The following is a 44,010-nucleotide window of genomic DNA, read 5'->3' on the forward strand; positions in this document are numbered from 1 at the left end:
ACGGGAGCAACCTGCGAAACATTACCGATTTGCAGCGCCTTGAAATAAAACAGCCAGGACAATCCCGTTGCGCATCCTGAAAGTATAAGAAACATCCAGTTTTGTTTGCCCAGTGTTTGCAGGGCATGAACATTTCCTTTAAACAAAACGATGGACCAGGTAATAAACAAGATACAGGTAGTCCGGATAGCTGTCGCAAGATCACTATCAATATTTGCTACACCTTTTTTTGCCAACACTGCTGTTAGCGCCGCAAACAATGCTGATAACAAGGCAAAGATCCACCACATACTTTCAATTTTTATTTATTAGCGACCAGAAGTTTGATTTCCATACCACTTTTGTGTTAGCATGTAGTACGGATGCAATGCATGATGCGAAAAAATGTTCTTTGCAGATTCAGGATATTGTTGCTTATATGCTTCATCAGCCATCAACACAATCGGCACACCGGCACGCATATAATTGCTGCTTGCTACATACGTTGGTTCTCTAATACCCGGCATAAATTTTTTAACCTGTTTAAACAATTTGCTGCCGAGATTTTTCTCCAATTTTCTTTGAGCCTTTTTTGTAGACTTATTCAAAGAGTTATATACACCATTTATGTACCACCGCACCAACGTCTTTCGTTTTTTTAGCGCACCTTTCAAATCAACAAAAGGATTGGTTGCATTAAAATCTTTCACTGTTTGCACCGATATTGGTGTCTCCGGAACCCAGTCAAGTGAATTAACAACAGTAAGCCCCCATCCGTTACGTGTTATAAAATCATAATCATACGCATAATACAAGTTTCCTGGTTTTGGTGCGGCACTGCTATATGTTTTGAAATAAATATCCTTTGGCAAATTTCCGTTTACTGTTTCATAATGAAGATAGGATGTTAACAGAAAAGACAAAGCACCACCCTGGCTATGCCCCATGATGATAAATTCTTTTACACCTGTAGCATATAGCTCATTTATCTTTTCTTTTACTGAAGCTGCCATGCTTGATAAACCAAGTAGCCAGCCAACATGCACTGCAGCAGAAGGATTGTCCGCAAGTTTATAAGTAAACGAAGATGTATCACTTAGCTGAATGCTTCCTGTAGCCGGCACCATAGCCATATAAAAATTTTCTAACCAACTCGCTGTCTGATTAACTGTTCCTCTTATGCATATAGCAGCAACATGCTGGTCGTCACGAAGCCAGAGATCCCACCTGTTATAAAGTGGAGACACCTGTGAACGAAATACCCTTTGGTAAAAAAGAGGAGCAGGAATTTTTGAAGAATTATTAATAGAGTCACTGTGAGCTTGCAATGTAACCCGCAACATCTCCAGGTATTCATCACTTTCAAAATTTGGTTGTATATATTGTTGCGCTTCCGTTCTGTAAACACTTGCAATCAAAACCATTATGAGAAAAATACGCATCATAATCAAGCTGATTAATGTTTATCGATAAATTTAAATCAAATAACCCATTATCTTTCTTTTTTAAAAGTTTGGTTAATATTTTAATAGTCCAACATGTTCTTTGGCTTCAGAATTTGTTTAATCATTGTCCATAAAACATTGTTTTATTAGGAAAAGTTTGGGGAATTATTTATCAGGAATAATCCATTTTTTCCACTGCATTTTCGCCCGGATAACACCAACTGTTTTATTTTCCTTGACTGGCATGAATTTAGTCCGCACCGTTATCAAAAGCATACCGATGAAACAAGCATATACAACAATGATAGGACTATTGATAACGGTTATAACACTATCCTGTTCAAAAAACATAGCAGACGTCCCTGCTGCAACCGTTGCTGACATTGGTTTTGACGAGAGGGCTGCAACAACACCTATAACCGAAAAAGAAACAGATCCGCCTGTACTGAGAAGAAAACAGGAAAGAATAAACAGCAACATAGGTGGTTACGCAGAAATATTGCCGAAATACTATTATAATGAACGTAATAAGGCAAAACGCTATCCGCTAATTGTCTTCCTTCACGGTTGGGGCCAGCGAGGTAATGGCACTACTGATCTTTATAAGCTGGAATGGTACGCCATTCCTCAGTATGTAGTCAATAAAAAATTTCCCGGTCGTTTTAACGCTGACGGAAAACTACTTTCATTTGTAATCATTTGCCCGCAAAATGATGGATGGCCTTCACCTAACGATGTAAATGCTACAATCAATTTCTGCGTAAAAAAATACAAGATAGATACATCAAGAATTTATTTATGCGGCATGAGCATGGGCGGTGGCAATGCTTGGGATTATACAACAATCTACCGCAATAAGTTGGCGGCAATCGTTCCTATATGCGGCGCATCGGATGTGAATAGCGGTAAAGCACTTAGTCTTGCAAAATCAAAAACAGGCATTTGGGCATTTCACAATTCTACTGATCCGGTTGTGCAGGTTGCTAAAACAAAAAATTATGTATCAAGCATTGTAAAATACCATCCAATAATTTATCCTAAAGCAACAATATGGGCACGGGGTAGTGAAGAAGATCAGCACGACGCATGGACTAAAGCTACCAATCCCGAATACAGAGAGAGTGGCAAAAACATTTACGAATGGATGCTTCAGTTCAGACGCACAGATTAAGCATGGAATTTAAAAGCTGGCTTTATTAAACATAGAACCATCATTGCATACAGTAAAAAGCCTCCTGCTGCCTGCGGAGGCTTTTGTTTAAGCATTGGTGATTTCTACATCTATAGTATGTGAAAAACAACATTGATCTGCTTCGCCCGCCTATGTACTTTTGGCGGGAATTGAATGAGTGATATTTTGGATGCCCAATCAAAGGACAAGTTTAATAACTGCAGATACACAAAGATGCCCGTTATTTAATCGTATCCGCATTGAGTTTCCTGGATTCCATCCGGGCTCCGATCATATTCCCGGATGGAGGCAGGTGCAAATCAAGCCGGTTATTTTTTAGAAAACAACGTAACAGATCATTGGCCTTCCGGATATAGATGTAAGAAAATAAGAGGGGCTTACTGGTATGACAATATGTTTATATTTCCTAGCATCTATTTTGGCTACATGGCGCCTCGCTCATTTATTAAGTGATGAAGATGGACCGTTGAATATAGTTTTCATGTTGAGGGAAAAAGCAGGATCAGGCTTTTGGGGGAGCCTGATCTCCTGCTTTTATTGTGTAAGCATCTGGATCGCAGCTCCCTTTGGTATCTGGATGGGGACAACCACTATTGAAAAAATTGTTTTCTGGATTGCCGTCTCTGGCGGCGCCTGCATCTTATACAAGCTCACCGGCGAAAACAAAAAGCAGGTACACATACCATATTATGAGGAAGAAAAAGCAAGAGACGAATTTGGAATTTGAGATTATTATTGTCAAACTAAATGTGTAAATAGATAAATCAAAGTTGCTTAATCCCGAAGGGATGAAATTATTATAGCAAAGGCCGAAACATTTCATAAAACTCCGACGGGGTGACATAATAGAATGTCACCCCGTCGGAGTTTTATATCGATGTATATATCTTTCTATAATAATTCCATCCCTTCAGGATTGGCCTGGCGAAAGTTCATGTATGCCTATTCCGAGATAAGCATCACTATTCAACTATTTAAATTTAGTCAGGCACGAATGATTTCAAATTTCAAATTTGTAAATTGCTGCTGACTATGAAATGGATTACAAGAGAACGGCCAAAAATTGATCGCATTGCCTGCCCATGGCTCATCAAGAGATTTGTTGACGCCTCTGCACAAATTATATATGTTCCGTACGAAAAAGTTGAGAGGCTTGCGAAAGAACTGGATGCTATTCCTTTTGACATACCGGGAGCGGAATACAGCCATTACGATGACCGCTGTACATTTGATTTTATCATACAGAAACATCAGCTGCAGGATGAGGCGCTTGACCGGATTGCAGACATAGTAAGAGGTGCTGACACAGACAGGCATGACATGGCCCCGCAAGCCTCAGGGCTTTGGGCAATTTTTGCTGGTTTATCTTACAACATAAAAGATGACCAGGAATTGCTTGAACTGGGTATGATCATTTACGATGGCATGTACAGCTGGGCAAAACACCTCTACACAACAAAGCATACTCAAGCGCCGGTGGAAAAAATATTGATGGAGGTATTCAGGAAATACATCGAACAATCTGCACTTAAAAAAACGCCAGACTGGGCAATAGAGCTCAAAGAAATGATGCAGGATCAGATCGACACAAATTTGAATTTAAGTCTGCAGCAAGCATCAAAAGAACTGGACATCAACCCGGCATATCTATCAAGAGAGTTTTCAAAATATTTTGAGAACCTTTCCTTCGGAGAGTATATTAGAAAAATGCGCATTGAAAAAGCCATACAATTAATGCAGACAACAAGTTATTCGTTAACTGAAATCGCCTACCTCACAGGCTTTTCAGACCAAAGTCATTTTACGCGGATATTTAAAAAATTCACCGGTAAAAATCCTTTGGCTTACAAAAAAAGTTGGGCGAAAGAAAAAGACGATTCTGATAAAGAATGAGTTGCAGGTTTTATAAATCAAGCTGGATTTAACGCATTGCTGTAAGGGAGTTCTTTTCGGATATTTCTTTTATATCTGTCAGCATCCATTCATCATAAGACCGGCGGCCGGCCTGATCTTTAGTCTCTACAATATTCAGCATCATTCCAATACCTTTTCCATGATACGCATTTGAAACAATATGCCAGCTCTGCCGTACCGTTTCGTCACCTATTCTCTTGAACGCAGCATACGCAACAGCTTTTATCAGTATTGTTTCTACCTGCCTGCCCTGCCACATAAACGTAGTATCTTTTAACTTTTCTTCTTCATACTTAAGTTCGTAACGCATCTGCCCTATTTTAAATAGAATATTTTCCTGGCGGCGTGCTGTTTTATCTTTAATAACGACTGTATCAAGAATAATTTCACCTTTTATTCCACCGGCATTACCAGGAGTAAAAAATTCGAAGACCTCGAGCAGCTTTCCATCAACAGTAACAATGGAATCAGTAGTTACAATATTATTATATCTTCTTTCGCAGCGATAATTTTTTCCCTCCTTAGTTACCAGCTGTAAATCGGTGTATGTTTTTTCGGCGGTACTCGTATTTTGATAAACTAAGGTTTTTCCGTTCCCTATTTGTTCATCTGCCAACTTATAGTCCTTTGGAAAAAATGCAGTCACCTCTTTATTACATGTAAACCCAAGCAGTAAAAGGGATAGTATACATGAGGCAGATTTCATGTAGCTCTATTTAAGTATACTAAATGTACAAAAAAGTAACGAGAGTATTCCGGCAGCCGGACATTGTAACATCCTTAAAATACATGCATGTTAACTTCAGGAAGCCGACAATGAAAAAAAGAAAATCCGTCCTTGTAAAGAACCGGCTACATAAAGCCAGGGGGGTAGGTCAAATGAAGATGTTTTAATGCGCAGCTTTTTTAAAGCTTCAAAACAGATTAATTTCTAACAATATTGATAACAGTAAATAAAACTAACCCATTCGTAACGCCGTGTTATTTAGTGAAAATAAAGAATAGATGCCTTATGCATCAGGCTGGGTTAACCACATGTAAAAGAGTTTATACCCAAGGGAAAGAACAACTGCACCTGTAAACAAACCCATGAATCCGGAGAGTATAAATCCACCCACTGAACCAAGAAATACGACAAGCATGGGAACCGGTGCGCCCTTGCCTAACAACCAGGGTTTAAGCACATTATCAGAAAGCCCTACAAGTAACAAATAAATAGTTAATAGTGTTGCTGCCAGCGTTGTGCCTGTACTCCAGATATAAATAATTATACAAATAGAAACAGGAAGAATACCAACCTGGATGATTGCCAGAATAAGACATATTAATGTCCACAAACCCGCAGCAGGAATTCCGGCAACAACAAATCCTATTGCAGCAAGTGTTGACTGAATAAAAGCAACACCCAGAATTCCTTTCACCACATTGCGGATCGTTATGGCAGATATCTGAGTTACATCAATATTCGAATTACTGCCAATTAAACGACGAAACAGGCTTCGTGCAAACGAAGAAGCACTATCCGCATAAGACAGAAAGACACCGCTTATAATAATTGAAAAGGTAAAGAAAAGCAAGCCTTTACCCGTGCTGGCCAACAACCCCAGTGTGAATGCAAGCGCCGAGCGGAATTTTTGCGGATATTTCTGTGCAAGAGACTCAATGCCCTGCGATGCCTGTACCCATATTTCATGCGCCCTGTTGCCTATCACCGGCCAGCCCTTTACATTTTCACGCGGAGGAGGAATCGTGATCAATCCGGCTTTATAATCTGCTATGATGCTTTTTACTTCAGCAGCCGATGAAAGGCCTAGCCAAACAGCGGGCACAATAAGAATACAAAGCAGTACAACAGTAATAATAACGGATGCCCACGCAGTTCTGCCATTTAATTTATTTGTAAGCCTGCGATGAACGGGATAAAGTGCTACGGCCAGAATTGCCGCCCAGGCTACCGGATTAACAAACGGACTAAGAATGCGGAAGCACCAGCTTATCAGGAGAGCAACAAGCAATAACTGGATAGCCGTATTAAACAGCTGTGCCTTTGAAAAGGATTTAACAGACTTTAATTTATCGTCGTTTGTATCCATTTGCAATTTTTTAAATAATCAACCCGTCGCCCGGAATAAAACTACAAAATGAAATCAGCAGGTTCATCGATTTGTATCATGTAACCGTTAAATGAGCCGCCAGCAATATTGGCTATTTAGCTCCTATCGCTTTAACGGTTGTAACCCTGGCAAAAGTTAGGGGAACAAGACCATAATCTACAAATCCAGTGATCTTCCCGGAAACATCACTGATAAAACGAATGGGCGATGGCATCCCGGAACCGTTAAACTGATTGTTACCCACAGGTAAAAGCTCAACAGGTTTTGCCCCTACAATGGTGGCCCACAGCTTTTTATCTTTACACTTTACGATGACAGTATCCATATCGCCATCGACATACGCTCCTTCATATGCAGGATAGCTCTTTGTATCGAATGCCACAGCCCTTATTGGGGAGACTTTGTTGTGATCCCCAAAACCATGCTTTTCTCCGCATATTTCACATAATGTCGGCTTCATGCCATTTACTATATGATGCTCAACAGGAAGAGTGGTTTTAAGGGCAGCGAAAATTGCTTTGAGATCGTCATCATTAATATTTTTGAAATTTATCCATGGCATGGAATGATGCAATGATCCATTTTTCCCGGTGCGGATCACACGTATAAATGTCTCATCGTCCCAGGTACCAATACCGCTGGCATCGGAAGAAATATTTGCGCTAACTATAATTGAGTCTGTTTTTTCATTGGCAATAGGATTTCCGCCGCCAAAATAACCCGGATTACGTTCATACCAGGCTGTGTGACAACCGAGGCATTCTCCAATTGTTACCAGGTACTTTCCTTTGGCCAATATGGTGGATGTGTCTGGTTCCGCTACTTTGATCACTTGCAGCGATCTTGGGTTGTTTTGCAGTTCTTTTTCAATGGCAGCACCCAAATGCCGCATCGGCACAATATTATTGACTGGCTCTAAAGAACGCAGATAACAGATCACAGAAAACAGATCTTCATCGGAGAGAGAACGGTATGTCCACCATGGCATCGCTTTCAATGCACGTCCGTCATGTCCAATTCCATTACGCAGAGCCCGTATAAACATATCATCGCTCCAGTTTCCGGCTCCGGTTTCTTTATCGGGAGTAATATTGGGCGCGTACAAGGCGATGCTGTCTTGTTTATAAAGCAGACCTCCACAGCCGAGCCGGTTTTCCAGTGCGGGCCACCCCGGCTTAGCAGAATCCACTTCAGCATGACAGCGAAAACAGCCCAACACGCCGTTTACAAGATATTTACCCCGTTCTATTCTTTTAGTTGAAGATGCAATCTGGTAATTGGTTAAAGGCCTGGCATACCTGGAAACAAGAATGGAACTATCTATGCCCCTGTTCTTTTTTTGACTGCACGTAACAAAAAGAATAATGGATGCAATAACTGCTGTTATTACAAGAACCTGCTTATGCATAAAAAGTGGTTTAGTTAACGGATTAAGTTTTTGCAGGGTTATTGATATTCCAATTAACTAATACCAAAAGATGAAGCGTTATATAATGATTTTAAAAGACGACTTCCTGAGATATGTGACAAACCGGGAATAAGGTTCTATCCAAATAGAAACTGAGACATTTCGTTTTTTACTCCCGTATATTAAAAATATAACATTGAAAATTCATTCGCAACAGGGCACAAAGAAAAACGAAGATGTGTGACAACAAAAAAGCCACCCAATTTTGAGTGGCTCTTGCTCCCGAAGCTGGACTTGAACCAGCGACCCTCTGATTAACAGTCAGATGCTCTAACCAGCTGAGCTATTCGGGAATCCTTTTCCGTTTTGCGGAGTGCAAAAATAGGAGTTTTTGTTTTCCGTCCAAATTCTTTTCAAATAAATTTTGAAAGCGTACCGAACATTTTTACAAAACCCTTTCCCATAAAGGATTTCAGAAGAAAAAAAAATATTTTACAACAGCGAAAAAAGTTCATTTGGCAAACAAATAAAGGATTTTTTATTTAAACCATATAAGGCATATAAGGACATTCAATGCATATGTATTTATTCTTGTTTGTACAGCCCCAAAATACTTTTCTTATATTCTCTTGTATGCCTTACATGGTTTAATCTCCTCGTGTTTCAATACCCCGGATTTTGGATTAAATTGCTGTTTACATCAATTTCCCTTTGAGGAATAGGTAAAACCAATTTCTTATCGTTGTAAGGGAAACCATCGATATCCATTTTCAGGCGTTTCAGGGTCCAAAGTCTGTCCCCCTCAAAAGCAAGTTCACGGAAACGCTCTTCAACAAAATCATTCAATGTTACCGCATCCAATCTTTTAGCCTTCGACCTGTCTCTTACCACATTAAGATCATCCGTAGGTGTACCTATACCCAAATGCAGATTTGCTTCTCCCCTGGTCAAATACATTTCCGCCAGCCGTACAACAGGAATGTATTTATACAGCTTCGCCCATTTTTCGGTATAGGTGCCATCAAATCCGCCAATACTTGATCCATTGTAGTTAAAACTCATCCGCACATCGGCCGGATCATCAAAAATCGTTTCATAGTCCGCATTCATTTGCGCATCGCCGCGACCTGCAGGATATGCAGAATAAAATGTAGGCAATCCATTGTTGCTGGTTCCTGCATTGCTCTGGTTGGTTTGTGCAATGGCAAAAATATCTTCTGAAGAAAAAGATATGTTATTGAAAGCCTTGTCATATAAATCCATTCTATACAAGCCTGACTGAATAACCTCATCGGCAAAAGCAGCGGCCTTTGTATAATCACCCATGTTCATATAAACCCTGGCCAGGAAAGCTTTTGCGGCAAAACTGCTGGCTCTTACCTGCAATCCGCTTTGAGTTTGCTCAGGAATTTCCGGAAGCTTATCTGCGGCTTCAGTCAGATCCGCAATAACCTGGGCATATACTTCAGCAACGCTTGCACGGGCAGGTTTATCTTTTGTTGAATCAAAAGCATAAACCGGTTGCAGCACAATCGGCACACCGGGATTTGAATTTGCATTGCCGGCACTGTATGGCTGGCCAAATAAATTTACCAGCTCAAACAATGCAACACCGCGCATAAATTTCGCCTCCGCCACTATTGTATCTTTTTCAGAGGTGGCAAGCGCTATCTTGTCTAAAACAGTGTTGGCTGCAAGAATAATATTGTACTCGTTTATCCATATATTTTGAGGAATGCTATTGGTGGCCTGAATGGCTTTTCTCTGCACTTCCCTATAATTGGAAAAAGTACCCACAAAATCTACCTGCTTGTCTGAAGCCAGTAAATCCGGCACAAATAACAATCGCTCACCAAAACCATTTGGATTTTGGTATAAGGAGTATGTTCCAAATAACAATGCTTCCAGGTCGGCCTGCGTTTTTATCTGGTCCGGCGTCAGGTATTGCTGCGGCTGAACATCCAGCTTCTTGCTGCACGCAACCGAAAAAAATGTCAATATAAAAAGACTGTATAAAAAATAACTCGTTTTCATTCTTCTATTTTTTGTTTTTACATAAAGGGAGGCACATTATGCTAGTCATGCAGACGTGCCATTGCTTCACTAAAACTTTACATTTAAACCAACAGTGATCGTTCTGGCCTGAGGAACAGTGTATAGATCCTGCCCATTTCCAATGTTATCAATAGTTGCTGTATTCACTTCAGGATCTGAAGGATAGTCTGTTCTTGTCCACAGATTGATTCCGGTTGTATAAATTCTTGCAGATTGTATGTGCAATGCTTTTGTAACTGAAGCAGGTAATGAATATCCCAGCGTTACATTCTTTAACCTCGCATATGAACCGTTGTATAAAAAGCGGGAAGAATTTTGGAAACCAGATCCGAAGTTGTATCCTACCCGGGGGATATTTGTAACATCACCGGGTTTTGTCCAGGTATTCAACATATCACTTGTCTGGTTGTCGTAGCCATTGTAATAGCCGCCCGACATATAGATACCTGCGGCATTGTAAATGTTGTTTCCGGTTACAAATGTGAAGAATACACTCAGGTCAATTCCTTTGTAGGAAAATGTATTGGTAAAACCACCGGTCCAGTTTGGATTTGACTTACCCACGGGCAATCTATCTGCCAAAGAAAAATCACTGGTAGGTTTTCCGTCCTTCCCCTGATACAAAGCATCACCTGTTTGCGGATCAACTCCAACAAACTTTTGCATAAAGAAGGTTCCGATAGGCTCTCCTTCTACAGCACGCTCCAGGCCCGTTCCATCTTCAATAATTTGTCCGCGGATGTTAACTACTTTATTCTGGTTGTATGCAAAATTTAAAGACGTATTCCATTTAAACTTACCCACCAAATTGCTGGAATTAAGCGTTACTTCAACACCTTTATTATCCATAGTGCCGAGGTTTCTATAGAGTGACGTAAACCCTGTAGTAGCCGGAATATTTACATTCAGTAAAAGATCAGTTGTATGCTTTTTATAAAGATCAACTTCACCGGTAATTCTGTTTTTCAGGAACCCGAAATCAACACCAATATCAGTTTGTGATGTTCTTTCCCACCTGAGATCACTGTTACCTAATTGGTTTGGTATTAGCCCCGGCAAGCCCGGATAGTTAGATACACTGTCCAGTGAATAGTATTTATACTCGCCAATTTCTGCGTTACCGGTCAGGCCCCAACTGGCTCTCAGTTTCAGGTAACTTAAAGCCTCTGTATTCTTAAGGAAATTTTCTTCAGACAAAACCCATCCACCAGATACGGACGGGAACCAACCATACCTGTGGTCCGGACTAAACCTTGAAGAACCATCTGTTCTGACACTTGCAGAGATTAAGTACCTGTTCATATAAGAATAACTGCCACGAAGGAAATAAGAAAGAAAGGTATACCTGTCCTTACTTGAAGTGGCGCCTGTTATAGAAGTTGCTCCTGCCAGTGTTTTTACTGCGTCAGAAGGATATTGTTCGCCCGAAGCAAAATTCTTCTTTGTATCGTTCTGCAGATAACTCATACCCAACACTGCATTCAGCTTGCTCTTGTCATTTATCTTAGGCGCGTATGTAAAATAGTTATTGGTATTGAAGGATGTGCTTTGCGCATTATTGAAGCTACCCAACCCATTACTTGCAGAACCATCAACAGTTTCTTTACCGAGGAATGCTTCCTCATACAACGTGATAAGATCAGCGCCAAACTCGGAACGGAATGTGAGATCCGGCAGGAACGTATATGCAGCAAATGCATTACCTATTGCCCTGTTTGTAGACTGATTGTTGCTGCTGTATTGCGCATCAAACAAACCGTTAGCATACAATGTTTGTTTATTCAGTTTGCCTGTTGAAGGATCTATTAATGGAGAGATAGGTAATTGCGCTACCAGTTGACCTGGTGTTGAAAATGCATTATCAGTCGATACTCTGTCGAGTTGCGTGCGATCAACAGACAGGTTAACACCCAAGGTCAGTTTATCAGAAGCATTGTGTTCAAGGTTCAATCTTCCTCCGTAACGATAGAATTTGTTATTGATTACTACGGCTTCCTGTGTGTTGTAAAATCCTGAGACAAAAAACCTCGTTCTTGCATCACCTCCGTAAGCTGACAAATCTACCTGGTTGGTCTGCGCATTCTTATTAAACATCTGATCCTGCCAGTTGGTGTTCACTTCAGGAATTGTATAATCTGTCCCTAAAGAAAAATAATCAAGCACTCCGTTGTATTCATCGTTATAATAATTCATTGCAGAATCCAACGATGGAAAGCCGGACACACCGTTGGTAAAATCATAATTGGCATCATTTGCAGCTGCTTTATGCATCAGGTCCACATACTGTTTTGCATCAAGGAATTTTCTTTTGCGTGCGGGGTTGCTGTAACCCTTAGCCATATTGAGCTCGATAGTTGTTTTACGACTATTTCTCCCCTTCTTTGTAGTGATAAGCACCACGCCGTTTGCTGCGCGCGCACCATAAATTGCAGAAGCTGATGCATCTTTTAAAATCTCTACTGATTCAATATCATTGGGATTAATATCGATCAGTGGATTCGTGGGATCGTTCCCTGTGTTTGACAAACTGGAAGATACAATAGGCAGACCATCCACAACGTATAACGGTTGGCTGCTTGCAGAAATAGAAGAAGTACCGCGAATGTTTATCCTAATGCCCTGGCCAACTTTGCCACTACCTGATTCAATTACAACACCAGCAGCTTTTCCCTGCAATGCGGATTCAAAGCTGGGCACAGGGATATTCTCTACATCTTTGCTTCCGATGCGCGCAATAGATCCTGTAATATCTTTCCTGGATGCGCGGCCATAACCTACAACAACGACCTCATTGAGGCTTTTGGCACTTGCACTCAATTTCACCTGCATATTTTCGGTTGCAGCCAGTTCCACATCGCCATAGCCAACAAAAGAAAAATTGAGGATCTTACTACCTGCGGGAATCGTAATGGAGAAATTTCCTTCAACATCTGATTGTGTAGAGCTGGAAGCTCCTTTCACTTTCACCGTTACGCCGGGCATCGGCGATCCGTCTTTACTGTCTGTCACATTGCCGCTAATCTTCCGCCCCTGAGCCAGGGCGCCGGATACCAACAACAAAACAGACATGCATAATAGAAATACATGTTTCATAAACAGTTATTTAGATTTTACGTGAATATTTACGTTACGGGCACGACAAGGCATGGCCGTTATTACACCAAACGATCATTATTTTCAAAGGAGGTGACGTGACAGGCAGCTGACTTTTCTGCCTTACATAATGCGGCATTATAACAGGTTGGCTCAAAAGCAAACCCCGTGTGCTAAAATTTCTGCTTAGATTACTGTACAGTTAGTTTTTTGGTCAATGCGATAATCTAATACCAGTAGCAGGGCATATTATTCCGGAAGCTGCACGCAGCCTTTAAAACAACTGCAAGTTACAATTATGCCTTGTTTAGCATTAACCGCTCATCATAAAACGAGAAGCTTTAAAAAGTGTAGAAATGTAGAATTCAGACAGGTCTAAAAAAATGACAGGTGGTAGAAACCACCCGAGTCACATGAGAAAAATACTACTATTTTAAGTCCGTTAATACGGATATTATTATTATAAATTAATTTTCAAGCTGAAACATTTTCCAAAGCAATCGACACAAAATCAAACTAATCGGGGGCGGAATTATTCTACTAAGTAATGCTTTTTTTCGTCTGTATCAGCCTTTCTAGGATAATTTAATTAATAACAATCGTTAGTTCACTCCCTACAAGATCAGTAGGATTATCCTGCGTTCAAAATTTGAAATAAAAATTGAACATTCCAATAGCCATTTATGGCCTCCAATAACAATTAACTTTTTATTACGGGGCATATATAAAAACTTGTGTGTTAGACAAAAAGGTAGCTCTGATGTAATAACAGCGCCTTCTGCAACCTTTTAGCTAACCAGCAAACCAGCGACCATGAAATTACTGATTATCGAAGATGAGAAAAACACAATACACCATATAATAGATTACCTGAGAACGACGGGAGCTACTGTAAGCATTGCCGATATAACAGCAGATGCAGCACCTCAGCATTGTCGGAAACGTTCCCGGATCGTCGTGAAAAAAGGAGCGGATTTCCAGATGATCCGGATGGAAGACATTGCTTATTTTTTTACAGAGAACAAAGTTGTTTTTGTGGTTGATCAAAACGGCAGCAAGTATCTGGCTGATATTAATACATTGTCAGAGCTTGACGGCTCGCTGGATGAATCTATTTTCTTCAGAGCGAACAGAAAATACATTATTAATGCCAATTACATTACCCGCTATTCGCCGGTTGACAAAAGCAAGCTAAACATAGAACTGACGGTTCCCGTACAGGAAGAGATCATCATCAGCCAGGAAAACGCACCGGTTTTTAAAAAGTGGATTTCGGAAGTATAGGTTGTTTTAAGCTTAAAGCCCAAAGCCTAAAGCTTAAAACTTTGTGTATAGCGCGCTAGACTGATGTAAGGTATTTAAGTATGTATCGCTGTGTGTACCACTTAGGGCGTAATTTATCTGTTTTTTGGGAGCTGGATCTTAAGCATTACGGAGACTCCGCTGGAGTCTGATGACAACTCTACATCCGGTTTTTCTACAAACAGGAAGCTCCACTGCATCTTGAAGTGAATCCTTATTTATCCTTAACCAAATAAGATTGGTCTTTACGATTTTAGCCTTTGGGCTTTGGGCTTTGGGCTTTGGGCTTTGGGCTTTGAGCTTTAGGCTTTAGGCTTTGAGCTTAAAGCTTTCACTAAAAAGGGCCCACCTAACGGTGAACCCTTTATGCAGCAATGGGTATACGGGTGTAAAAGCTTTGAGCTGTCAGCTATTAGCTTTCAGCAATTAGGTGTCAGGTTTCAGGTGTGAGGCGTAAAGCTTGAGGTGTGAGGCTGTTCGCATTTGCATATCCGCACATTTGCAAATTCGCAAATTCTCAATTTTCCACTTTCAATTTTCAATTCCTCCCATTCACACATCTCCGCATTTGCACATCCCCACATTAATTCCACCCGCCTCCCAGTGTTCTGTACAAACTTATCATCGCCTGAAAAATATCTTTCTTCTGGTTGGTCAGTTGCAGCTCGGCTTCCAACACACCTTTTTGTGCAGTGATCACTTCCAGGTAAGATGCATAGCCGGTCAGATATAATTCGTTGGCTGTAGAAACTGCCTTAGCCAATTCGCTCACTTCTTTTTCCTTCAGACTAAATGATTGTTCGTTGTTATATATGTTCGATAAATTGGTCATCGTTTCACTAAAGCCATTTAAAATCGCTTTTTGATACTGGTATACAGCTTCTTTGTTTGTCGCATTCGCAATAGCATATCCGGCCTTGATCTGGTTGTTGTTAAAGATCGGCGCTGTGAGTCCACCAATCAGCCCGAAGGCAATTGATGCGGGATTGAAAAACATAGAAGCATTGAATGAATTAAAGCCAACGTAGGGCGACAACGTAAGCGATGGAAGAAATGCAGCCCGTGCAGCTTTTACATCTGCCTCCGCTGCTCTCAGGCTAAACTCAGCTTCCTGGATATCCGGCCTGTTCAGCAATAAATCAGCAGGCAAACCGACCTGCAGGTTAGTTGGCAATCCTTGTTTCATAATAGAAGAATCACGTTCTATCTTTTGCGGATAACGTCCAATAATTGCATTCAACTGGTTTTCTGTAGCTGTAAGATATTGTCTCGTCCGGAATTCAATTGCTCTTGTATTCAGCAACTGTGCAGCGAACTGTTGTACCGCCAGTTCAGTCGCACGGCCTCCTGCCTTTTGCGCCTGCACTATTTCAACAGCCTTTTCCTGCAGCTCAATATTGCGTTTAATGATCACCAGTTCGTTATCTAACGCCAGCAGGCTATAATACATGCTTGCCACTTCTGCAACAAGCTCTGTTACTACATACTGCCTTCCTTTTTCAGATGCCAGTAATCTTGCAATAGCTGCCTTGTTTCGTTCACGCAGCTTGCCCCAAACATCAATCTCCCAGGAACTTCTCAACCCAAGAAAATAATCAGGCGTTGGTGAAGGAATATGCTGCTCTTTGGTAATGTTGGGAGATAAGTTGGTATCATCGTTACCGACGCCATTCATTGTATATTTTCCATACTTGTCAAAGCCTGCAGATGCAATACCATCCAAAGAAGGAAGCATTGCTCCCCTGCTAAGTGCAACCTGAGCTCTCGCAACTTCAATGCGCTGTATAGCTATTAACAGATCAGGATTGTTTTTTATCGCTGTATCAATTAACATTTTTAATTGCGGATCTGTAAAAAAATCGCGCCATGGCACTGTAGCCATGCTGAACGAATCCTTGCGTAAACCAAAAGTATCCGGTATCTCTTTTACTACCGGCATTTGCACCGGCGCAGCTACTTTACATCCCGATGAAATGATAATAAATATTGCTATTACTATTAATCCTTGTAAATATTTCATGTAATCACTTAGTTTAACTGCTCTTAATGTGTACTATTCGCCATATGCACATGCTTTTCCGCTATGACAATTTTCTTCTTGCGCGTTTTTTCAGACAGCGTTGCAAACACCACATACAAACCTGGTATTACAAACACACCGAAAACTGTTCCTATCAACATCCCGCCGGCGGAAGCAATCCCGATAGAACGGTTCCCCATTGCACCCGCACCGGAAGCAATACACAAAGGGATCAATCCCGCAATAAAGGCAAACGACGTCATAAGGATGGGACGCAACCTCGATACGGCCCCTTCTTTCGCCGCTTCAAGAATGGAATAGCCCTGTTTTCTTCTCTGTATGGCAAACTCCACAATAAGAATTGCGTTCTTGCCCAACAGACCAATCAGCATGATCAATGCCACCTGGGCATAAATGTTGTTTTCGAGACCAGCTAACTTGAGGAAGAAGAAGGCACCAAACACGCCGGTGGGCAATGAAAGAATTACAGAAAGCGGCAGCAGGAAGCTTTCATATTGAGCCGCTAATAAAAGATATACAAACACAAGACAGATGATGAATATATAAATAGCCTGGTTGCCCGATAATATCTGCTCGCGCGTCATACCGCTCCATTCATAATCATAACCTTTGGGCAATTTTTCGTCCGCAAGTTTTTGAATGGTGCTGATTGCCTGACCGCTACTAAATCCGGCAGCTGCATCACCGTTGATCATTGCAGAAGTATACATATTGTACCGCGTAAGCTGTTCGGGACCATACACGCGTTCGAGCCTGATGAAAGTTGAATAGGGCACCATTTCACCGCGATCGTTCTTTACATAAAGTTTAAGAATGTCCTCAGGCTTTGCGCGATATTCGGGATATGCCTGCACCATTACTTTGTACATCTGACCAAAGCGAATAAAGTTCGTTGCATAATAACTACCAAGCAATGTCTGCAAGGTGGCCATTGCATTATCTACAGTTACACCTTTTTTTGCTGCCATGTCCTGGTCAACATGTATCAGGTATTGCGGAAAGCTTGCATCGAAGCTTGTAAATGCACTTCCAATCGCCTTGGTGCTCTTGAGTTCCTTAATAAAATCTTCAGCAACCTTTGCAGTTTTTGTAAGATCAGCGCTTTTGTTTTTATCAAGCAAACGAAGCTCAAATCCGCTCGCATTACCAAAACCCGGTACCGTTGGCGGCGGAAAGAACTCAATGGTTGCATCGGTTATATGCTTTGTTGCAGCCTGCATTTTTGTAATCAACTCCTGCACGCCTTCTTTGCGGTCCTCCCATTTTTTCAGGTTTATCATTCCCATACCATAGGAAGCACCGGCTACTTCTGTTACAAGACTATAGCCTGCAAGCGTACTTACGTTTTCTACTGCATCAATCTTTCTTGTTGCTCTTTCAATAGATTCCAGCACTTCTTCCGTGCGTTCAACTGTAGAACCAGATGGAGTAGTAACATTCACATAGATGATACCCTGATCCTCCGTAGGGATAAAGCCTGTAGGTAATATAGCGCCCACTCCCCATGTTGCAAAACAGAAGAACACGAACATAATGAGTGTGATCACTTTTCGGCCTGCCATCCAGCTTACAGCTTTTGCATATTTGTTTTCGGTATTGCTGTATGCTTTATTGAATGATCCGTAAAAGCGCTGTAACAAACTCTTCTTCTTTTTAGTTGAAGTGTTGTGCTTTAACATTAATGCACATAGTGCAGGAGTAAGCGTTAACGCGTTTATTCCCGATATCACAATTGAGAAGGCCAATGTCAGTGAAAATTGCCGGTAAAACACACCTACGGGACCTGACAAAAATGCTACCGGCACAAACACAGCCGACATCACAAGCGTAATAGCCACAAGGGCGCCGCTTATCTCTTTCATAGCTGCAATAGTAGCCTGCATGGGTGCCATGTGATACTCACTCATTTTTACGTGCACAGCTTCGACCACCACAATAGCATTATCCACCACAATACCGATAGCAAGTACAAGGGCAAACAAGGTAAGCAGGTTAATAGAGAAGCCCAGCATTTGCATAAAGGCGAGTGTGCCTACCAGGGCTACAGGCACGGCCAACGCCGGAATCAGCGTTGACCGGAAATCCTGCAGGAAAATAAACACCACAACAAACACCAACAGAAAAGCTTCAAATAATGTCTTTACCACTTCATGGATACTGGCATCCAAAAAGCGGGATACGTCATACGCAAAGTTGTATTCCATGCCGGGCGGAAAAGTTGTTGCTTTCAGCTCGCCCATCTTGTCTTTGATATTATTGATCACATCGCGCGCGTTGGAACCGGGACGCTGTTTGATCATGATAGACGCAGAAGGCTTTCCATCAGTTTTACTTACCATCCCATAACTCATCGTACCGAACTCAACATCTGCTATTTCTTTCAACTTAAGAATAGTTCCGTCCTCGCTTGCTTTCAACACAACATTCTTGTAGTCTTCCGGCTCAAAAAATTTTCCTGTGTATTTAATTACATATTGCAAGGGCTGGCCGGTTCTGCCTGAGCTTTCACCTGTTTTACCCGGAGCGGCTTCCACGTTCTGGTTTCGCAAAGCCTGTATCACTTCTTCAGCGGACACATTATATGCCATCATTCTGTCTGGCTTCAACCACACACGCATTGAATATTCTCTCTGTCCCATTATCTCCGCAAAACCAACACCATCAATCCTTTTAAGCTCCTGCAACACATTAATGTCTGCAAAATTGTAAATGAACTCTTCATCTGCTGTTGAATCCTTACTCATAATGTTCAGGTACAGCAACATACTGTTCACTTCTTTTTCGGTGGTAACACCGGCTTTAATAACTTCTTCCGGCAATTCATCCAACACAGTTGTTACCCTGTTTTGTACGTTAACCGCAGCCTGATCAGGGTCTGTTCCTACCTTAAAAAATACCTGTATAAGTGTAGTACCGTTATTGCTGGATACGGACGACATATATGTCATGCCCGGTACACCGTTAATAGCACGTTCAAGCGGCATAGACACCGCCTTTGTACATACTTCGGCATTGGCACCTGTATATTTCGCAGATACCACAACGGATGGCGGTACTATGTCAGGAAATTGTGTTACCGGCAACGTATATAACGCCAATACACCGAGCAACGTTATGATCAGCGATATTACTAATGATAATACCGGCCTTTTTATAAAAGTCTCAACCATTGAAATTGTTTTAAAAGAAAAAAAATTAAAAAGTCAATAGTGAATGGTCAATAGTGAAATGTGAGGCGGCGAACCCTTTTTTGTAAACACGCTTCACTTTGTCAATAGTGAATGGTGAAGGGTGAATAGTGAAATGTGTAGCTGCATTTTTATTTTGCAGACAGGTCGATAAACGGGCATTTTCTACGTTATTCTTCGCTGCTACACATTGAGCATTTCCGATTTGCTAATCAAACTTTCACCGTTCACTATTCACCATTCACTATTCACTTCTTCAATAGTCAAATGTGTAGCAGCGTTCCTATTTTGCAGACAGGTTAATAAACGGGTATTTTTTACGTTATTCATAACTGCTACACATTGAGCATTTTTGATTTGTTAATCAAGCTTGCACCTTTCACTATTCACCATTCACTATTCACCATCACTATTCACCATCACTACATCCCACTCACCTCTTTCGGCGTAATTGCCGTTCCGTCACTCACACTCTGTATACCTTCATATACAATTTTATCTCCGGTTGAGAGTCCGGTTTTTACTATATAGTAATTGTCGATCCTTGTTCTTGGTACAAAGCTTTTCATTTTAACAGTGTTGTCCTGATTCAGAACAAATACAAAATTTTTGTCCTGGATCTCCATAACCGCTTTCTGAGGTATCATGATCACTTTGTTAGCAGACGCATTCAGTTCTACCTTACCGCTGGAGCCATGTTTCAATAACTTATGAGGGTTTGAAAACTTGGCCCTGAATGCAATAGAACCGGTACTTTCATCTATCTCGCCTTCTACTGTTTCTATCAATCCATCCTGTAAATAACGACTGCCGTCTGCGAGAATAAGTTTTACAGAATCACTATGCGTTGCCTTGTTATGTTGCTTGGATTTAATGTAGTGCAGATACTCGCTTTCCGATACATTGAAATATGCGTAAACCGTTTGAACATCCGAAACCGTTGTAAGCAAAGCGCCTTCACTTATCAGGCTCCCCAACTTGAACGGTATACGGTTAATAATACCACTGAAAGGGGCTTTAATACTGGTGTAAGAAAGTTTGAGGCGTGCATTTTCTTCAGCAGAACGTGCTTCGCTAACTTTAGCCTCTGCAGCTTTCAGTTTGGCTTCAGCCAGCTCCAATTCTGTTTTTGAGATTACATTTTTTTCAACAAGCGTCTTTACTCTTTTTACTTCAAGCTCAGCTGCTTTTGCTTCGGCCATGGTACTGGAAAGCGTAGCTTTTGCCCTGGATAATTCTACCTGGTATTCTTCATCATTAATTAAGAATAATGTCTGTCCTTTTTTTACTTCTGCGCCTTCGTCTACCAGGATCTTGTCGAGGAATCCCGGCGCCTTAGCTCTTATCTCCACATTTTGATACGCCTGAATATCGGCCACGTACTGATCAAACAACAAAGTGTCTTTCTCTGCAAGTGTGATCACAGGTATTACGGGTGGTTTCATGGCTGTGTCATCCGTTTTCCCGCTCACTTTGCAACTTTCCAACGCTACAAACAGGGACATGATGAGTATATAATGAAATTTCATTCGGTTAATTTTTTTAATTAGGCAGAATCCAATGCTGTATGGGAACACAACAAGTATTCTTTTCAAAAACTGCTGTTAAGTGTTTTAATGATGGGATTTTTTTCTTGCGCAGATAAATGCATGATGCGCTTGTTTGCAGGCTTTATCAATCCTTTTTGACTAACACGTACACCGTCTTACATGAGTACGAACAAAACGGGCAGCACAATGAATGTATCCGATAAAACATAATATGGATCTGCTGTAGTTACTTATGTCGTATGATAATGGCAGCACAAACATTTACTGAGCCATCTTTTAATACAGCGCAAGCAATACAGAAATTACTGTTGAAATATCGGTTGGAACTAAATCCCATACACTCATTCTTCTAAATGCTCAAAACGGGTGCACTTTCATGTTAGAAGAAGGAAGACAGATTAATGGGTATTCAGAAAGGAGTAAGCCTGAATAGAAAAGTATAGTAGAACGGTATGACGGCAACTTTGCAAACCTGGAAAGATTGCTTTTTGTCATCGGGAAAGAAGCTTTCATAACTCCAGCCTTGCGCCGGTCTTGCGGCCTGTGATACATTGTTGCGTACCTGCTGAAGCTTGGGTCTTATTTTATAGAAATTCGTCTCCTGCGGATCAGAGGGATCCTGCAATTCATCAAAGAAAAGTTCAAATACATCTTCCGGATCATTCTGAGCAAAGACAGCAGCCTTCTGTTTTGTTGAAACAGACTTCGTCTGAAAATGCAATAGTTGTTTGTTATATCCTGAGTATCCTTTTAAAAAGAAAAAACTCAGAACAACACCAAACAGTAATCGCCTGATCATTTGTATGTTTCGCTTGTTGCTCATTAAATATCCATGAAAATTTATCTATGCAAAAATAGGAAGCATCCTCCTTATTTCTGTTCCGCCAATGTAATATTCGTATTTTATTTTGATTATTTATGACGTTCGTTAATACATAATTTTAAATATAATTTTTGAAAAAACACGAATTATAGCCAATTGAACAGTCCTTTTTTATCAAATCCAACGTAAATGCCCGTTTCGTCTGACCTGATTTCATATGTTCTTAAATAGTAACCTTCTCCGGTTACATTCCTTCCATTTTTCAGGCTAAACTTATAACGGTGAAGCGGACAAACAACATTTCCAACAGCATCAATAAAACCGTCGGCCAGGATTCCACTGGCGTGGGGACATTTATATGCGCATGCAAAAACCTGGCCGGCATGCCTTGCCAGCGTAATGTGTTTTCCATCAACTTCAATGATCAGCATATTGTTATCCTGCCAGAATAGTTCGTTTACTGAATCGGCAATTTTGTGCCATTGCTTTTTTTGTTCACTCATGGGAGGGCAAAGGTAGAGGTTGTAGGTTATAAGTGGTACGTTGTACGTTGGAGGCGTGAGGTGTGAGGGGTGAGGCGTAAGGACTGGGGTTTGAGGAAGAAGGGTTGAGGTTTGAGGGGTAAGGTTTGAGGATTGAGGCGTAAGGATTATAAAAAAAGCCCGGCAGATTTTAACCTGCCGGGCTTGTATTTCATTTTCAATTGTCAAATGTCAATTATCAATTAAACTACTTCTGTGCTGCTTTCTGCATCGGGTTCAATCCTTGAGATTGGCCACGAACAGCCTGCTTCATTTTGTACATGGTAAAGTTGCTTGGTACGTCAACTTTTGGCCATGTGTTATTTGTTTCATCAATGTCAGCAGTTTCGCGCATTGGGTCAAGCTTAACTGAAGTAACTTCTTTATCCTTGATAAATACTTTGGTTACCTTGTTTTCATCTTTACGCCAGATCTGCGCAGGAATTCTGTCAACTTCTTTAGTGCCGTCAGCAAAAGTCCACTCAACAATAACTGGCATTACCAATCCGCCTTTGTTGCTGAACTGCAGTTCGTAAAAATATTTAGAAGCCCATTTTTGTTTTGTTGCTTCGTCAAGCGGTTCAGTAGCCGGAGCTTCAACTTTGAATTTGAAAGAAGAATCGTAAGCTTCCTGTCCGCGATCGTAACGATAGTAGAAATCCTGCAGGTCTTTATCCGTCTCAACAAGGAACTTAACGTTCTTATCTTCCCTGTTTCTGATCTTTGAAATGTCGTCAAAATCGTTCACTGCAGGCTTGTCAATACCTCTTGTACCGTTACCTCTCATTGCCGGCGCTTTACCTTCAGTTGCAGCATCCAGGCGGAAAGGCTTAACACTGTCAAGTGCAATATCGCAAACGTCGATGCTATAGAACCATCCTCTCCAGAACCAGTCTAAATCTTCACCGCTTGCATCTTCCATTGTTCTGAAAAGATCTGCGGGTGTTGGATGTTTAAATGCCCAGCGTTGCGCATATGTTTTAAAAGCAAAATCAAACAGTTCGCGTCCCATGATTGTTTCACGTAAGATATTCAAACCGGTTGCAGGTTTAGAATATGCATTAGGGCCGAAACCAATGATGTTTTCACTGTTGGTCATAATGGGCTCCAATTGATTTTTAGGAAGCTTCATATAATCAACAATAGTATATGCAGGTCCGCGTTTTGAAGGGAATTTGTTATCATATAACTCTTCAGTCAGGTACTCAACAAAAGTATTCAAACCTTCATCCATCCATGTCCATTGACGTTCGTCGCTGTTCACGATCATTGGGAAGAAGTTGTGTCCTACTTCGTGAATTACAACACCCAGTAAACCGTTCTTCGTTGCTTCACTGTAAGTACCATCTTTTTCAGTACGTCCATAGTTAAAGCAGATCATTGGGTATTCCATACCGTTAGCGGCTTCAACACTCTGTGCAACCGGGTAAGGATAAGGAATAGTGAAATGAGAGTAAGTTTTAATAGTATGTGCAACCGCTTTTGTAGAAAATTTTCTGTACAGGCCGTAAGCTTCTTTACCATAGAAGCTCATGCACATAACTTTCTTCCCTTCTACATCAGCAGCCATCGCGTCCCAAATAAATTTGCGTGATGAGGTCCATGCAAAGTCGCGAACCATGTTGGCTTTAAATATCCAGGTTTTCTTAGCTGTGCTTTTTTGCGTTTCCGCTTTTTTTGCTTCGTCCAGCGTAAAGATCTCTAATGGTTCTTTCGCTGTTTGTGCTTTTAACCAACGTGAGTAGTGCGCAGCATCTAATACCTGCTGATAGTTCACACACTCACCTGTTCCACCAACAACATGGTCAGCTGGAACAGTCATTTCCACTTTGAAATTTCCGAAAGTCAGTGCAAATTCTCCGCGACCAGTGAACTGGTGATTTTGCCAGCCCTGGAAATCGCTGTATACGCACAAACGGGGATACCACTGAGCCATTGTAAACAGGTGGTTACCATCTTCAGGGAAAAATTCATAACCGCCGCGACCGCCAAGTTTCATACGGTCGGTGATCAGGTAGCTCCAATCAACATTGAAAACAAAAGTCTGCCCTGGCTTCAATACAGTTGGCAGATCTACGCGCATCATTGTTTTGTTGACAGTAAATTTTAATGGTTTACCGGTAGCATCAGTAATCTTGGCGATCTGATCACCCAATCCATTGTCGCCTTTAGGTTGCTCCATACGTTCCAAAGCTGCAACACTTGCATTTTTGTTCATGGTGCTCCCATCCTGGTAGTTGGCATTGTTTACGGAGCTGTGCTCATTTTCGTCCAGCTGCAACCACAAATAAGTCAGTGGATCAGGAGAATTGTTGTAATAAGTGATTTTTTCACTTCCTGTGAGCTTCAGGTTCTTTTCGTCAAGCTCACATTTGATGTCGTAATCTGCGCGCTGCTGCCAGTATTTCGGACCGGGCGCGCCGCTTGCCGTACGGTACTCATTCGGCGTAGGCAGAATGGTTCCCAGCTGTTCAAACTTATTCCCGTGATTAGACGCGGGATTGTTTCGAATGTCCTGGGCATTCGCAGAAACAGCTAACACTATTGCTGTTGTGCAAAAGAGCAGTTTTCTCATGTTGTTTATCTTCTTTTTTAATTGGGTATCTATCAATAGCCATTTGAAGGGCAAGGGCGGCAATACAACCGCTGAAGAATAACACGTACTCACGACGGTTGATTTTCAGCAGGCGTACGAAAATAAAAGAAATCAGCAATATGGCAATAACAATAATTATTTGACCAACTTCCAGGCCTAAATTAAATGCAAGTAGCTGAACAATAATGCTTTGATCTCGCCCCAGCATGCTTTTTAGCAGCGTACTGAATCCTAAACCATGTATTAAACCAAAAAATAATGCATAAAAATATATCAATGGCATGCGTTTGCCGGATACATCTTTTGCCATACAATTATTTAATGCAGTGATGATTATGGTTACGGCTATGAGAAATTCGGTCCAGTCACGCGAAATATTCAAAATATTTAAAGTACTTAATGCGAGGGTGATAGAATGCCCAATAGTAAATGCAGTAACCAGTACCAGAATTTTCTTCCATTCGGTTAACGTGTATCTGAGGCAAAGTGCAGCCACAAAAAGTATATGATCAATGCCACTAAGGTCTGTTATATGCTCAATGCCTGTTGGGAAGAAAATGCCGAAATCACTCATTACTAAAAAAAATTATCGATCTAAAGGCATTGATAAAAGTCCGTTAATGGCCTCTACATCGCGCAAAAATTGAAAATTAAACCGCAGCTTTGCAATTCAGAAAAAAATACCACGAATGGCAAATATATTATTTCAATGGTTTTCCACAGCATTGCTGGCAGTACTACACCCGTTTTTTGTATCGATGACGGATGTCAACTACAACGGCAAGGATAAGAACCTTGAGATAAGCGTTCGCATTTTTACAGACGATTTTGAGAACATTCTGTCCACCAACTATAAAACCAAAGTTGACCTTCAAAAACCCTCGCAACAGGCCGAAATGGCCAAACTGGTAAATGATTACATTCAAAAACACCTTCACTTTCAGGTAGATGGGAAAAATGTAACCATCTCTTATGTCGGGTTTGAACAACAGGGAGAAAGTACGTGGACCTATTTCCAGGTAGAAAATATTCCGTCAGTGAAGAAGATCGCTGTGTTTAATTCACTTTTACATGATTACAAAAAGGAGCAAATAAATATGCTTCACCTTAAAGCAAACGGGAAAGAACAGAGCTATAAGCTGGACTACCCCAACACTCAGGCCGCCTTTGATTTTTAGGACTATTCTTCATCCTCGCCCTTTTCTGCTTTTTTTGATTTCAGGGTAACCAGCAATTTATCAATGCGATGGTTATCCATATCAACTATTTCAAATGTAAAGCCCCGCCATTCAAGTTTATCGCCGGTTACAGGTATGCGTTCAAGCTCGTGGAGAATAAATCCGGCAAGTGTGTCAAATTCATGTTCGCCTTCATGCATCCATTCTGTTTTTTCAAAATGGCTTAGAAAATCATAGAACGGAATTTGTGCGTCAACCAGGTAGCTGCCGTCGTCACGTTTTACGATCACATAATCGTCCTGATCAGGTTGCGGCATGTCACCGACAATGGCTTCCAAAATGTCGTTTATTGTAATAATACCCTGCAATGATCCATATTCATCCACAATAAACGCGTAATGCGTTTTGGTCATTTTAAATTTCTCAAGTAGCTGGTAAGCAGAGTTATTCTCCGGAACATACATAGCAGGTTGCACAAGTGCACTCAACGGCGTAGCGTTATCTTCAGCAAAAAGCTGCTTTAAAAAGACAACTCCTTTTACGTCATCAATATGCCTGTCGCAAATCGGGTAGACAGAGTACGTTCCCTCCTGGGTTGTTTTCTTAACTTCTCCTACTGTCGTGTGGAGGTCAAACCATACAATATCCTTCCTGTGCGTCATAAGCGAAGTGATATTTCTGTCACCTAAATGGAACACACGTTCAATAATTTCCTGCTCCGCTTCTTCAATAGCACCCTGTTCTGTTCCTTCGCTTATGATGGCTTTGATTTCTTCTTCAGTTACTTGCGATTCACTTTGTTTAATTCCGAATATTTTAATGATGAGGTTAGTTGATTTAGTCAACAACCATATAAAAGGGTAAGTGAGGTAAGTAACAAGGCGCATGGGTGCGGCCAGCTTTTTTGCTATGCGCTCCGGGTTGCTTAACCCAATTCTTTTGGGAACCAGTTCACCGATCACCAATGAGAAATAAGTAATGATGATAACAACGATAGCTGTTGCGAGTCCATTGCTGTAGTTTTTAATACCATCAAACTTGTTTAAGAAGGCAACTATGTCGCCTTTGATATTCTCCCCCGAAAAAATACCTGTAAGAATGCCTATTAATGTTATGCCAATTTGAACTGTTGAAAGAAAAGTGTCGGGACGGCTGGCTAACTCCAGCGCTTCTCTTGCACTGTTATCGCCTTTATTCGCCTGTGCTTCCAATCTGGCTTTACGTGCTGAAACAAGGGCTATCTCCGCCATTGAAAAAACACCGTTAAGGATGATAAGGCCGAGTATGATGAAAATTTCTACCATAACTTGTAAAACTAATGAAGATAGTTGATAATGTTTGATGTAGGGTTTGGGGATCGGTGAATTTTTTAAAGGCGGAGAGTTGGGTGTAAGGTATCAGGTTTCAGGTAACAGGTGAATACCAGGGCGCTTATATCCCACTCTCCGTGTTCTGCACGCGTTGAATTTTCCATTACCCCAATACTTTATCCCAAACCTGAAACCTAAATCATTATCCAATAGCTAACATCTTACGCCTCACACCCCGCTCCTTACCTTATATCTTACGCCTCACACTGATACCTTACACCTGATACCTTGCACCAGATACCTGATACCTTCTTACTTTTGCTTTATGCCTAATAAAATTGCAGTAGCCATAACCGGTGCAAGCGGATCTATTTACGCGAAGCTTTTACTAGAAAAACTTTTGCAAATGCCGGACCAATGGCAGGAGCTTGGTGTGGTAATGAGTAGTAATGCTAAGGACGTATGGCGGACCGAACTTGGGAATGACGACTACAGTCGTTATCCTGTAACGTATTACGACAAGTACGATTTTACGGCGCCTTTTGCTTCCGGATCTGCACGCTTCAACATTTTGATAGTAGCACCCTGCAGCATGGGAACACTTGGGCGCATTGCTTCGGGAATGAGCGATGACCTGGTTACACGTGCGGCGGATGTTATTTTAAAAGAACGGAGAAAGCTGATTTTAATGGTTAGGGAAACCCCTTACAACCTCATCCATATAAAAAATATGGAGACTGTAACACTAGCAGGTGGTATTATATGTCCGGCAACGCCGTCTTTTTACTCAAAACCAGATACCATTGACGCGGTTGCCATGACTGTCGTGGATCGTGTGCTTGATTTAGCGGGGCTGGATATTAAAACGAAAAGATGGGGGGAAGGAAGTCAAAAGTAAAAATTCAAAAGTCAAAAGCTCACTCATAGACACGATTCATCTTTATAAAATAGAAAAAAAAGAACGGAGCCTTAGCATTTAAGGCTCCGTTTATATTTTTAGTCACCACTATATCGGTGCTGTTCCAATCTTTGTTTCAAAAGCGCGAAGTCACCAGTGTAAACCTTTTTGACTTTTTACTTTTGAATTTTGACTTTTCGACCTACATGATGTTCATCGCCAAAGCAAAATAAGTGCAAACACCCGGTAATGCCAGCCAGAAAAATTGCCTGTAAACGAACAACAGGACGATCAGAATGGCCAACCAAATAAAGAAGTACACCCAGTATTTTGCAGTTGATTTATGTTCCATGTGTTAAAAAGTTTGCGCAAAAATAAAGATCAAACAAATATGAGACGACTTTTATTGAAAAAAAGCATTTTATGACGGCAATTACCGCAAACAATTACTTTTTGCCAAATTGCTCTTTGTAGTTAGCAATAGCTGCTTCGATAATTTCTAAAGCTTTTGCTTTGTCGCCAAAATCTTCCACCTGCACAGTTTTGTTTTCAAGATGCTTGTATTCTTCAAAGAAATGGCGCAACTCATCAAAAAAGTGCTGTGGAAGCTGCTCAATGTTGTTATAGTGGTTAACTCCGGGGTCGTTAGCAGCAACAGCAATGATCTTGTCGTCGGCGTCACCACTGTCAATCATTTGCATTACGCCTACCACTTTTGCTTCCATCAATGTAAGCGGTTGTACGGGTAAAGAAGTAATTACCAGTATATCCAGGGGATCTTTATCGTCACCATAAGTTCTTGGAATAAATCCATAGTTACAGGGATAATAGAAAGAAGAATAAATAACACGATCAAGTTTAAGCAGGCCGCTTGGTTTATCTATTTCGTATTTACAACGGGAACCTTGCGGTATTTCTATCACCGCATTTACTACTCTCGGTGCCTGTTCACCAAAATCAACTCCATGCCAGGGATGCAAAACAGTTAACATCTAAGCTTTTTTTAATGATGCAAAATAAGGTATCATTTTCCAAATGATGAACAATCATTCAAAGTTAAAACGCCATCTAAAGGAGATTGGATTATTTTTCCGGCAAGCGAACGATGTATTTGCAGGAGCGGAGAAAGCAAATTTCCTGCCGTTAGATACATCTAAGAAATCGTTATAGATTGCCATTAAAAGTATATTTCAGATCAACCAGCCAGCCGGCGTCTGTCAAAACTACTTTAATCTTCCTGGCAATATTGTCGTATGAATTTTTATAATTGATGATATGCGTGCGTTCATCAACCGTTTCGTCGTCTAAGATAACAATAGATGCGTCTTCAAAATGTTTTTTTTCTTCCTGCGATTTCCTGTTAAACTCAACTTCCAGTTTTTCGAGTGATTCCTTGTTGGTTGCATCAGGTTTCATATAAAAGGCAGCCTTCTCAAAATCCCCCTTCAGGCAACCGTCAATAAATTCCCTGCCTGCGTCAAAAGCGTTTTCAGCTTTGGTAAAATTGGTTTTGCCGCCGGAACAACTTATCAATCCAATAAAAATAAAAGACAATATAACAAGAAGCATTTTCATTCCGCAAATATAATAAGGGCATAACTATAAAGTGCGAAACATGCCAAATGCAGGTTTCTAACGAACAAGTAAATATTTTCGTGGCGTCCCAAAACGGATAGCAAAAAGGTTTTGATTTACATTTTGATCACTGAACGAACTGACAGTTATGATTATAAAGAAAGCTGTAATATTTGACATGGATGGCGTACTCGTTGATTCAGAAAAATTCTGGAAACAGGCAGAGTTCGAAGTTTTTTCTTCATTAGAAGTAAATGTTACGGACGAATGGTGTGACGAAACAAAATCTATGACAACACCTGAGGTAACGAAATTCTGGTTTGAAAAATTTCCATGGACCGGCAAAAAACTGGAAGAGGTAGAGCGAATGGTGGTTTCAAAGGTGATCAGTTTAATTGAAAATGAAAATTGCCAGATACCAGGTGTAAAAGCTTTTATAGAAACACTTAAAGCGCAGAATTTTAAAATAGGGCTTGCCACTAATTCGCCATCAGTAGTTATCCCGGCTGTTCTGAACAAGCTCGGAATTCACCATTTATTTGACGCTGTGTCTTCTGCAGAGTTTGAACCCAAAGGAAAACCCGATCCTTCCATTTATTATACAACAGCGGGCAAATTAAATGTGAAACCAGAAGAATGTTTTGTAATTGAAGACTCCTATTCCGGGATGCTTGCAGCAAAACATGCGGGTATGACTGTTATTGCTTTTACAAATGGAAACGCTCAGTTGAACTTTGAGATAGCGGATCATAGAATTGAGAATTTCGAAGATGCCCATCTGAATATCCTGGACAAGGCTTTTATTTACCCTTTGAATTAAATTCTATCGGTCCGAAATAAAATGAGCCACTGAAAAAGTGGCCCATTCTAAAAACAGGTTAATGTGACGCTTCCTTTATGAAAGGTTATACTGCTGAATATTCATCTTTCTTTGGGAGTGTGATGAAACTTATATAGTAAATATTTTAAAAATCTTCATTCTGTTTGTACTCGGGGCACAAACAGGCTCGTGACTAATACAATACCCTACTTATGAATGTCTCATCTCTTCTTTGCCTTTTTCCTTGTCGTAAGCCCTGATAATTGCCTTTACCAGGCGGTGCCGTACAACGTCTTCTTCATCGAGTTCGATATGAGAGATGCCATCAATATTTTGAAGAATACGAATAGCTTTCTCTAATCCGCTTTTCTGATTCTTCGGAAGATCCACCTGGGTGGGGTCTCCTGTAATTATTGCTTTTGCATTGGCGCCGATACGGGTCAGGAACATTTTTAATTGCAGATCATTCGCATTCTGCGCTTCATCCAAAATGATGAAGGCATTGTCCAGCGTTCTACCGCGCATGTAAGCCAGCGGCGCAATTTCAATAGTGCGCGTACTCATGTAGTAACCCAGCTTGTCTGCAGGTATCATGTCGTCCAGCGCATCATACAATGGACGCAGATATGGATCAATCTTTTCTTTAAGGTCACCGGGCAGAAAACCAAGGCTTTCGCCCGCTTCAACTGCAGGTCTTGTAAGTATAATTTTCTTAACCACTTTGTTTTTCAGTGCTCTAACGGCCAGGGCAACAGCTGTATAGGTTTTACCTGTACCTGCCGGGCCTACTGCGAAAACAATGTCGTTGCGGTCTGCAGCCTGTACCATCCGTTTTTGGTTTGCCGTACGGGCACGTACGGTTTTACCGTTTGGACCGAACACAAGTATGTCGTTCGGGTTGCGATCAACAAAATTGTCAACCGTTTCCGCATCGTCACCACCTAGAATCTGTTCAAAGTAGTTCTCGCTCATATCGCCGTTTCGTTCCATATATTGGATGATAAGATCGATTTTTTCTTTTGCAGTATCTATCTGCTCAGGCGCACCGCTTAGTTTAATCTGAGTTCCTCTGGAAAGTATTTTTAATAATGGGAACTTTCTTTTTAGTAAATCGAGTTTTCTGTTGTTCACTCCAAAAAATTCGATCGGATTAACGGTGTCAAGGTTAATTATTGTATCTGTCAAAGCACGTTCAATTTAAGTGAATAATAGTTATTTTTCCCGGGAACAGCAGCTTACTCAAATTTAACTTATACTATCTCACATTCCTACTAAATGATATACACACAATGTGGAAAGTTACCTGACTGAACCCTTGTAATAATAATGTATTTTCAAAATATATGCCGTGTTCTTTTGCTAATAACCCGGCATGTTAAACATTGATTCCCCAGTCTCGCAATTCCTGTTTTAGCTTATCCGCAGAAGTAAAGACAATTCCATGTATCCCAATACTTTCTGCACCTAAAATGTTTCTTTCATTATCATCAATAAACAATGTCTTATCCGGAACCACGTCATGCCTTTTTAGCAGGATATGGTAAAAATCGGCAAAAGGTTTCCTTGTTTTTTCCACGCCGCTGACAACTATTCCGTCAAACCAGTTCAAAAACTCAAAGCGATCCAATGCGAGAGGAAATGTTTCTGCACTCCAGTTGGTAAGCGCATACAGTTTTACTTCATTTTTCTCCTTTAATGTTCGTAGTATTTCAACTGTTTCTTCTATCGCGCCGCCCAGCATTTCGGTCCATCTCCCGTAGTAAGCGGTTATTTCATTTTTCCAGTCTGGGTACAGCGCCACTAACTCTTCGGTACCAGCTTGCAACGTATTTCCCGCATCCTGCCTTTCATTCCAGTCGCCGGTGCAAATGTTTTCGAGGAACCACTCGGTCTTTGCTTCGTCCTCAAAAATTTTATTGTAGAGATAACGGGGATTCCAATCAATTAAAACGCCTCCGAGGTCAAAGATGATTGTGTCGATTTTTGATGCCATAAGGGTGATATTAAGATTTGAAAATAAGAAGAAAATAGAGAGACTGCGTGGCTATATCGTTTAGTTCGGGACATATCCTCAAATTTGAAACATGTCTCCGTCGTCGATCCGATGATCACCATGCATTAGCAAAGAAATGAAGCAGTACAAAAGGCCGGTTGCAAACAATTCAGAGAACTGCGTCCGCATCGTCACTTCGACGAGTAATTTGGTTAACCACTATCAAAAAGAAACGACATTACACTTTTTGTCGATAGCCCGTAGGGCTTAAAGTAAAATCCATAATCGGCACGCAGTGAGGTCTCCTGAATATTGATTTGCTCGTGATATTTCATGAGCGATTGATATTGACAATGATGAGATTTTCCTCAAACAGACTGAAACCGTTCTTACAAAAACAAATCAATCTAAAAATCACCTTCTTTTCTTTAATTTTTTTAAATGATTTTTGCACCCCGATGGCAAAGCAAACCGCAAAGAAAAAAGGTAGTAAGGCATGGCTTATTTTATGTGTGCTCATTATAGCGATGGCAACGTTCATCGGCATTACCTTATGGCGGCAGTTTAAAGAATCTAATGAAGCACGGTTTGTGCATTATGATGCCTTTGGTATTGATATGCCGGTGAATTATGAGATCCACGGTATTGATGTCAGCAAATACCAGGGCATTATTTACTGGCCCTCGGTAGTTAAGATGAAAGTGAATGATATTAAACTGGGATTTGTGTTCATCAAGGCTACTGAAGGATTGGGCAAGGTAGATGCAGGTTTCAGGCGAAATTGGATAAAGGCAAAAGAAGCCGGCATTACACGCGGCGCCTATCATTTTTTTCTTGCAACCAAAAGCGGTAAAGCCCAGGCTCAAAATTTTATAAACACGGTAGATCTGCAGCCCGGTGATCTTCCGCCGGTTCTTGACATTGAACAGCTCTACAATGTACCTCCGGAAAAAATGCGCGCCGAAATAAAAGCATTTCTTCAAATGCTGGAAGACGCCTACAAAGTGAAGCCTATTATCTATACCTATGTGAGCTTTTACAATAAATACCTCGGTGATGAGTTCGACGATTACCCGTTATGGATAGCACATTATTTCGAAAAGGATAAACCACGCATCGATAAAAGCTGGCGCTTTTGGCAACACAGCGAACTGGGAAAGGTTGACGGCATAACCCATCGTGTGGACTTCAACGTATTCAAAGGAGATTCTACTGATTTTAAAAACCTGCTTCTCAAATAGAGCTCGGCCACTAAACATTCGTAACTTACTTCTGCATTAATCAACTCACTTTTGATGGAACCGGAAGTAAAAGAATTTCTTCGCCGGGTAATTGTTACATTGTCAACAGGGCTTTTATGGATGCTCATCAACTCCACAGCCGGCATTATGTATGGCTATGCCTTTTTTGACAACGGTGTAAGGTTGGGCAATATTCTCTTCTACATATGGTTTCTTGCCAGCCTCGCGCTGTTAATTTGGTATATGTATAAGTTATGGACGAAACCAATGCCCAGGCAGGACAGTGAATAGTGAAAAGTGAATAGTCAATAGTCAAAAATGCAGACAGTTCAACAAATACCAACAAGCGATAAATGCAGTCAGCCGCTAAATAGTAAAAGCGCACTGTATCACCCTTCACTATTCACTTTTCACCATTCACTTTTCCAGCTCATATGATCCAATATATAAGTGGGCAATAGTAAATAGTCAAAATAGCAGACAGCTTAACTAACACATACAATTAGCATTGCAACAGCTCTGTGCAAAAGCACGCTTTCGCACCTTTCACTATTCACTATTCACCATTCCCCCCTAGCTCGTATGATCCAGTGCTATCACCCACTTCCCTTCTACTTTCTTAAACAGAAGTGTATAATAGCCGCCGATATCGCCAATTGTTCTTTTGAGGAACCATTTGCCCAACACAAAGGCATAATCGTTAGATAGAATTTGTACCGACTGGATATCAAATTGCAGCTTACCCATTACGGTTGTATCTGGATACGATTTTTTGTAGCGTTCCAGCGTATTTTTCCAGCCGTAGGTAACACCTTTGGAGCCGACGAATTTCAGACTGTCACTTTTCCAATAGGTTTCCATAAAAGCATCAATATTACCGTTATTCCAGTCTGTCACCTGTTTCGCCATTACTGCTCTTATTGCAGTTTCATCTGTTTTTTGTGCAAACAGATTTCCCGCAATCATCAAACTAAAAATGCAGATCAAAAGTTTTCTCATGTCAGTTAATTTTGTGTTTGTTTCGTTCCGCGAAGCATTTCTCTTTTACCTGGCGGCCCTTGTAATTTCTCAATGGCAAACCCGCTTGCAATCATCGCTCTTCTTACATCGCCTTTGCTGCAATATGTAGTCAATACACCTGGGGGAGATAGCATATTGTACAGTTTATCAAAAACTGTTTTTTCCCAAAGATGCGGCTGCGCGGAGGGAGCGAATGCATCATAATAAATCAGATCGAAAGAGTGCAGGGGAAGATAATTCAGCAGATCCTGCCTGGTTTTTCGCAACCTGAAAAATGGATTTATTTCCACCTGTTCATCCCAATTGCAGGCGTGCATCTTTTTGAATTCATCTTTGTACAAAAGCAAAGAAGGTTGTTCCGTATAATTCAAGGTTGCGGCCTCTTCCATTGTCAGTGGATAAAGTTCTACTGCTTCATAAATTACCGGCAGGTTGCTCCGGGTCGCATAATCCAGTGTAAGCAAGGCATTCAGGCCTGTTCCAAATCCCATTTCAAAAATAATTATGGATTGCTTGCCGTTTTTTTCAACAAAATAATCCAGTCCGGCCTGAATAAATACATGAATACTTTCCTGCATTGCACCATACCTGCTATGATAAGTAACATCCAGATTGGGAATGCAAATTGTGGATGATCCATCTTTTGTAATTTGTACCAGCCTGTCCATTCAACTTTTGATTTAACCCTGTTAACCGACACTAAATTACAGGAATGGTATATTATCCTTGTGCGATTTATTCTAACTTTCCAAAATGGAATATCTTGAACATCTGCATAAAGACAAAAAACTATCGCCGGTAATACTACAACATGGACCGATGGAAGAACTCAAAATACGGAAGCACATTCCTTTTTTACTGATGGCATCCATCATGAGCCAGCAACTAAGCACGAAGGTGGCATCCGTTATTAAAACGAGGTTTCTTGATCTTTATGGAGGAAAAATCCCCCCCTCACAGCAAGTGCTCGACACACCGTCAGAACAGCTAAGAGCCATTGGCCTGTCTAACGCCAAAGTAAGCTACATAAAGAATGTTGCCGCGTTTTGCATAGAGCATAAAATAACCGACAAAAAACTGATGGTGTTATCCAATGAAGAAATAATTGACCTGCTTACACAGATAAAAGGTGTTGGCAGGTGGACAGTTGAAATGTTGCTGATGTTTAGCCTTGGCCGCGAAGATATTTTTGCCATTGATGACTGGGGACTCCAAAATGCCGTGATCAAAATCTATAAACTGAAGATTGAGGATAAAAAGAAACTAAAAGAAAAAATCATCCGGATCTCATCCAGGTGGAGCCCATACCGTTCATATGCATCCTTGTATTTATGGCGATGGAAAGACAACGCTCCTGTTACATCCGAAACAAAATCCAAAAAATAATATATCATGATCCTTACGACAACAAACACCGTTGAAGGAAGTCCTGTCAGGGATTACCTGGGAATTGTAAGCGCTGAAACCATTATTGGCGCAAACATTTTCAAAGACATATTTGCCGGAATCAGGGACATTGTAGGTGGCAGAAGCGGCACATACGAAAGAGTAATTGAAGAAGCGAAGCAAACCGCGATGCGCGAATTAGAACAGCGGGCACAGGCAATGGGAGCAAACGCAGTTATAGGCATTGACCTGGATTTCGAAACTGTCGGCAGCGGCGGCAGTATGCTAATGGTAGTCGCCACAGGAACCGCTGTTAGGTTGTAAGTTATAAGTTGTACGTTATACGTTATACGTTTTTCACCTGGTAGGATTCATCTTCGCTAATGTCTACAATGGTTTAAACATACGACGTAAAGCTTATAACGTATAACTCATTACGTACAACCCAAACATACTCAAATAAAAAACCCCGCAACTGCGGGGCTTTTTATTTGAGTATGTTTGATTACTGCTTTGTTATTTCAACATCATCAACAGACTTTGTAACAGTATTTACATTGAAAGACTGTTCAAGAGCCTTGTTAGAAGATTTAATGCTAAAGCTGTAACGGATGTTGTCTTCACCTTTCAGCAATTTGAACTTTTTATCGAAGCTCTTATCATTAAACTCACCGTTGTAAAGTGTAGTTCCGTCTGCAGTTTTTACAACTACTGTAAATTTATCTCCTTTAGGATTATCCAATTTTACATTGAAGAAAAGCGCATTGTCTGCAGAACCAACAAACTGAATGTTTGCCTGATTTTTTTCAGATAAGATTTCAATTTTGTCGCCCGCTTTTACAGAAGAAACTGCGAATACTGCTGCGATGAATGTAGCTGCTATTACTCTTTTTACGATTGTCCTTTTCATTTTGTTCATTTTAAATAATTAATAATACAGGCATATCCAATCGATGTAAGGCAGTCGGCAATCTTTTTCGTGAAACAAGGCAAATCGTGAAGGAGGGGGTTGATCAACTTAGAGATTCAATATCTGCAGATACTAGTGTAAAAATCTCTGATCTTTATTCTGTGACACAAATATACGAGGAAAATGAAACAATTTATGCCTTTAACATTTTAGTAATATTCAAAGAGAATGTATCAATTATAGAAATTGATGATTTTCAACGTTTATATTCAAATATTAAATATTTATTACAAACGTTAGTTTGTGTGAAAACTACACTTTAATCATTGGATATTTTTTTTAGCAGGCGTTTTACGCGCGTGGATAATTCCAGCGGATTGAAAGGCTTCGTCAAAAAGTCATCGGCCCCCAGGTCAAAAGCTTCTAATACAGTATTCTCCTGGCCGTAAGCGGAAAGTACAAGAATGGGAATTTTCTTTAACAGGTTTGATTTTACTACACCAATAAGTTCCAGTCCGGATGTATAAGGCATTAAAATGTCGGTAATAATCAGGTCCGGATTAAATTCCTCGAACATTTTTAAAGCCTCCTGCCCATCGGCTACAGTTGCAATTTCATATCCATCGTTGGTAAGCCGTGTTGCAATGGCTCTCAACATCACGGGATCATCTTCTGCAATTAGTATTCTCATAAGGTTGAAAAAAGGTTTTAGCGGATTAAAATTAATACTTAGTTCTCTATATTTTAGTTATATAATCATCTAAAAAATCGCGTGCATCAAAAAACATCTTTTCAAAACGCTCAACTTTGGCAGGAATTAACTCTATCTCTTTCAGTCCTCTGCAATCAAAATCAATCTCTTTGGCCAACTCAAAAAGTTCCACCACATTAATAACGGAAAGCGAAGATTTTGCATAATGCGCCGTTTTTTGCAGATGGGCCCAATCCTGTTCGCCTGCCAATCGAATCATTTTTTCAACTGTTACAGCCATATTATCTGTAAAAAGTTGTATCATACTTATAATATGCTCATTGGTATCATCACCTAATTGAAACAAAATATTCAAATTGATCGTGAGACCATTATGATGATAAGTATTGGGCTGTTCCGGATCTTCCTCTGTTTGCAAACTTCCTTTTTCCGACACCAGTTTTTTTACCACTTCCGGTGTAAAAGGCTTTACAATATAGCCATTCATTCCCGCTTCCATGCATTTTTCCTCTTCTCCCGGCAAAGATACCGACGTAACGGCCACTATTGGCGTTTTAACACCCAATTGCTCCCGGATTACCTTAGTGGCCTCATAACCATCCATTTCAGGCATGAAAATATCCATTAAGATTATATCATATTTGTTCGCCCTGGCAAATTCAACAGCCTGTGCCCCATTTTCAGCAATATCGATCCTCCCGCATATCTTCCCTAGCGATCGTTGCATAAATATTTGGTTTATAGCACTATCTTCCGCAATTAGCACACTTTTAAAAACAATCTGCCCGTCTTCCATAAGATTAATTCGTTATTCTGAGGCTGCATTTACCCGTAGATCAACACAAAATAAGGATTGTAGCCTTTAACAGCAAATAACCTTAATAATCCCCAGCCAGCCGTTAGAAATACGTATTTTCTTTTGGCTTATTTTTAACCAGTTGTGTGTATGCAATTCTATTATTTTTGCCGCCTATAATATTTATATATTTTTAACTGCATGAAGAAGATTTTTTTAGGATTGTTATTTATATCGTCGTTCTGCCTGGCAGCAAAAGCGCAAAACAATAACAACACCCAGCCAAAGAAACCGGATTACAGCAAAATTGATTTGAGCAACAGGCCCAATGATCACTTGTTAATTCAATTTGGTTATGATGGATGGGACAACCAGAACGGTGGTGACTCAATTAATCCTACGGGCTTTTCCCGCCACTTTAACATGTACTTCATGCTGGATAAACCATTTAAATCTAATCCGCATTTTAGTGTGGGTTTTGGTGCCGGTATAGGAAGTAGTAACATCTTTTTTAAGGACACATATATAGATCTGAAAGCGAACAGCAATACACTGCCGTTCAGACCCAGCGTTCCAAATACAAACTCAGCAAACTTCAAAAAATACAAACTCACTACCGTATTTGCAGAAATTCCGGTAGAATTCCGGTATGCCGGTAACCCTGTTAACCCTAATAAGGGATTTAAAGCTTCTATAGGCGCCAAAATCGGTACCTTGCTGGATGCTCATACCAAGGGTAAGAACCTTGTTGATCAAACAGGCGTGTCCGTTTACGGTTCAAAATACATTAATAAAGAAAAAGATAAGCGCTTTATCAACGGTACCAGGCTTGCTGTAACGGCACGTGTTGGTTACGGTATTTTTTCTCTCGATGCATCCTACCAGGTTACCAGCTTTCTTAAAGATGGTGCCGGACCGACCATCAGACCTTATTCTATAGGGTTGACGATCAGCGGACTCTAGTGAGAAGATCGTAAGATCGTAAGACCGTAAGACACGTAAGAGGATAAAAGATATTTAGGAAGCTTCTGTGAATAACGGGAGCTTTTTTATTGGAGATAACTGAAAGAAAGACGGCCTGCCCTATTAACAAGAAGAAGCGAGGACAGAATTCCCAACAAATCACGATCCGCTTATCTTTGCAAAAAAAATTTCCGCTTTGATAGAAAAAAAACAAAAGATCAATAGTGAAGAAAGGGCTGTACTTGTTGGATTGGTGCAAAAAGAGCAGACTGAAGAACAGGTACAGGAATATTTAGATGAATTGGCCTTTTTGGCGGCCACAGCAGGCGCCGAAAGCATAAAAAGATTTACCCAAAAATTAGCCCATCCGGATAGCCGCACATTTATCGGAAAGGGAAAACTGGAAGAAGTCAAAAATTATCTTGACGGAAAACAGGTTGACGTAGTAATTTTTGATGATGAACTGACCGGCTCTCAAATCATAAATATTGAGAAAACACTTGGAGTAAAAACCATTGACAGAAGTGACCTTATCCTTGACATCTTTGCCCGCAGAGCCAGAACTGCCCAGGCTAAGGTGCAGGTGGAGCTGGCACAGTATCAATATCTGCTCCCCCGTTTAAAAGGTATGTGGAAACACCTTGAAAGACAAGGTGGTGGTATTGGTACGCGCGGACCGGGTGAAACCGAAATTGAAACTGACCGTCGTATCGTTAAAGACAAAATATCACTGTTAAGGAAAAGACTGGGGGAAATCGATAAACAATCCTTTACGCAAAGAAAAGAAAGAGGTGAATTTATTCGTGTTTCCCTCGTGGGTTATACCAATGTGGGCAAGAGTACTTTGATGAATCTACTGAGTAAAAGCGAAGTATTTGCCGAAAACAAACTGTTTGCCACACTTGACACAACTACACGCAAAGTTGTTTTTGAAAATACGCCTTTCTTATTGAGCGATACGGTTGGATTTATCCGCAAACTTCCGCACCACCTGGTGGAAAGCTTCAAAAGCACACTTGACGAAGTAAGAGAAGCTGATATTTTGCTGCACGTTGTTGATATTTCTCATCCGCAACATGAAGAGCATATTGGTGTTGTAAATAAAACGCTACAGGAAATTAATGCTTTCGAAAAGCCCATTCTTACCATTTTCAATAAAATGGATTTGTATGAAGAAAGAACATTTGACGAATGGCTGGGTGATGATGTAAAAGTGGAAATCATTAAAGATCTGAAAGACAAGTGGGATCATCTTACTGAAGGCAATTGCGTTTTTGTTTCCGCAACCGAGCGACTAAACATCGATGACCTGCGCGCCAGGATATTGGAGAAAGTACGTTCGATGTATTTGGTGCGTTATCCTTATAAGGAAATACATTTTTAATGTAAGATGTAAGATGTACGATGTAAGCAGCTTTGGAAAGGCTTGTTGATGGCAAAAGCGTTTAATTAAAAAGTACGATTTACGAGGTACGAAGTACGCAGCTTTGGAAAGGCCTATTGATGGCAAAAGCGTTTAAATAGAAAGTTTGAAGTACGATTTACGAAGTACGTAGTTTTGGAAAGGTTTATTGTGGCAAAAGCGTTTAATAAAAAACGCTAAGTACCTGATTAAAAAAAGGGGCGCCGCAGCAAAGAAAAAATATAAACTAAAACAGCTCTGTTAAACGCAGGGCTGTTTTAGTTATTACAATTGCATGTAAGTTAAGCTTACTTCGCGTGATCAAAATTGTGTACTTCATACTTCATAGATCGTACTTGATGGTCCAAACATCTTACACCGTACATCGTACATCTTACATCGTACATCTAACATCGTACATCTAACATCGTACATCTTATTGTCTATATTCGCCCGCACTAATCATTAAGCACATGAAAAAATTACTGTTGCTTTTCTTATGCCTTGGCGCGTTGGCAAATGTTTTTGCAGCGCCGGGAGATACATTACACGTAATTCCACACAACAAAACACTTATGAAGACTGATCCTGCACGCGGCTTTAATGAAGTGCGCAAATGGGCAGTATTTCCATCTTCAAAAACAAACTACAGGAAAATTATTGCCAGTATAACACTGCAATGTCCCGATGGTATGAAATGCGGCGCATGGGATTATATTGACTATGTTATTCTGCATAAGAAAGGAAGTGAGCAATCGCAGCCGCTCAATCTTGAAATGATGCGGATGTTGACACCTTACGGCGGATGGTTTGACAGTACCTGGAAATTTACATGGCAACAGGATGTAACGGACTGGGGATTGCTGCTAAGAGATTCTGTGGAGATTGAATACCAGCATACAGGTTATGAAAGTAACGACGGCATAGGATGGCTCGTAACACTTGATTTTGCAATTATTGAAGGGACACCTGTTATGAATCCGCTTGGCCACCAAACATTGTGGAGCGGTTCCTTTGCCTATGGCGATAGCAGCAAACCATTTGAGACACTGGTAAAACCAGTGCCTCTGGATGCTCCCAAAGGTGCACAAATAGCCAATTACAGGGTTGTGCAAACCGGTCATGGAATGGACGCGCCTGACGGATGCAGCGAGTTCTGCAGTAAATGGCGTGAAACATATTTTGACGACAAGAAGTTAGATCACAAAGACATGTATATCGTTTGCGGCAACAACCCGGTTTTTCCGCAAGCCGGTACATGGGTATATAGCAGAGGTAATTGGTGCCCGGGTTCTCTTGCAATTCCGGATGTGTACACACTTCCGCTAAAAGGCAATAACCATACAGTTGAGCTTAAAATGCAACCATATCATTCTACTAAACCACAGGGCGGCTGGGCAATCAATGCGCATGCTTTTTACTATGGCAAGCCCAATAGTGATTATGACGTGACCATCAATGATGTTATTGCACCCAGCAATATTGATGAATATGGCAGAATGAATCCTGTCTGTGGCAGCGCAAGGATCCACATCCAGAACAACGGAAGCAAACCTTTGCATTCATTGAATGTTGAATACGGTGTGAAGGGTTCAAAAAAAATGATCTACAAATGGAAAGGCAACCTCGCTTTTCTTCAAACAACAGAGATTGTACTGCCGGGAAATATTACTACAGACATTGCCGGGAATTTCGCTTTTGAAGTAACACTCTCTTCACCCAACGGAAAAAAAGATCAATATCCATTGGACAACTCGGTAGTCTCCTTCGGCAAAATGCCACCAGCAATGGAACAGGATATTGTTATCTCTTTCATGCCAAACAAAGACAGTACTCAGACCGGCTGGGAATTAAAAGATGCAGCTGGCCAATTGATTAAAGCAGTTCCACAGGGAGCGATACACAAACCCGAACTACGTAATGACACTTTGCATCTGGCACCAGGTTGTTATGTATTGAATATTACAGACACTGCAAACGATGGCTTAAGTTTCTGGGCCAATCCGAAAGGCGGCTATGGATACATTCGCATCCTTGATAAGGCCGGCAAATTGCTGAAGAATTTTGAACCCAACTTCGGGAGCGGGATTCAATATTACTTTACAGTGAAAGAAAACTATGTTGCAGACAGATCATCAATTCAGCCGGTATTTGAATTTTTCCCGGCGCGTACAAAAGGACCTACGACAGCAGACATTGTGATTGATGAACCACAAGACATCACGTTTAAGTTTACCGATGAAAAAGGAAAGGTGCAATGGGAAAGTAAGTACTACAATTTCACCTCTAAATTTATCAAAATGGATTTGAGTGCATTGCCGGCTTCTTTCTATATGGTGGATCTGTATTTAGCGAATGGGAAGCATGTGCGTAAGAGTATTAGAAAGGTTGATTAGGATTTTTGTCTTGATCAGGATTTATTGGATTTGTGGATTAATGGATTTCATGAGCATTCTTTTTTGTAGTATCTTGATTGGTTTTATTTTCTGATAGCTGATAGCTGATAGCTGATAGCTGATAGCTGATAGCTGATAGCTGATAGCTGATAGCTGATAGCTGATAGCTGATAGCTGATAGCTGATAGC

The 44,010-nt window shown here is 40.8% G+C and carries 39 protein-coding genes and 1 tRNA gene (1 of these 40 cut by a window edge); 14 read left to right on the forward strand and 26 right to left on the reverse strand.

Annotation, left to right across the window (positions count from 1 at the left end; genetic code table 11):
• A protein-coding gene (locus tag QTN47_RS26680) for an EamA family transporter (RefSeq protein WP_369332515.1) crosses the window boundary here: on the reverse strand, window positions 1-290 show its 5' portion. The gene continues 124 nt to the left of window position 1, outside the view; 290 of the gene's 414 nt are visible here — the first part of the coding sequence; the start codon lies at window positions 288-290; the stop codon falls past the left edge of the window.
• Window positions 291-308: 18 nt separating this feature from the next.
• Window positions 309-1,424 (reverse strand): lipase family protein, encoded by a 1,116-nt coding sequence (locus QTN47_RS26685; RefSeq protein WP_369332516.1) that lies wholly within the window; start codon window positions 1,422-1,424, stop codon window positions 309-311.
• A gap of 280 nt (window positions 1,425-1,704) precedes the next feature.
• On the opposite strand from QTN47_RS26685, the gene QTN47_RS26690 reads away from it, so the two are divergent.
• From QTN47_RS26690 to QTN47_RS26700, 3 genes are all read left to right on the forward strand, one after another.
• A complete protein-coding gene (locus tag QTN47_RS26690) occupies window positions 1,705-2,595 on the forward strand; it encodes a carboxylesterase family protein (protein ID WP_369332517.1) in 891 nt (296 codons plus the stop codon).
• A 406-nt stretch (window positions 2,596-3,001) separates the two neighbouring features.
• Entirely contained in the window at window positions 3,002-3,343 is a 342-nt protein-coding gene (locus QTN47_RS26695) for a DUF1360 domain-containing protein (protein ID WP_369332518.1), read from the forward strand.
• Between the two features lie 305 nt (window positions 3,344-3,648).
• Window positions 3,649-4,509, forward strand: a complete 861-nt coding sequence (locus QTN47_RS26700; protein ID WP_369332519.1) for a chromate resistance protein ChrB domain-containing protein — start codon at window positions 3,649-3,651, stop codon at window positions 4,507-4,509.
• A gap of 28 nt (window positions 4,510-4,537) precedes the next feature.
• Here the strand turns inward: QTN47_RS26700 and QTN47_RS26705 are convergent, their stop codons facing one another.
• From QTN47_RS26705 to QTN47_RS26730, 6 genes are all read right to left on the reverse strand, one after another.
• Window positions 4,538-5,236, reverse strand: a complete 699-nt coding sequence (locus QTN47_RS26705) for a hypothetical protein (protein ID WP_369332520.1) — start codon at window positions 5,234-5,236, stop codon at window positions 4,538-4,540.
• Window positions 5,237-5,540: 304 nt separating this feature from the next.
• The gene (locus QTN47_RS26710; protein WP_369332521.1) at window positions 5,541-6,623 is read right to left on the reverse strand and encodes an AI-2E family transporter; all 1,083 of its coding nucleotides are present in this window, start codon (window positions 6,621-6,623) and stop codon (window positions 5,541-5,543) included.
• 112 nt (window positions 6,624-6,735) lie between these two features.
• On the reverse strand, window positions 6,736-8,052 hold the full coding sequence (locus tag QTN47_RS26715; RefSeq protein ID WP_369332522.1) for a c-type cytochrome: 1,317 nt from the start codon (window positions 8,050-8,052) through the stop codon (window positions 6,736-6,738).
• Between the two features lie 279 nt (window positions 8,053-8,331).
• Window positions 8,332-8,405: transfer RNA gene (locus QTN47_RS26720), tRNA-Asn, on the reverse strand.
• A gap of 310 nt (window positions 8,406-8,715) precedes the next feature.
• The gene (locus QTN47_RS26725; protein WP_369332523.1) at window positions 8,716-10,086 is read right to left on the reverse strand and encodes a RagB/SusD family nutrient uptake outer membrane protein; all 1,371 of its coding nucleotides are present in this window, start codon (window positions 10,084-10,086) and stop codon (window positions 8,716-8,718) included.
• A 69-nt stretch (window positions 10,087-10,155) separates the two neighbouring features.
• A complete protein-coding gene (locus QTN47_RS26730; protein ID WP_369332524.1) occupies window positions 10,156-13,200 on the reverse strand; it encodes a SusC/RagA family TonB-linked outer membrane protein in 3,045 nt (1,014 codons plus the stop codon).
• Between the two features lie 813 nt (window positions 13,201-14,013).
• Here QTN47_RS26730 and QTN47_RS26735 point away from each other — a divergent pair.
• Window positions 14,014-14,484 carry a LytR/AlgR family response regulator transcription factor gene (locus QTN47_RS26735; protein ID WP_369332525.1) on the forward strand — a complete coding sequence of 157 codons (471 nt, stop codon included), beginning with the start codon at window positions 14,014-14,016 and terminating at the stop codon, window positions 14,482-14,484.
• Between the two features lie 601 nt (window positions 14,485-15,085).
• Here QTN47_RS26735 and QTN47_RS26740 read toward each other — a convergent pair.
• The 7 genes from QTN47_RS26740 to QTN47_RS26770 form a co-directional block, all read right to left on the reverse strand.
• On the reverse strand, window positions 15,086-16,522 hold the full coding sequence (locus QTN47_RS26740) for a TolC family protein (RefSeq protein WP_369332526.1): 1,437 nt from the start codon (window positions 16,520-16,522) through the stop codon (window positions 15,086-15,088).
• 23 nt (window positions 16,523-16,545) lie between these two features.
• Window positions 16,546-19,713: an efflux RND transporter permease subunit gene (locus QTN47_RS26745; RefSeq protein WP_369332527.1), complete on the reverse strand. Its 3,168-nt coding sequence runs from the start codon at window positions 19,711-19,713 to the stop codon at window positions 16,546-16,548.
• A 440-nt stretch (window positions 19,714-20,153) separates the two neighbouring features.
• Window positions 20,154-21,260 (reverse strand): efflux RND transporter periplasmic adaptor subunit, encoded by a 1,107-nt coding sequence (locus QTN47_RS26750; RefSeq protein ID WP_369332528.1) that lies wholly within the window; start codon window positions 21,258-21,260, stop codon window positions 20,154-20,156.
• Window positions 21,261-21,690: 430 nt separating this feature from the next.
• Window positions 21,691-22,104, reverse strand: a complete 414-nt coding sequence (locus tag QTN47_RS26755; protein ID WP_369332529.1) for a hypothetical protein — start codon at window positions 22,102-22,104, stop codon at window positions 21,691-21,693.
• A 146-nt stretch (window positions 22,105-22,250) separates the two neighbouring features.
• Window positions 22,251-22,607 carry a Rieske (2Fe-2S) protein gene (locus QTN47_RS26760; RefSeq protein WP_369332530.1) on the reverse strand — a complete coding sequence of 119 codons (357 nt, stop codon included), beginning with the start codon at window positions 22,605-22,607 and terminating at the stop codon, window positions 22,251-22,253.
• A 226-nt stretch (window positions 22,608-22,833) separates the two neighbouring features.
• The gene (locus QTN47_RS26765; protein WP_369332531.1) at window positions 22,834-25,200 is read right to left on the reverse strand and encodes a M1 family metallopeptidase; all 2,367 of its coding nucleotides are present in this window, start codon (window positions 25,198-25,200) and stop codon (window positions 22,834-22,836) included.
• Window positions 25,115-25,795 carry a HupE/UreJ family protein gene (locus tag QTN47_RS26770; RefSeq protein ID WP_369332532.1) on the reverse strand — a complete coding sequence of 227 codons (681 nt, stop codon included), beginning with the start codon at window positions 25,793-25,795 and terminating at the stop codon, window positions 25,115-25,117. The genes QTN47_RS26765 and QTN47_RS26770 overlap by 86 nt, the downstream gene beginning before the upstream one ends.
• 115 nt (window positions 25,796-25,910) lie before the next feature.
• Between QTN47_RS26770 and QTN47_RS26775 the strand changes: the two genes are divergently transcribed.
• Window positions 25,911-26,399: a DUF6702 family protein gene (locus tag QTN47_RS26775; protein WP_369332533.1), complete on the forward strand. Its 489-nt coding sequence runs from the start codon at window positions 25,911-25,913 to the stop codon at window positions 26,397-26,399.
• A gap of 2 nt (window positions 26,400-26,401) precedes the next feature.
• On the opposite strand, the gene QTN47_RS26780 is transcribed toward QTN47_RS26775, so the two are convergent.
• Complete coding sequence (locus tag QTN47_RS26780) at window positions 26,402-27,703, reverse strand: hemolysin family protein (RefSeq protein WP_369332534.1); 1,302 nt, start codon at window positions 27,701-27,703, stop codon at window positions 26,402-26,404.
• A gap of 331 nt (window positions 27,704-28,034) precedes the next feature.
• On the opposite strand from QTN47_RS26780, the gene QTN47_RS26785 reads away from it, so the two are divergent.
• Window positions 28,035-28,607, forward strand: coding sequence for a UbiX family flavin prenyltransferase (locus tag QTN47_RS26785; protein WP_369332535.1), 573 nt, complete (start codon window positions 28,035-28,037; stop codon window positions 28,605-28,607).
• Window positions 28,608-28,809: 202 nt separating this feature from the next.
• On the opposite strand, the gene QTN47_RS26790 is transcribed toward QTN47_RS26785, so the two are convergent.
• The 3 genes from QTN47_RS26790 to QTN47_RS26800 all read right to left on the reverse strand — a co-directional run bounded on the left by QTN47_RS26790 (window position 28,810) and on the right by QTN47_RS26800 (window position 30,182).
• Window positions 28,810-28,959, reverse strand: coding sequence for a hypothetical protein (locus tag QTN47_RS26790; RefSeq protein WP_369332536.1), 150 nt, complete (start codon window positions 28,957-28,959; stop codon window positions 28,810-28,812).
• Window positions 28,960-29,053: 94 nt separating this feature from the next.
• Window positions 29,054-29,599 (reverse strand): inorganic diphosphatase, encoded by a 546-nt coding sequence (locus QTN47_RS26795; protein WP_369332537.1) that lies wholly within the window; start codon window positions 29,597-29,599, stop codon window positions 29,054-29,056.
• A 172-nt stretch (window positions 29,600-29,771) separates the two neighbouring features.
• A complete protein-coding gene (locus QTN47_RS26800) occupies window positions 29,772-30,182 on the reverse strand; it encodes a hypothetical protein (protein ID WP_369332538.1) in 411 nt (136 codons plus the stop codon).
• Window positions 30,183-30,330: 148 nt separating this feature from the next.
• Here QTN47_RS26800 and hxpB point away from each other — a divergent pair, with 148 nt between their 5' ends.
• Window positions 30,331-31,002 (forward strand): hexitol phosphatase HxpB, encoded by a 672-nt coding sequence (gene hxpB / locus QTN47_RS26805; protein ID WP_369332539.1) that lies wholly within the window; start codon window positions 30,331-30,333, stop codon window positions 31,000-31,002.
• Window positions 31,003-31,212: 210 nt separating this feature from the next.
• On the opposite strand, the gene QTN47_RS26810 is transcribed toward hxpB, so the two are convergent.
• On the reverse strand, window positions 31,213-32,187 hold the full coding sequence (locus tag QTN47_RS26810) for a PhoH family protein (protein ID WP_369332540.1): 975 nt from the start codon (window positions 32,185-32,187) through the stop codon (window positions 31,213-31,215).
• Window positions 32,188-32,377: 190 nt separating this feature from the next.
• Window positions 32,378-32,995 carry an HAD family hydrolase gene (locus QTN47_RS26815; RefSeq protein WP_369332541.1) on the reverse strand — a complete coding sequence of 206 codons (618 nt, stop codon included), beginning with the start codon at window positions 32,993-32,995 and terminating at the stop codon, window positions 32,378-32,380.
• A 458-nt stretch (window positions 32,996-33,453) separates the two neighbouring features.
• On the opposite strand from QTN47_RS26815, the gene QTN47_RS26820 reads away from it, so the two are divergent.
• Together QTN47_RS26820 and QTN47_RS26825 are read left to right on the forward strand one after the other, a co-directional pair.
• Window positions 33,454-34,236, forward strand: a complete 783-nt coding sequence (locus QTN47_RS26820) for a glycoside hydrolase family 25 protein (RefSeq protein WP_369332542.1) — start codon at window positions 33,454-33,456, stop codon at window positions 34,234-34,236.
• Between the two features lie 54 nt (window positions 34,237-34,290).
• Window positions 34,291-34,527, forward strand: coding sequence for a hypothetical protein (locus QTN47_RS26825; protein ID WP_369332543.1), 237 nt, complete (start codon window positions 34,291-34,293; stop codon window positions 34,525-34,527).
• A 282-nt stretch (window positions 34,528-34,809) separates the two neighbouring features.
• Here the strand turns inward: QTN47_RS26825 and QTN47_RS26830 are convergent, their stop codons facing one another.
• Together QTN47_RS26830 and mnmC2 are read right to left on the reverse strand one after the other, a co-directional pair.
• Window positions 34,810-35,235 carry a YybH family protein gene (locus tag QTN47_RS26830; protein ID WP_369332544.1) on the reverse strand — a complete coding sequence of 142 codons (426 nt, stop codon included), beginning with the start codon at window positions 35,233-35,235 and terminating at the stop codon, window positions 34,810-34,812.
• A gap of 5 nt (window positions 35,236-35,240) precedes the next feature.
• Window positions 35,241-35,924 carry a tRNA (5-methylaminomethyl-2-thiouridine)(34)-methyltransferase MnmC2 gene (mnmC2, locus tag QTN47_RS26835; protein ID WP_369332545.1) on the reverse strand — a complete coding sequence of 228 codons (684 nt, stop codon included), beginning with the start codon at window positions 35,922-35,924 and terminating at the stop codon, window positions 35,241-35,243.
• Between the two features lie 85 nt (window positions 35,925-36,009).
• Here mnmC2 and QTN47_RS26840 point away from each other — a divergent pair, with 85 nt between their 5' ends.
• Window positions 36,010-36,642, forward strand: coding sequence for a DNA-3-methyladenine glycosylase family protein (locus tag QTN47_RS26840; RefSeq protein ID WP_369332546.1), 633 nt, complete (start codon window positions 36,010-36,012; stop codon window positions 36,640-36,642).
• A 6-nt stretch (window positions 36,643-36,648) separates the two neighbouring features.
• Window positions 36,649-36,966 (forward strand): heavy metal-binding domain-containing protein, encoded by a 318-nt coding sequence (locus tag QTN47_RS26845; RefSeq protein ID WP_369332547.1) that lies wholly within the window; start codon window positions 36,649-36,651, stop codon window positions 36,964-36,966.
• A gap of 181 nt (window positions 36,967-37,147) precedes the next feature.
• Here the strand turns inward: QTN47_RS26845 and QTN47_RS26850 are convergent, their stop codons facing one another.
• The 3 genes from QTN47_RS26850 to QTN47_RS26860 all read right to left on the reverse strand — a co-directional run bounded on the left by QTN47_RS26850 (window position 37,148) and on the right by QTN47_RS26860 (window position 39,060).
• On the reverse strand, window positions 37,148-37,552 hold the full coding sequence (locus QTN47_RS26850; RefSeq protein WP_369332548.1) for a hypothetical protein: 405 nt from the start codon (window positions 37,550-37,552) through the stop codon (window positions 37,148-37,150).
• Window positions 37,553-37,871: 319 nt separating this feature from the next.
• Window positions 37,872-38,243, reverse strand: a complete 372-nt coding sequence (locus QTN47_RS26855; protein ID WP_369332549.1) for a response regulator — start codon at window positions 38,241-38,243, stop codon at window positions 37,872-37,874.
• Between the two features lie 46 nt (window positions 38,244-38,289).
• Window positions 38,290-39,060, reverse strand: coding sequence for a response regulator (locus tag QTN47_RS26860; protein WP_369332550.1), 771 nt, complete (start codon window positions 39,058-39,060; stop codon window positions 38,290-38,292).
• 201 nt (window positions 39,061-39,261) lie between these two features.
• Here QTN47_RS26860 and QTN47_RS26865 point away from each other — a divergent pair, with 201 nt between their 5' ends.
• The 3 genes from QTN47_RS26865 to QTN47_RS26875 all read left to right on the forward strand — a co-directional run bounded on the left by QTN47_RS26865 (window position 39,262) and on the right by QTN47_RS26875 (window position 43,821).
• Window positions 39,262-40,023, forward strand: a complete 762-nt coding sequence (locus tag QTN47_RS26865) for an outer membrane beta-barrel protein (RefSeq protein WP_369332551.1) — start codon at window positions 39,262-39,264, stop codon at window positions 40,021-40,023.
• A 196-nt stretch (window positions 40,024-40,219) separates the two neighbouring features.
• Window positions 40,220-41,407, forward strand: a complete 1,188-nt coding sequence (gene hflX, locus QTN47_RS26870; RefSeq protein ID WP_369332552.1) for a GTPase HflX — start codon at window positions 40,220-40,222, stop codon at window positions 41,405-41,407.
• Between the two features lie 491 nt (window positions 41,408-41,898).
• Window positions 41,899-43,821, forward strand: a complete 1,923-nt coding sequence (locus tag QTN47_RS26875) for a peptide-N-glycosidase F-related protein (protein WP_369332553.1) — start codon at window positions 41,899-41,901, stop codon at window positions 43,819-43,821.
• Window positions 43,822-44,010: the final 189 nt, after the last annotated feature.

This window comes from Danxiaibacter flavus, from assembly GCF_041060425.1.
GTDB classification, from domain to species: domain Bacteria; phylum Bacteroidota; class Bacteroidia; order Chitinophagales; family Chitinophagaceae; genus Danxiaibacter; species Danxiaibacter flavus.

Bases quoted from the DNA above. Each gene is read 5' to 3' on its own strand.
- mnmC2 (WP_369332545.1), bottom strand. From the start codon at position 35,924: ATGGACAGGCTGGTACAAATTACAAAAGATGGATCATCCACAATTTGC.
- QTN47_RS26725 (WP_369332523.1), bottom strand. From the start codon at position 10,086: ATGAAAACGAGTTATTTTTTATACAGTCTTTTTATATTGACATTTTTT.
- QTN47_RS26855 (WP_369332549.1), bottom strand. From the start codon at position 38,243: ATGAGAATACTAATTGCAGAAGATGATCCCGTGATGTTGAGAGCCATT.
- QTN47_RS26730 (WP_369332524.1), bottom strand. From the start codon at position 13,200: ATGAAACATGTATTTCTATTATGCATGTCTGTTTTGTTGTTGGTATCC.
- QTN47_RS26685 (WP_369332516.1), bottom strand. From the start codon at position 1,424: ATGATGCGTATTTTTCTCATAATGGTTTTGATTGCAAGTGTTTACAGA.
- QTN47_RS26865 (WP_369332551.1), top strand. From the start codon at position 39,262: ATGAAGAAGATTTTTTTAGGATTGTTATTTATATCGTCGTTCTGCCTG.
- QTN47_RS26700 (WP_369332519.1), top strand. From the start codon at position 3,649: ATGAAATGGATTACAAGAGAACGGCCAAAAATTGATCGCATTGCCTGC.
- QTN47_RS26715 (WP_369332522.1), bottom strand. From the start codon at position 8,052: ATGCATAAGCAGGTTCTTGTAATAACAGCAGTTATTGCATCCATTATT.
- QTN47_RS26760 (WP_369332530.1), bottom strand. From the start codon at position 22,607: ATGAGTGAACAAAAAAAGCAATGGCACAAAATTGCCGATTCAGTAAAC.
- QTN47_RS26755 (WP_369332529.1), bottom strand. From the start codon at position 22,104: ATGAGCAACAAGCGAAACATACAAATGATCAGGCGATTACTGTTTGGT.
- QTN47_RS26845 (WP_369332547.1), top strand. From the start codon at position 36,649: ATGATCCTTACGACAACAAACACCGTTGAAGGAAGTCCTGTCAGGGAT.
- QTN47_RS26830 (WP_369332544.1), bottom strand. From the start codon at position 35,235: ATGAGAAAACTTTTGATCTGCATTTTTAGTTTGATGATTGCGGGAAAT.
- QTN47_RS26795 (WP_369332537.1), bottom strand. From the start codon at position 29,599: ATGTTAACTGTTTTGCATCCCTGGCATGGAGTTGATTTTGGTGAACAG.
- QTN47_RS26695 (WP_369332518.1), top strand. From the start codon at position 3,002: ATGACAATATGTTTATATTTCCTAGCATCTATTTTGGCTACATGGCGC.
- QTN47_RS26825 (WP_369332543.1), top strand. From the start codon at position 34,291: ATGGAACCGGAAGTAAAAGAATTTCTTCGCCGGGTAATTGTTACATTG.
- QTN47_RS26705 (WP_369332520.1), bottom strand. From the start codon at position 5,236: ATGAAATCTGCCTCATGTATACTATCCCTTTTACTGCTTGGGTTTACA.
- QTN47_RS26790 (WP_369332536.1), bottom strand. From the start codon at position 28,959: ATGGAACATAAATCAACTGCAAAATACTGGGTGTACTTCTTTATTTGG.
- QTN47_RS26875 (WP_369332553.1), top strand. From the start codon at position 41,899: ATGAAAAAATTACTGTTGCTTTTCTTATGCCTTGGCGCGTTGGCAAAT.
- QTN47_RS26710 (WP_369332521.1), bottom strand. From the start codon at position 6,623: ATGGATACAAACGACGATAAATTAAAGTCTGTTAAATCCTTTTCAAAG.
- hxpB (WP_369332539.1), top strand. From the start codon at position 30,331: ATGATTATAAAGAAAGCTGTAATATTTGACATGGATGGCGTACTCGTT.
- QTN47_RS26780 (WP_369332534.1), bottom strand. From the start codon at position 27,703: ATGGTAGAAATTTTCATCATACTCGGCCTTATCATCCTTAACGGTGTT.
- QTN47_RS26740 (WP_369332526.1), bottom strand. From the start codon at position 16,522: ATGAAATATTTACAAGGATTAATAGTAATAGCAATATTTATTATCATT.
- QTN47_RS26765 (WP_369332531.1), bottom strand. From the start codon at position 25,200: ATGAGAAAACTGCTCTTTTGCACAACAGCAATAGTGTTAGCTGTTTCT.
- QTN47_RS26840 (WP_369332546.1), top strand. From the start codon at position 36,010: ATGGAATATCTTGAACATCTGCATAAAGACAAAAAACTATCGCCGGTA.
- QTN47_RS26820 (WP_369332542.1), top strand. From the start codon at position 33,454: ATGGCAAAGCAAACCGCAAAGAAAAAAGGTAGTAAGGCATGGCTTATT.
- QTN47_RS26815 (WP_369332541.1), bottom strand. From the start codon at position 32,995: ATGGCATCAAAAATCGACACAATCATCTTTGACCTCGGAGGCGTTTTA.
- QTN47_RS26690 (WP_369332517.1), top strand. From the start codon at position 1,705: ATGAAACAAGCATATACAACAATGATAGGACTATTGATAACGGTTATA.
- QTN47_RS26850 (WP_369332548.1), bottom strand. From the start codon at position 37,552: ATGAAAAGGACAATCGTAAAAAGAGTAATAGCAGCTACATTCATCGCA.
- QTN47_RS26860 (WP_369332550.1), bottom strand. From the start codon at position 39,060: ATGGAAGACGGGCAGATTGTTTTTAAAAGTGTGCTAATTGCGGAAGAT.
- QTN47_RS26735 (WP_369332525.1), top strand. From the start codon at position 14,014: ATGAAATTACTGATTATCGAAGATGAGAAAAACACAATACACCATATA.
- QTN47_RS26775 (WP_369332533.1), top strand. From the start codon at position 25,911: ATGGCAAATATATTATTTCAATGGTTTTCCACAGCATTGCTGGCAGTA.
- QTN47_RS26770 (WP_369332532.1), bottom strand. From the start codon at position 25,795: ATGAGTGATTTCGGCATTTTCTTCCCAACAGGCATTGAGCATATAACA.
- QTN47_RS26745 (WP_369332527.1), bottom strand. From the start codon at position 19,713: ATGGTTGAGACTTTTATAAAAAGGCCGGTATTATCATTAGTAATATCG.
- QTN47_RS26800 (WP_369332538.1), bottom strand. From the start codon at position 30,182: ATGAAAATGCTTCTTGTTATATTGTCTTTTATTTTTATTGGATTGATA.
- QTN47_RS26750 (WP_369332528.1), bottom strand. From the start codon at position 21,260: ATGAAATTTCATTATATACTCATCATGTCCCTGTTTGTAGCGTTGGAA.
- QTN47_RS26785 (WP_369332535.1), top strand. From the start codon at position 28,035: ATGCCTAATAAAATTGCAGTAGCCATAACCGGTGCAAGCGGATCTATT.